Annotated in this window: 49 protein-coding genes and 2 tRNA genes (2 of these 51 running past the window's edge); 38 read left to right on the top strand and 13 right to left on the bottom strand. The window is 71.7% G+C overall.

Going from position 1 to position 57,671, the window contains the following annotated elements:
- Positions 1-1,023: the 5' portion of a dihydroxy-acid dehydratase gene (ilvD, locus tag AB0I72_RS14410; RefSeq protein WP_358567467.1), read on the bottom strand. The gene continues 840 nt to the left of window position 1, outside the view; 1,023 of the gene's 1,863 nt are visible here — the first part of the coding sequence; the start codon lies at positions 1,021-1,023; its stop codon lies off the left edge, out of view.
- Positions 1,024-1,221: 198 nt separating this feature from the next.
- Positions 1,222-2,028: a nuclease-related domain-containing protein gene (locus AB0I72_RS14405; protein ID WP_358567465.1), complete on the bottom strand. Its 807-nt coding sequence runs from the start codon at positions 2,026-2,028 to the stop codon at positions 1,222-1,224.
- 190 nt (positions 2,029-2,218) lie between these two features.
- On the opposite strand from AB0I72_RS14405, the gene AB0I72_RS14400 reads away from it, so the two are divergent.
- Entirely contained in the window at positions 2,219-3,655 is a 1,437-nt protein-coding gene (locus AB0I72_RS14400) for an amidase (protein ID WP_358567462.1), read from the top strand.
- Here AB0I72_RS14400 and AB0I72_RS14395 read toward each other — a convergent pair.
- Positions 3,652-4,920, bottom strand: a complete 1,269-nt coding sequence (locus tag AB0I72_RS14395) for an MFS transporter (protein WP_358567459.1) — start codon at positions 4,918-4,920, stop codon at positions 3,652-3,654. The genes AB0I72_RS14400 and AB0I72_RS14395 overlap by 4 nt on opposite strands.
- A 127-nt stretch (positions 4,921-5,047) precedes the next feature.
- Between AB0I72_RS14395 and malQ the strand changes: the two genes are divergently transcribed.
- On the top strand, positions 5,048-7,084 hold the full coding sequence (gene malQ, locus AB0I72_RS14390) for a 4-alpha-glucanotransferase (protein WP_358567456.1): 2,037 nt from the start codon (positions 5,048-5,050) through the stop codon (positions 7,082-7,084).
- Here the strand turns inward: malQ and AB0I72_RS14385 are convergent.
- The 3 genes from AB0I72_RS14385 to pepN form a co-directional block, all read right to left on the bottom strand.
- A complete protein-coding gene (locus AB0I72_RS14385) occupies positions 7,081-7,692 on the bottom strand; it encodes a TetR/AcrR family transcriptional regulator (RefSeq protein WP_358567453.1) in 612 nt (203 codons plus the stop codon). The two genes, malQ and AB0I72_RS14385, sit on opposite strands and share 4 nt — an antisense overlap.
- Positions 7,692-8,117 carry a VOC family protein gene (locus AB0I72_RS14380; protein WP_358567450.1) on the bottom strand — a complete coding sequence of 142 codons (426 nt, stop codon included), beginning with the start codon at positions 8,115-8,117 and terminating at the stop codon, positions 7,692-7,694. Before AB0I72_RS14380 ends, AB0I72_RS14385 begins: the two co-directional genes overlap by 1 nt.
- Positions 8,118-8,302: 185 nt before the next feature.
- A complete protein-coding gene (gene pepN, locus AB0I72_RS14375; protein ID WP_358567447.1) occupies positions 8,303-10,852 on the bottom strand; it encodes an aminopeptidase N in 2,550 nt (849 codons plus the stop codon).
- Positions 10,853-11,016: 164 nt separating this feature from the next.
- Between pepN and AB0I72_RS14370 the strand changes: the two genes are divergently transcribed.
- From AB0I72_RS14370 to AB0I72_RS14330, 9 genes are all read left to right on the top strand, one after another.
- The gene (locus tag AB0I72_RS14370; RefSeq protein ID WP_358567444.1) at positions 11,017-11,646 is read left to right on the top strand and encodes a DsbA family protein; all 630 of its coding nucleotides are present in this window, start codon (positions 11,017-11,019) and stop codon (positions 11,644-11,646) included.
- A gap of 109 nt (positions 11,647-11,755) precedes the next feature.
- On the top strand, positions 11,756-11,914 hold the full coding sequence (locus AB0I72_RS14365) for a hypothetical protein (RefSeq protein WP_187347183.1): 159 nt from the start codon (positions 11,756-11,758) through the stop codon (positions 11,912-11,914).
- A gap of 74 nt (positions 11,915-11,988) precedes the next feature.
- Positions 11,989-13,410: an aldehyde dehydrogenase family protein gene (locus tag AB0I72_RS14360; RefSeq protein ID WP_358567441.1), complete on the top strand. Its 1,422-nt coding sequence runs from the start codon at positions 11,989-11,991 to the stop codon at positions 13,408-13,410.
- 149 nt (positions 13,411-13,559) lie between these two features.
- Positions 13,560-13,703 carry a hypothetical protein gene (locus tag AB0I72_RS14355; RefSeq protein ID WP_358567438.1) on the top strand — a complete coding sequence of 48 codons (144 nt, stop codon included), beginning with the start codon at positions 13,560-13,562 and terminating at the stop codon, positions 13,701-13,703.
- 94 nt (positions 13,704-13,797) lie between these two features.
- Positions 13,798-14,265: a ribose-5-phosphate isomerase gene (locus tag AB0I72_RS14350; RefSeq protein ID WP_358567435.1), complete on the top strand. Its 468-nt coding sequence runs from the start codon at positions 13,798-13,800 to the stop codon at positions 14,263-14,265.
- A gap of 498 nt (positions 14,266-14,763) precedes the next feature.
- The gene (locus tag AB0I72_RS14345) at positions 14,764-15,867 is read left to right on the top strand and encodes a PP2C family protein-serine/threonine phosphatase (protein WP_358567432.1); all 1,104 of its coding nucleotides are present in this window, start codon (positions 14,764-14,766) and stop codon (positions 15,865-15,867) included.
- A gap of 252 nt (positions 15,868-16,119) precedes the next feature.
- A complete protein-coding gene (gene mgtE / locus AB0I72_RS14340; protein WP_358567429.1) occupies positions 16,120-17,463 on the top strand; it encodes a magnesium transporter in 1,344 nt (447 codons plus the stop codon).
- A 124-nt stretch (positions 17,464-17,587) separates the two neighbouring features.
- The gene (locus AB0I72_RS14335; RefSeq protein WP_358567427.1) at positions 17,588-17,788 is read left to right on the top strand and encodes an antitoxin; all 201 of its coding nucleotides are present in this window, start codon (positions 17,588-17,590) and stop codon (positions 17,786-17,788) included.
- Positions 17,789-17,965: 177 nt separating this feature from the next.
- Positions 17,966-18,526 (top strand): (2Fe-2S) ferredoxin domain-containing protein, encoded by a 561-nt coding sequence (locus AB0I72_RS14330; protein ID WP_358567424.1) that lies wholly within the window; start codon positions 17,966-17,968, stop codon positions 18,524-18,526.
- Positions 18,527-18,560: 34 nt separating this feature from the next.
- On the opposite strand, the gene AB0I72_RS14325 is transcribed toward AB0I72_RS14330, so the two are convergent.
- From AB0I72_RS14325 to AB0I72_RS14315, 3 genes are all read right to left on the bottom strand, one after another.
- Complete coding sequence (locus AB0I72_RS14325; protein WP_358567422.1) at positions 18,561-20,423, bottom strand: ABC transporter ATP-binding protein; 1,863 nt, start codon at positions 20,421-20,423, stop codon at positions 18,561-18,563.
- Between the two features lie 118 nt (positions 20,424-20,541).
- The gene (locus AB0I72_RS14320; RefSeq protein WP_358567420.1) at positions 20,542-21,045 is read right to left on the bottom strand and encodes an adenylyltransferase/cytidyltransferase family protein; all 504 of its coding nucleotides are present in this window, start codon (positions 21,043-21,045) and stop codon (positions 20,542-20,544) included.
- A gap of 318 nt (positions 21,046-21,363) precedes the next feature.
- Positions 21,364-21,434: transfer RNA gene (locus AB0I72_RS14315), tRNA-Gly, on the bottom strand.
- A 114-nt stretch (positions 21,435-21,548) separates the two neighbouring features.
- On the opposite strand from AB0I72_RS14315, the gene AB0I72_RS14310 reads away from it, so the two are divergent.
- The 5 genes from AB0I72_RS14310 (at position 21,549) to clpX (ending at position 26,378) form a co-directional block, all read left to right on the top strand.
- Positions 21,549-21,623: transfer RNA gene (locus tag AB0I72_RS14310), tRNA-Pro, on the top strand.
- 227 nt (positions 21,624-21,850) lie between these two features.
- Positions 21,851-23,266 (top strand): trigger factor, encoded by a 1,416-nt coding sequence (gene tig / locus AB0I72_RS14305; RefSeq protein ID WP_358567418.1) that lies wholly within the window; start codon positions 21,851-21,853, stop codon positions 23,264-23,266.
- A gap of 275 nt (positions 23,267-23,541) precedes the next feature.
- The gene (locus AB0I72_RS14300; protein ID WP_358567416.1) at positions 23,542-24,105 is read left to right on the top strand and encodes an ATP-dependent Clp protease proteolytic subunit; all 564 of its coding nucleotides are present in this window, start codon (positions 23,542-23,544) and stop codon (positions 24,103-24,105) included.
- Positions 24,106-24,154: 49 nt separating this feature from the next.
- Positions 24,155-24,811 (top strand): ATP-dependent Clp protease proteolytic subunit, encoded by a 657-nt coding sequence (locus AB0I72_RS14295; RefSeq protein WP_358567413.1) that lies wholly within the window; start codon positions 24,155-24,157, stop codon positions 24,809-24,811.
- A gap of 292 nt (positions 24,812-25,103) precedes the next feature.
- Positions 25,104-26,378 carry an ATP-dependent Clp protease ATP-binding subunit ClpX gene (gene clpX / locus AB0I72_RS14290; protein WP_358567410.1) on the top strand — a complete coding sequence of 425 codons (1,275 nt, stop codon included), beginning with the start codon at positions 25,104-25,106 and terminating at the stop codon, positions 26,376-26,378.
- A 62-nt stretch (positions 26,379-26,440) separates the two neighbouring features.
- Here the strand turns inward: clpX and AB0I72_RS14285 are convergent, their stop codons facing one another.
- Together AB0I72_RS14285 and AB0I72_RS14280 are read right to left on the bottom strand one after the other, a co-directional pair.
- Entirely contained in the window at positions 26,441-27,130 is a 690-nt protein-coding gene (locus AB0I72_RS14285) for an alpha/beta hydrolase (RefSeq protein WP_358567408.1), read from the bottom strand.
- A gap of 124 nt (positions 27,131-27,254) precedes the next feature.
- Positions 27,255-27,959, bottom strand: coding sequence for a DUF305 domain-containing protein (locus tag AB0I72_RS14280; RefSeq protein WP_358567404.1), 705 nt, complete (start codon positions 27,957-27,959; stop codon positions 27,255-27,257).
- 291 nt (positions 27,960-28,250) lie between these two features.
- Between AB0I72_RS14280 and AB0I72_RS14275 the strand changes: the two genes are divergently transcribed.
- The 3 genes from AB0I72_RS14275 to AB0I72_RS14265 all read left to right on the top strand — a co-directional run bounded on the left by AB0I72_RS14275 (position 28,251) and on the right by AB0I72_RS14265 (position 32,746).
- Positions 28,251-29,633 carry a hypothetical protein gene (locus AB0I72_RS14275; protein WP_358567401.1) on the top strand — a complete coding sequence of 461 codons (1,383 nt, stop codon included), beginning with the start codon at positions 28,251-28,253 and terminating at the stop codon, positions 29,631-29,633.
- Between the two features lie 134 nt (positions 29,634-29,767).
- Positions 29,768-31,180, top strand: coding sequence for a hypothetical protein (locus tag AB0I72_RS14270; protein WP_358567398.1), 1,413 nt, complete (start codon positions 29,768-29,770; stop codon positions 31,178-31,180).
- Positions 31,181-31,321: 141 nt separating this feature from the next.
- A complete protein-coding gene (locus AB0I72_RS14265) occupies positions 31,322-32,746 on the top strand; it encodes a hypothetical protein (protein ID WP_358567395.1) in 1,425 nt (474 codons plus the stop codon).
- A 101-nt stretch (positions 32,747-32,847) separates the two neighbouring features.
- On the opposite strand, the gene AB0I72_RS14260 is transcribed toward AB0I72_RS14265, so the two are convergent.
- Positions 32,848-34,101: a hypothetical protein gene (locus AB0I72_RS14260; RefSeq protein WP_358567392.1), complete on the bottom strand. Its 1,254-nt coding sequence runs from the start codon at positions 34,099-34,101 to the stop codon at positions 32,848-32,850.
- Positions 34,102-34,212: 111 nt separating this feature from the next.
- Between AB0I72_RS14260 and AB0I72_RS14255 the strand changes: the two genes are divergently transcribed.
- From AB0I72_RS14255 to AB0I72_RS14170, 18 genes are all read left to right on the top strand, one after another.
- Positions 34,213-35,565, top strand: coding sequence for a folylpolyglutamate synthase/dihydrofolate synthase family protein (locus AB0I72_RS14255; RefSeq protein WP_358567389.1), 1,353 nt, complete (start codon positions 34,213-34,215; stop codon positions 35,563-35,565).
- 30 nt (positions 35,566-35,595) lie between these two features.
- Positions 35,596-36,024 carry a DUF4233 domain-containing protein gene (locus AB0I72_RS14250; RefSeq protein ID WP_358567386.1) on the top strand — a complete coding sequence of 143 codons (429 nt, stop codon included), beginning with the start codon at positions 35,596-35,598 and terminating at the stop codon, positions 36,022-36,024.
- A gap of 167 nt (positions 36,025-36,191) precedes the next feature.
- Positions 36,192-36,599, top strand: coding sequence for a nucleoside-diphosphate kinase (gene ndk / locus AB0I72_RS14245; RefSeq protein ID WP_358567384.1), 408 nt, complete (start codon positions 36,192-36,194; stop codon positions 36,597-36,599).
- Positions 36,600-36,966: 367 nt separating this feature from the next.
- Positions 36,967-38,001, top strand: coding sequence for a rod shape-determining protein (locus tag AB0I72_RS14240; protein WP_358567381.1), 1,035 nt, complete (start codon positions 36,967-36,969; stop codon positions 37,999-38,001).
- Between the two features lies 1 nt (position 38,002).
- Complete coding sequence (gene mreC / locus AB0I72_RS14235) at positions 38,003-38,902, top strand: rod shape-determining protein MreC (RefSeq protein WP_358567378.1); 900 nt, start codon at positions 38,003-38,005, stop codon at positions 38,900-38,902.
- On the top strand, positions 38,899-39,459 hold the full coding sequence (gene mreD / locus AB0I72_RS14230; protein ID WP_358567375.1) for a rod shape-determining protein MreD: 561 nt from the start codon (positions 38,899-38,901) through the stop codon (positions 39,457-39,459). Before mreC ends, mreD begins: the two co-directional genes overlap by 4 nt.
- Positions 39,460-39,463: 4 nt before the next feature.
- Positions 39,464-41,647: a penicillin-binding protein 2 gene (mrdA, locus tag AB0I72_RS14225; RefSeq protein WP_358567373.1), complete on the top strand. Its 2,184-nt coding sequence runs from the start codon at positions 39,464-39,466 to the stop codon at positions 41,645-41,647.
- Positions 41,648-41,649: 2 nt separating this feature from the next.
- Positions 41,650-42,825, top strand: a complete 1,176-nt coding sequence (gene rodA / locus AB0I72_RS14220) for a rod shape-determining protein RodA (RefSeq protein ID WP_358567370.1) — start codon at positions 41,650-41,652, stop codon at positions 42,823-42,825.
- A gap of 60 nt (positions 42,826-42,885) precedes the next feature.
- Positions 42,886-44,826 (top strand): TIGR03960 family B12-binding radical SAM protein, encoded by a 1,941-nt coding sequence (locus AB0I72_RS14215; RefSeq protein ID WP_358567368.1) that lies wholly within the window; start codon positions 42,886-42,888, stop codon positions 44,824-44,826.
- A gap of 497 nt (positions 44,827-45,323) precedes the next feature.
- Positions 45,324-46,184 carry a TIGR03936 family radical SAM-associated protein gene (locus AB0I72_RS14210; RefSeq protein WP_358567365.1) on the top strand — a complete coding sequence of 287 codons (861 nt, stop codon included), beginning with the start codon at positions 45,324-45,326 and terminating at the stop codon, positions 46,182-46,184.
- 60 nt (positions 46,185-46,244) lie between these two features.
- Positions 46,245-49,109, top strand: coding sequence for an Rne/Rng family ribonuclease (locus tag AB0I72_RS14205; RefSeq protein WP_358567362.1), 2,865 nt, complete (start codon positions 46,245-46,247; stop codon positions 49,107-49,109).
- A gap of 369 nt (positions 49,110-49,478) precedes the next feature.
- Positions 49,479-49,790 (top strand): 50S ribosomal protein L21, encoded by a 312-nt coding sequence (rplU, locus tag AB0I72_RS14200; protein ID WP_358567625.1) that lies wholly within the window; start codon positions 49,479-49,481, stop codon positions 49,788-49,790.
- 13 nt (positions 49,791-49,803) lie between these two features.
- Complete coding sequence (rpmA, locus tag AB0I72_RS14195) at positions 49,804-50,064, top strand: 50S ribosomal protein L27 (protein ID WP_358567359.1); 261 nt, start codon at positions 49,804-49,806, stop codon at positions 50,062-50,064.
- 130 nt (positions 50,065-50,194) lie between these two features.
- Complete coding sequence (obgE, locus tag AB0I72_RS14190) at positions 50,195-51,559, top strand: GTPase ObgE (protein WP_358567356.1); 1,365 nt, start codon at positions 50,195-50,197, stop codon at positions 51,557-51,559.
- Positions 51,560-51,654: 95 nt separating this feature from the next.
- Positions 51,655-52,812: a glutamate 5-kinase gene (proB, locus tag AB0I72_RS14185; RefSeq protein ID WP_358567353.1), complete on the top strand. Its 1,158-nt coding sequence runs from the start codon at positions 51,655-51,657 to the stop codon at positions 52,810-52,812.
- A complete protein-coding gene (locus tag AB0I72_RS14180; RefSeq protein WP_358567351.1) occupies positions 52,809-53,624 on the top strand; it encodes an endo alpha-1,4 polygalactosaminidase in 816 nt (271 codons plus the stop codon). Before proB ends, AB0I72_RS14180 begins: the two co-directional genes overlap by 4 nt.
- Positions 53,625-53,690: 66 nt before the next feature.
- Complete coding sequence (locus AB0I72_RS14175; RefSeq protein ID WP_358567348.1) at positions 53,691-54,581, top strand: alpha/beta hydrolase fold domain-containing protein; 891 nt, start codon at positions 53,691-53,693, stop codon at positions 54,579-54,581.
- An 18-nt stretch (positions 54,582-54,599) separates the two neighbouring features.
- Positions 54,600-55,046, top strand: a complete 447-nt coding sequence (locus AB0I72_RS14170; protein ID WP_358567345.1) for a type II toxin-antitoxin system PemK/MazF family toxin — start codon at positions 54,600-54,602, stop codon at positions 55,044-55,046.
- A gap of 115 nt (positions 55,047-55,161) precedes the next feature.
- Here AB0I72_RS14170 and AB0I72_RS14165 read toward each other — a convergent pair whose 3' ends face one another.
- Complete coding sequence (locus AB0I72_RS14165) at positions 55,162-56,796, bottom strand: FAD-dependent monooxygenase (protein WP_358567342.1); 1,635 nt, start codon at positions 56,794-56,796, stop codon at positions 55,162-55,164.
- Between the two features lie 452 nt (positions 56,797-57,248).
- Between AB0I72_RS14165 and AB0I72_RS14160 the strand changes: the two genes are divergently transcribed.
- On the top strand, positions 57,249-57,671 hold the start of the coding sequence (locus AB0I72_RS14160; RefSeq protein ID WP_358567339.1) for a ScbA/BarX family gamma-butyrolactone biosynthesis protein. It continues 672 nt past the right edge of the window; 423 of the gene's 1,095 nt are visible here — the first part of the coding sequence; the start codon lies at positions 57,249-57,251; the stop codon falls past the right edge of the window.

The raw sequence follows: 57,671 nt of genomic DNA, 5'->3' as shown, positions 1-57,671 counted from the left end.
GCCGAGGATGGCGGGGATGCCGCCCGCGCGGTGGACGTCCTCGATGTGGTACTTCTCCGTGTTCGGCGCGACCTTGCACAGGCACGGCACACGGCGGGAGACCTCGTCGATCTCGGGGAGCCCGAAACCGACGCCCGCCTCCGTGGCGGCGGCCAGCAGGTGCAGGATCGTGTTGGTGGAGCCGCCCATGGCCACGTCCAGGGCCATGGCGTTGCCGAAGGCGGCCGGGGTGGCGATGGACAGCGGCAGGACGGACTCGTCGTCGTCCTCGTAGTAGCGCTTGGCGGCCTCGACGACCACGCGTCCGGCGTCCTCGTACAGGGCGCGGCGCGCGGTGTGGGTGGCCAGGACGGTGCCGTTGCCCGGCAGGGCCAGGCCGATCGCCTCGGTCAGGCAGTTCATCGAGTTGGCGGTGAACATGCCCGAGCAGGAGCCGCAGGTCGGGCAGGCCGCCTCCTCCATCTCGTCCAGCTCCGCCTGGGAGACGCTCTCGTCGGCCGCGGCGATCATCGGGTTGATGAGGTCGAGCTTGCGGACCGTGGTGGCGGTGCCGTCGACCACGGTGACCTTGCCCGCCTCCATGGGGCCGCCGGAGACGAACACCGTGGGGATGTTGAGCCGCAGCGCGGCCAGCAGCATGCCGGGGGTGATCTTGTCGCAGTTGGAGACGCACACCAGGGCGTCCGCGCAGTGCGCGTTGACCATGTACTCGACCGAGTCGGCGATGAGTTCGCGGCTGGGCAGGGAGTAGAGCATGCCGCCGTGGCCCATGGCGATGCCGTCGTCGACCGCGATGGAGTTGAACTCGCGCGGCACCCCGCCCGCCTCGCGGACCGCCGTGGCGACGACGTCGGCGACCTCGCGCAGGTGGACGTGGCCGGGGACGAACTGGGTGAAGCTGTTGGCCACGGCCACGATCGGCTTGCCGAAGTCCTCGCGCTCCACGCCGGTGGCGCGCATGAGGGCGCGCGCGCCTGCCATGTTCCTGCCGTGTGTGACCGTGCGTGAGCGTAGCGCGGGCATGGGGTGGGCTCCCATCGGTTCCGGGTGTTTCCCTTCGATGGTAGTCGCCCCGCGGGGCTGCTTCGGTCTCGAATCAGAAGACGCGATGTCCGAATCGTGAGATGGCAGGGGATTCCTCCGCCGTACGCGCAGGGCCCGGGAGGGACCACGGCGCCGTGGTCCCTCCCGGGCCCTCCCTGGACGGGGTTCCCGCGCGGTTCAGTACCGGGGCGGCAGCGCCTTCTTGGCGGCCTCGTAGATCTCCTCGATCTCGCGCTCGTCCAGTCGGTCCCGGCCCGTGCGCAGCCACTTGCGGACCTTGGTTCCGGTGATGATGTCGACGCCGCGCAGCCGGTGGCTGTCCCACGGCATCCCGGGGCCGTAGATCGCGAGCGAGGCGCGCACCGAGATCTCGCGGCCCAGTTCCTTGCTGATGAGCTCCTCGGCCCGTTTGGCCTCCTCCAGCGCCTCGTCGATCCGCTCGTTCTTGCTGAACCGCCCGTGGTAGAGCTTCTCCAGCTTGTTGCGCAGGGGCAGGCGCCGGTCCCACGACTCGGAGTCGATCGCGAACGCGCCGCGGCGACCCACGATGAAGTGGTCGATCTGCCCGTTGCCGCCGGGGACGGCGCGGGCGTGCAGGACGCGGTAGCCGAGCTGCTTCATCACCCTGAGCTGGACCTCGGTCTTGCGCTGGGCGGCCGAGGGCTTGCGCCACCGGGGGATCTCGGACTCGCGCCGGGCGGCGTGGACGGTGATCCCGACCAGGGTGGCCAGACCGAGGGTGACCCCGATCCGCCAGTCGGTGGTGAACAGGCCGAAGGCCGTGGCGACCAGAGCGGCGATGGCCACGCGGATGGTCCACCTGCGCGCGGTCTCGTTGGACTTCAGGGTTCCGTAGAGTGCCTTGGTGCCCGAATTGTTGTTCTTCTTCCGCTGATGAGGGAAAAAGAGCTCTTCGGGGCTATTCGCCTGAGATGGCGCGTCGCCCGCTTGGGTGCGTTCGTTCGTTGTCGTTGCCGATTCCACGTCGGACAGGTTAGTTCCATCCATATCCGAGTCCTAGTGCATGACTTCTCACACTTTCCTTCCCTCGTTCCGCCGGCCACCCACGTGTCCGTGACGCGGGGGAAGGGAAGGATCACCGTTTCGACGGTCTCTCTAGAGAAGACCACCACGGCAGTGGTGCCCCGTGACGTGCCCGCTAATCTGGTGGATCATGACCCAGATCCACGAACTTCCGGCACACCGACTCGCCGACCTGGTACGGGGTCGTGAACTGTCCCCTCGTGAGATCGCTGAGCACTGCCTGGAGCGGATCGAGCGGCTCGATCCCACCTACGGCGCGTTCATTGCGGTTAGTCCGGAACAGGTTCTCGAACAGGCCCGATATGCGGAGAAGCGCGTCATGCGCGACACGCCGGACGCCCTGCCGCCCCTCCTGGGGGTGCCGCTCCCCATCAAGGACCTGGACCTGCTGGCCGGAGCGCCCACGACCTTCGGCTCACGCGCGGTCGACCCGGCACCGGCCCCGCTCGACGACGGCCCGGTCGCCGCGCTGCGCTCCGCGGGCGCCCTCCTCCTCGGCAAGACCAACACGCCCGAGTTCGGGTGCACCTGCTACACGGAGAACGACGTCGCCCCGCCCAGCCGCAACCCCTGGGACACCGACCGCACGCCCGGCGGCTCCAGCGGTGGCGCCGCCGTCGCGGTCGCCGCCCGCCTGGCGCCCGCCGCGCACGGGGGCGACGGCGGCGGTTCCCTGCGCATCCCCGCCAGCGCGTGCGGGCTGTTCGGCCTCAAGCCCACACGGGGACGGATCTCCGGTGGGCCGCTCAAGCCCGACCTCGTGGGCCTGTCCACGGCCGGGCCCCTCGCCCGGACCGTCCTGGACGCGGCGCTCCTGCTCGACGCCATGGCGGGCGCGCGGCCCGGCGACCTGTACTCCGCGCCCCCGCTCGCGCTGGGCGAGACCTTCGTCGACCACGCGCGCCGCGACCCGGGGCGGCTGCGCGTCGGCCGCTACGCCGACGCCGGAAGCGTCGGTATCCCCGTCCACCCCGACGTCCTGGCGGCCCACGACGCGGCCACCGACCTCCTCCTCGAACTCGGCCACGACGTGGAGGAGATCCCCACCCCCGGCGACGCCCACTTCGACGGAACCTTCCCGGAGGACTTCGGCGTGTTGTGGGCCGCGATGGCCTCGGCCAGCCCCGTCAGCCCCGACCGCGAACACGAGCTCAGGCCGATCACCCGCTGGCTGCGCGACCGGGCCCGCGCGACCCCCGTCCCCGTCTACGTCGCGGCCTGCGCCCGGCTCCAGCGCGGGGTGCGTTCGCTGATCGCCGCCACCGAGCCCTACGACGTGCTGCTCAGCCCCACCCTGGCACTGCCGCCGGTCCCGATCGGGCACTTCGACCGGGGCGGCCCGGAGGAGGAGTTCCGCCGGATGACCGAGTTCACCCCGTTCACGTCGGTGTACAACGTCTCCGGGCAACCCTCGGCCAGCGTCCCCCTGCACTGGTCCCCGGACGGGCTGCCGATCGGTGTCATGCTCACCGGCCGGATGGGCGGCGAGGGCACGCTGCTGTCGCTGGCGGCCCAGCTGGAGACCGCCCGCCCCTGGGCGCACCGTCTCCCGCCCGGAGCGGACTAGGCGTCCCCGACGGCCGGGGCGGTCGGGGACGTCCCCGGTCCCGCCGCCTCGGCGGGGTCCGGGTCCGGCGCCGCCGCGGGGACGAACACGCTCAGCCCGGCGGCCAGCACGGCCGCCACCGCGGCCCCGGCCGCGCCGCCCGCCACTCCGAAGCCGTCGATCAGCGCACCGACCATCGGGCCCGCCAGCGCGCTGCCGACACCCATCCCGGACGCCAGCCAGCCGAAGGTCTCGGCACGGCGGTTCGGAGGCGAGACCTCGCCGAGCCGCCCCATCACCGCGGCCAGGGTCGGCGCGATGGCCACCCCCGACAGGAACAGCAGCGGGGCGATCCACAGCGGGGTGGACAGGTGGGCGACCGGTGGCATGAACGGCACCAGGACCGCCAGCCCCAACGCGGCGGCGACGCTCCGCCGCACCAGCCGCGGCCGCCCCTTCAGCCCTCCGGCGATCGCACCGCCCACGAGCGAGCCCAGCGCCCACACCGACGCCAGCACCATGACGTACTGCGGGGACTCCAGTTCGTTGGCCCACGCCACGACGACCAGGTCCACGCCCACGATCCCGCAGATCAGCAGCAGGGACATCACCAGCAGGACGCACAGCGCCGGATAGCGCAGCAGACTGCGCCGGGGCGCGTCCCCGGCGGGCGCCTCGCCCTCCTGCTCGGGGGCGGGTCCGGTCACTCCGGCCCGCCGCAGCGAGAGCGCGAAGCCCACCGCTCCCGCCAGCGCCAGAACCGACAGCAGCCCCAGCGCCCACCGGGGACCCGCGTAGGCCACCACACCCGCGCTCAGCACGGGGGAGAAGACGAACAGCAGCTCCTGCGTGGTCGCCTCGGCCGCGTAGATTGCGTTGCGCTCCGCACCGAAGGTCAGCCGCGGCCACAGGGCGCGGACGATCTGGTTGGCGGGGGAGCCGAACACGCCGGCGACGAGGGCCAGCGGCACCGCCAGCCACCACAACGAGCCCGGCAACAGGGCCAGGGCGAGGAGACCGGCGCTGAACACCACGCCGCACACCAGCACCAGCCGGTCGCTGCCGCCCCGGTCGGCCATCCGGCCGCGCAGCGGGCCGACCACCGCCATGCCCAACGTGAACGCGCCCGCGACCAGCCCGGCGTAGGTGTAGGAGCCCGTCCAGTCCTCGACGAGGAACGTCACCGCGACCATCAGTCCCGGCATGTAGAAACGGGCGACGAGTGACCAGGTCAGCAGTGACAGGACGTGGGGGACGGCGAGGACGCGCCGGTAGTTCGACAGCATTCCGCTCATTATGCACAGGCCACTGACATACGGCGGTCGGGTTTACGGATCGTCCAGCCGACGTTCTGGTCCCACGCCGCGCGGCCCTCCGGTGTACGCGGCCTCCGTTAGGGCATGATCGATTGCTGTGAGGGACGTTCAGCTGGCCCGCGTGGCCGAGCAGTACGGAGTCGCGACCGCCTACGAGGACTGGCGGGGCCGACGCGTGCCCGTCAGCCCCGACACGATCCGCCACGTCCTGGCGGCGCTGGGGGTGGACCCCGAGGACCCGGTCCCCGCGACCAGACGCGGTCCGCTGCCGCCCGCCGTCGTCGTCCGCGAGGGCAAGGCGCCCGACCTGGTCCTTCCCGAGGGCGCGCGCAGCACGGTGGAGACCGGTGACGGCTCCCTGCTGCCGTTCGACCCGGGTCTGCCGCTCGGCGTGCACACGCTGCGCGTCGAGGACGGGGGCGCCGAACACGACGCGCCCCTGCTCGTGGTCCCCGACCGGATCGAGCCCGGCGCCCTGCGCGGGAACCGGCGCCTGTGGGGGCTCATGGCGCAGGTCTACAGTGTCCGTTCCCGTGCCTCCTGGGGCACGGGGGACCTACGTGACCTCGCCGAGCTCGCCGACTGGGGCGCGCGCGACCTCGGCGCCGACTTCGTGCTGGTCAACCCGATGCACGCCACCGAGCCCGTCGGCCCCGTGGAGCCCTCGCCGTACCTGCCGGTCAGCCGCCGCTACGCCAGCCCGCTCTACGTCCGCGTGGAGGACATCCCCGAGTACGCACGGCTCGACCCCGCCCAGCGTGAGGGCATCCAGCGCCTGGCCCGCCCCCTGCGCGAACGCGGTCGCACGGCGGACCTGCTGGACCGCGACGCGGTCTGGGGGGCCAAGCGCACCGCCCTGGAGGTGCTCTTCCAGGTGCCCCGGGCGCCCGGCCGTGAGGCGGCGCTGCGCGCCTACCTGCAACGCGAGGGCCAGCCCCTGGTCGAGTTCGCCACCTGGTGCGCCCTCGCCGAGGAGCACGGCAACGACTGTCGGACCTGGCCCGCCCCTCTGCGCGACGTCGGCGCGCACGCGGTGGGGGAGAAGGCGCTGGGCCTGTGGCCGGAGGTGGAGTTCCATCGCTGGCTCCAGTGGGTCCTGGACGAGCAGCTCGCCCAGGCGCAGGCCACCGCCCGCGGCGGCGGCATGGACCTGGGCATCGTGCACGACCTGGCGATCGGCGTGCAGGCGGGCGGCGCCGACGCGTGGATGTACGGCGGCGCGCTGGTCGGCGGTCTGCACACGGGCGCGCCGCCCGACGAGTTCAACCAGCGGGGGCAGGACTGGGGGCAGCCGCCCTGGCACCCGCGCGGTCTCGCCGAGCTGGGCTACGCGCCCTTCCGCCAGATCATCGGACAGTCGCTGCGGCACGCGGGCGGTGTCCGCGTCGACCACGTCATGGGGATGTTCCGGATGTGGTGCGTGCCCGAGGGGGCGTCCCCGGCCGAGGGCACGTACATCCGCTACGACCACGAGGGCATGGTCGGCTCGCTCCTCCTCTCCGCCCGGCGGGCCGACGCGGTGGTGGTCGGCGAGGACCTGGGCACCGTGGAGCCCTGGGTCCGCGACCACCTCTCCGACCGGGGGATCCTGGGCACCTCCGTGCTGTGGTTCGAGCAGGACGCCGACGGTGAGCCGCTCTCCCCGGACGAGTGGCGCGCCGACTGCCTGGCCACGGTCGCCACCCACGACCTGCCCCCGGTGGCGTCGTTCCTGTCGGGCGAGCACGTCGAGCTGCGCGACCGGCTGGGGCTGCTGGACCGTCCACTCTCCGAGGAGCTGGCCGAGTCCGAGGCGCGGGTGGACCGCTGGCGGTCGCTGCTGGTGGAGCTGGGGCTGTTGGACGAGGACGTGGACCCGGTGACCGACCCCGCCTCGGTGGTGGCGGCGATGCACGCCTACCTGGTGGCCACCCCGGCGCGGATGATCGGCGTGGCGTTGACCGACGTGGTGGGGGAGCGGCGGATGCAGAACCAGCCGGGCACGAGCACGGAGTACCCGAACTGGCTGATCCCGCTCACCAGCGGTGAGGGCGAGCCGGTGCTCGTCGACGAGCTGTTGGCCGACCCGCGCACGGTCGCCCGCATCCGCCGGACCCTGGGCCCGGTCGGCGGCGGTCAGGGTCGGATGCTCTAGTCCGCGTCCGCCGAGCGGTGGGTCGGCCCGTCGGAGGGGCCGGATCTTCGCAGGTCGGCGAGGACCGTGTCCACGCACTGCTCGGCCAGGGGTCGGGACAGCGGCAGATGGCCGAACAGGACCCGGTAGTACAGCGGAGCGGCCAGGGCGTCGAGGACGAAGTCCATGTCGAAGTCGGCGCGGATCTCGCCGCGCGCGACGGCCGAGCGCAGCGTGGCGGCGGTGGTGGCGCGCCGGGGGTGGAACGCCCGGTCCAGGAACCGCCCCGCCAACTCCGGATCGGCGGCCAGGTCCGCGACCAGGGCTGGCAGGACACGGCCCAACGGGGTTCCGGCCAGCGCGTCCACCACCGTCATGATGCCCGTGACGAGGTCGTCCCGCAGGTCACCGGTGTCCGGGGTGGGGCGCGGTCCGAGTCCGTCGGCCACCGCGTCGACGACCAGGTGGCGTTTGGACGGCCACCGGCGGTACACGGCGGGCCGGTGCACCCCGGCACGTCGGGCGACGGCGCCCATGGTCAACGCGGTGTAGCCCACCTCGCCCAGGAGTTCGACGGTGGCGGACAGCACCGCGCCGTCGATGCGCTCGTCTCGGGTGCGTCCGGCCATCAGAACACCGGTCGGGGCACCAACACCACGCGCCAGCCGTCGGGGTCGGCGAAGGTCAGGGCTCCGTGCTCGGCCCAGTAGGGGTTCTCCGCCGGTACCGGCTCGTGCCCGGCCGCCGCCAGCCGTTCCACCGCGGTGTACATCCGTGCGTCACTGGTGAAGTACAGCACCAACAGGTTGTCGTCGGTGGGCGCCGGGCAGGGGCTGCCGTCGGCGTGCGAGGTGAATTCCAGGTGGTGGTCCGTGCCCGGCAGGCCGAGCATCACGCCGTCGTAGCCGGCGTGGCCGCTGAACCGGTAGAGCTCGGGCAGGCCCAGGTGGTCCCGGTAGAACGTGACGACCTCGTCCAGCTTCGCGGTGGGTCGCGCGACCCGCACCTGAGCCACCGCGAGCCCGTCCGGCCATGCTCGTGTTTCCATCCCCATGGCCAATACGGTACACCATGTACCGATATTCGTGGGCCTTCCCCCGCCTCCCGGAGCAACGCACGACGGTCCCCGGGGACGCGTCGCGCGTCCCCGGGGACCGTCGTCATATCGCGGGTCGGTTACGGCCGCTTCGGCGGTGTCCGCACACGGTCCGAAGCGAAGCGGAGGACCGTGGGGGCGGCCTAGGAGCGGCTCTGGCCCACGGCGATGTCCTTGGCGCGGGCGCGCAGCGCGCGCTCCACACCCGCGCGGCCCTCCACCAGCAGGCGGCGCAGCGCCGGGGCCGGGTCGTTCTCGGCGATGTAGGCGTCGGTGCGCTCCAGCGTCGCCTCCTCGACCAGCCCGCTCGGGTACATCGTCTCGGCGAAGCTCTGCGCGAACTCACCCGTCCACTTCTCCCAGGCCGGGCCGAGCTGGGCGAAGTACTTGTCCATGTACGGGCGGTACAGCTCGGCCTGGCCGGGCTCGGTGAAGCCGAGCAGCGTGGCGCGGAACTCCGCGTTGGCCAGGTCGGCGCCGACGATCCGCTCCCACGCGGCGGCCTTGGCCTCGGCGGTGGGGATGGCGGCCCGGGCGCCGGCGGCGTGGCGCTGGCCGGTCGCGGTCGGGTCGGACTCCAGCTCGGCGGCGATCTCCGGCTCCCCGAGCTCGCCCTGGGCGACCAGGCGGCGCAGCAGCGTCCACCGCAGGTCGGTGTCGACCTTGAGGCCCTCGACGGTGATCGCCCCGTCGAGCAGCCCCCGCAGGAGCGACAGGTGGGCGTCCGTGCGCGCCGAGTCGGCCATCGCGTTGGCGTAGGCGAGCTGGAGGTCGCCGCCCGGCTCGGCGGTGTTGAGCAGCTCCTGGAGCCGCTCCCCGAGCCGCTCGAAGCCGATCGGGCGCCACGCCGGGTCGGCGTAGTTGATCAGCGCCGCGCTGGCCTGGCGCAGCAGCGTCTGGGCGACCATGACGTCGTCCACGCCGCCGATCCCGGAGATGACCAGGTCCACGTAGTCGCGGGCGGCCATCTCGGCGTCGCGGGTCATGTCCCACGCCGCGCCGAAGGCGAGCGCGCGCGGCAGGGAGTCGGCGATCTCCCCGACGCCCTCCACCACGGTGCGCAGGGACCGCTCGTCCAGGCGGATCTTGGTGAAGGTGAGGTCGTCGTCGTTGATGAGGACCAGGTCCGGCTGTGCCTTGCCGACCAGCTCGGGAACCTCGGTGCGGGGGCCGCTGACGTCGAGTTCGACGCGCTCGCGGCGCACGATGCCGTCCCCGGTGCGGTCGTACAGACCGATCGCCAGCCGGTGCGACCGCAGCGTCGGGTGCTCCTCGGCGGCCTCCTGCACGACCGTGAACGACGTGAAGTTCCCGTCGCCGTCCACCGCGAGGTCCGGGCGCATCGTGTTGACGCCCGTGGTCTCCAGCCACTCGCGCGACCAGCCCGACAGGTCGCGGCCCGAGGCGGCCTCCAGGTGCCGCAGGAGGTCCTTCAGCTCGGTGTTGCCGAAGGCGTTCTCCTTGAAGTAGGCGCGCACCCCGGCGAAGAACGCGTCCACGCCCACGTACGCCGCGAGCTGCTTGAGCACCGAGGCGCCCTTGGCGTAGGTGATCCCGTCGAAGTTGACCTCGACGGCCTGGATGTCGACCATGTCGGCCGCGATGGGGTGGGTCGAGGGCAGCTGGTCCTGGCGCAGCGCCCAGGCCTTCTCCACGTTGGCGAAGGTCGTCCACGCGTCCGTCCACCGGGTGGCGTTGGCCTGGCAGTACACGCTGGCGTAGGTCGCGAAGGACTCGTTCAGCCACAGGTCGTCCCACCAGCGCATGGTGACCAGGTCGCCGAACCACATGTGCGCCATCTCGTGCAGGATGGTCTCGGCGCGGCGCTCGTAGCGGGCGTCGGTCACGCGGGACCGGAAGACGTAGTCCTCCAGGAACGTGACGGCGCCCGCGTTCTCCATCGCGCCCGCGTTGAACTCCGGCACGAACAGCTGGTCGTACTTGCCGAACGGGTAGCGCAGGTCGAAGAGCCCGTGGAAGAAGTCGAAGCCCTTCTTCGTGACGTCGAAGAGGGCGTCGGCGTCCAGGTGCTCGGCCAGGGAGGCACGGCAGAACAGCCCCAGGCTGATGCCGTCGTGCTCGTCGCGCACCACGTGGTAGGGGCCCGCGACGAGCGCCGTGATGTAGGTCGACATCACCGGCGTGGGCGGGAAGTGCCAGCGGACGCGGCCCTCGGCGCCGGTGGCCTCGCGCTCGACGTCGGGGGCGCTGTTGGACACCACGTGCCACGCGTCGGGCGCGAACACCGTGAGCTCGAAGGTCGCCTTGAGGTCGGGCTGGTCGAAGCACGCGTACATGCGGTGCGCGTCGGCCGTCTCGAACTGGGTGTACAGGTACACCGACTCGTCCACCGGGTCGACGAACCGGTGCAGGCCCTCGCCGGTGCGCATGTAGGCGGCGTCGGCCACGACGGTCAGTTCGTTGTCCGCCGCCACCTCGGGCAGGACCAGGCGCTCACCGTCGAACAGCTCCCCGGGATCCAGCTCGCGGCCGTTGAGCCTCGCCGACAGCACCCTGGGGGCGGTCAGGTCCACGAACGTCCGGGCACCCGCCTCCGAACTGGAGAAACGGATCACGGTGGTGGACCGGAAGGTCTCCTCGCCCGTGGTCAGGTCGAGCTCCACGGCGTAGGAGTCGACGCTCAGCATCCGCGCCCTCTCCCGAGCCTCGTCCCGTGTCAGGTTCCCCGCCACGCCACGCTCCCTTCACGGCCGCCGTCGTCGCCGGCCGGAATCGTCGTCATCACTCGGCTTCGATCCTGCCACGCGCCGACGCGGAATGCGCAACCCGCGCGACTGGTTGTCCACTCTCGGCGGACCCGGCACGGCCGGGTGGCCCACAGCGACGAGGAGCGATGATGACGCAGTCCCCCGAAGAACCCGACATCACCTACGCCGACATGTGGTTCGATCCCTTGTGCCCCTGGGCGTGGATCACCTCCCGGTGGCTCCTGGAGGTCGAGAAGGTGCGTCCGGTGCGCGTGCGCTGGCACGTCATGAGCCTGTCCGTGCTCAACGAGGGCAAGGAGGACCTGCCGGAGAACTACCGCAGGCTCATCGAGACCGGCTGGGGCGCGGTCCGCGTGTGCGTGGCGGCCGAGCAGCAGCACGGCCCGCAGGCCCTGGGCCCTCTCTACACCGCCCTGGGCACCCGTTTCCACCACGACGGGGAGCCGCGCTCCCTGGACACCTACCGGGACGCGCTCAAGGACGCCGGTCTGCCGGTGGAGCTCGCCGCCGCGGCCGAGTCCACCGAGTACGACACCGCGTTGCGCGCCTCGCACGCCGAGGCCATGACGCTGGTCGGCGAGGACGTCGGCACGCCCGTGATCAGTGTCGAGGGCGTGTCCTTCTTCGGCCCCGTGGTCACCCCGATCCCGCGTGGCGAGGAGGCCGCCCGGCTCTGGGACGGCGTCCGCCTGGTCGCCGGGGTCGAGGGTTTCTTCGAACTCAAGCGCACCCGCACCGTCGAGCCGAGCTTCGACTAGCCGACTTTCGATTAGGGTCGGAACCGGGCGGGCGGTGGACCCGCCCGGTACCTCCATCCACCCGTCCGCGCCGCGGACGCGACAGACGGATCGAACAGGGGGCGTGGCCATGTCCGGACCCGACGGCGACCGCAGGGTCGACTTCTTCGACGACCTCGACATCCTGCCCGACACCACCAGCGACGAGCGTCCCCTCGGCTGGGGTGAGGAGGGCGTCGACGACGACACCGCGCGGCTCGTCGACGAGCGCCCGCCGCACTGGGACTGATCCCGCGTCCGGGAATCCACCGGCCCGGCTCTGGACGCTGGCCAACCAGAATCCCGTTCTGCGAGAGTGGGGACATGCGATCCCTCTACATCGACGGCGCCTGGCGCGCGTCCGCCTCCGACGAGGGCTTGGACGTGCTCAACCCGGCGACCGAGCAGGTCATCGACACCGTTCCGGCCGGAGCCGCCGAGGACGTCGACGCGGCGGTCGCGGCCGCGGCGGCGGCCCTGCCCGCGTGGTCGGCGCTCACCCCGGGCCAGCGGGTCACCCACCTGGCCAAGGCCCTGGAACTGTACGAAGCCCGCGTCGACGACGTGGCCGCGGTCCTGACCCGCGACATGGGCGCGCCCGCCGGGTTCGCGCGCAAGGTCCAGGCGGGCCTGCCCGCCCTGATGTTCCGCACCTTCGTCGACCTGGTCGAGGAGGTCGGCGACCGCTACTTCGAGGGCGAGCGCCAGGGCAACTCGCTCATCCTGCGCGAGCCCGTCGGCGTCGTCGGCGCCATCACCCCGTGGAACTACCCGCTGCACCAGATCGTGCTCAAGGTCGTGCCCGCGCTGCTCGCGGGCAACACCGTGGTCCTCAAGCCCAGCGAGGTCGCGCCGCTGTCCGCGTACGCGCTCACCGAGGTCCTGCACGAGGCGGGCCTGCCCGCGGGCGTGTTCAACCTGGTGTCGGGGACCGGTCCGGTCGTCGGCGAGGCGATCGCCGCCCACCCGGGGGTCGACATGGTGTCCTTCACCGGCTCCACCCGCGCGGGGATCCGGGTCAGCCAGGTCGCCGCCGAGACCGTCAAACGGGTCGCGCTCGAACTGGGCGGCAAGTCGCCCAACGTCGTCCTGCCCGACGCCGACCTCACCCAGGCGGTCAAGCGCGGCGTCGCCGACGTCATGCGCAACACGGGGCAGAGCTGCAACGCGCTCACCCGCATGCTCGTGCACCGCGACTCCTACGACGAGGCCGTGCGCCTGGCCGCCGAGTCCGCGGCCAGGTACGTCCCCGGGGACCCCGAGGACGAGTCCACCCGCATGGGCCCGCTCGTCTCCGCCGCCCAGCTCGACCGCGTCCGCGAGTACGTGCGCGTCGGCGTGGAGGAGGGCGCCCGCCTGGTCGTTGGCGGCGCCGGTCCCGTCGAGGGCCGCACGCGGGGCTACTACGTCGGTCCGACCGTCTTCGCGGACGTGCGGGGCGACATGCGGATCGCGCGCGAGGAGATCTTCGGCCCGGTCCTGTGCCTGATCCCGTACGACACCGAGGAGGAGGCGGTGGCCATCGCCAACGACACGGTGTACGGGCTCAGCGCGGCCGTGTGGTCGGCCGACCCGGACCGCGCCCTGGCCGTCGCCCGGCGGCTGCGCGCGGGGCAGGTCGAGGTCAACGGCGGCGCCCTCAACCCGCGCGCGCCCTTCGGCGGCTACAAGCGCTCCGGGAACGGTCGCGAGTGGGGGCTGCACGGTCTCGACGAGTTCTGCGAGGTCAAAGCGGTCCAACTCTGACCGCCCGCCCGGGCCGCGACGGGTCGGATATGCGCCGAGTCACACCCTCCGATTCCGTTCGCGCGGAATCGGCCCCGGTGAACGGCGCGTTGTGGGGTGTGGAAAGATGCGGACCGGATATCCCCGGTCGAACCCTGATGAGGTGTGAGTTGAGCAACAAGCCCGCGGTCTCCAAGGCAGGTCCCCTCGCCAAGGACGTCAAGTCGATCCTGGTGTACAACCTGGTCTCCCTGGTCTCCATGGCGCTCTTCGCCGCCCTCGGCCTGAGCGTCGCGGCCGCCGCCGCCTCCTGAGGGGACCCACCCGAACCCTCCGTGCCCCGCCCGTCCAGGCCGGATGGGGCGGGGCGCGGTGCCGGTGGCCCGCGTGACCTGCCAAACTGAGCACGTGCGTGTTTACCTTGGATCAGATCATGCGGGCTACGAGCTCAAAGAACACCTCGTCTCCTGGTTGAAGGAGCGCGGCCACGAGGTCGTCGACGCCGGGCCCTTCGTCTACGACGCCGTGGACGACTACCCGCCCTTCGTCCTGCGCGCCGCCGAGGGCGTCGCCTCCGACCCGGGTGCGCTCGGCGTCGTGATCGGCGGGTCGGGCAACGGCGAGCAGATCGCCGCGAACAAGGTCAAGGGCGTCCGTGCCGCCCTGGCCTGGAGCGAGGACACCGCCCGCCTGGCGCGCGAGCACAACGACGCCAACGTGCTCGGCATCGGCGGCCGGATGCACTCCCTGGAGGAGGCGACCCGCTTCGTGGAGGTCTTCCTCGCCACGCCCTACAGCGACGAGGAGCGGCACACCCGCCGTATCGGCATGCTCTCCACCTACGAGGAGTCCGGCGAGCTCCCGCCGCTTCCGTGAGCACCCCGGTCCGGTCCGCCCCCGTGCCGTCCGGCGCGGGGGCGCGCCGCTGTCCGGGGCCGGTGCGCGCGGTCCGAGGGGTGCCACCGTCCGGGACGGGACCCGCGGTCGCGTCCGGAACGTTCCCGGACGCGGCGGTCGTGTCCGAGAGAGGATGATCGGCCCGGAGAACCCACCAGAACCCCGAAGGAACCAGGGACCGAATCCCTACGCTCGGTTATCGGATGAACCTAAACCTGTGGTTATGGGAGAGAACACCGCTGGTTGCGCGTGCCACGTCCGCGCCCCCGCGCTACAGTTCGTGCACAGTGGCCAGCCTCTCATCCTCCGCTCCGCGGCGGTGACGGCGCGTCGGCGCCCCCGGCCACGGTCACCAGGGCGTGCCCCGCACCCGACCACCGCCCGACCCGGTACCGAACGTCTCCGCCCCAGCGCGGCCGTGCCGTACGAGAACCCGAACCGCCCGCGTGCGCGCGGGAGCGCCGATCCAGGGGACACATGAAGCCCACACCGACCGCCAAGACCACCCGGCTGCTGCGTACGACCACGCAGCGGCTCGTAGCGGTGCTCCGGCGCAAGGTGCTCTTCCGCTACCGGCTCGTCCTCATCACCCTGGTCACCCTGGCGGTCGGGGTCGGCGTGGGCGCCGTGTGGGGCCCCACCGGCTGGTTCCCGCCCAGCTCGACCATCCTCACCGTCCTGGCGGGCGGGCTCCTGCTCAAGCGCAAGAGCCTGGCCTTCCTGCTCACCGTGGTCGCGGCGGTCCTGGTCTTCGTCGCGTTCATGCTCGACTTCGGCCAGGTGGGCCCCGGCCTGCTGGTCACCATCGGCGTCACCGCCGTGCTGGCCTACCTGCTGTCGGGGGTGCGCGAGCGGCTGGGTGTGCAGGGGCTCAGCGGCGAGATGATGCTGCTGGACCTGCGCGACCGGCTGCGCCACCAGGGCCGGATGCCGGACCTGCCCGAGGGCTGGGGCCGCACCGCCGTCCTGCGCCAGGCGGGCGGCTCGTCCTTCGGCGGCGACTTCGTCGTGTCCAACCGCAGGGACAACCGGCTCGACATGGCCGTCGTCGACGTCTCCGGCAAGGGCGTGGACGCCGGGACCCGGGCCCTCATGCTCTCGGGCGCGTTCAGCGGCCTCATCGGCGCCGTGCCCACCGAGGACTTCCTCGCCCACTGCAACGACTACCTCATCCGCGACGGCGCCGGTGAGGGATTCGTCACGGCCGTGCACCTGAGTGTGGACCTGGACACGGGCGAGTACCAGATCGCCTCCGCCGGCCACCCGCCCGCCCTGCACTACGACAGCGGGTGCGGGCTGTGGAGCACCACCGAGGCCAAGGGCGTGGTCCTCGGCGTCATCCCGGAGATGACCTACACCTCCGTCGAGGGCAAGCTCAGGCCTGGTGACGCCATCATGCTCTGCACCGACGGCCTCATCGAGACACCCGGCGAGGACCTCGACGCCGGGATCGACCGCCTCCTGGGCGTGGCCGAGTCGGTCGTCGCGCGCGGCTTCGCCACCGGCGCGGGCAGGGTCGTCGACGTCCTCAGCAAGGACAAGAACGACGACTGCGCGCTCGTCGTCCTCTGGCGCGACTGACACCCGACGAGGTCGTGCGTGCGGTTCCCGGCGCCTCCGGGCGATAGGGTCGACCCGACTCCCGATCCCGGCGCGGCCGACGAACATCCCAGGGCCGCCGTGCCCGTCCTCCCTTCCGCCCCTCGGCGCCGCCGCACGCGCGGCTGCCCGTCCCACTCGGGGAAGGCGGGACCGCACCGGGGGAGACGAGACGACACAGGCGGCCCCGCGGGCGGTCCCGCGCGGCGTTGGAGACGCAAGGGGGTGCTTCGCATGGCAGACGGCGAGCGCGCTGAAGAGCTCTACGAACTGGTCGAGAAGAACGACCTGACCGGCATCAGGCTCTGGTTGGCCGAACACAGGCCCTACGAGATCGCGGACGAGCTCACCCGAATCCCCGACCGCGACGCGATCATCCCCTTCCGACTCCTGGACAAGGACCGCGAGCTGGAGGTCTTCGAGGAGCTCGACCCCGGTCAGCAGCAGGTCATCCTCGGCGGGCTGCGGGACACCGCCTTCCACGAGCTGCTGGAGGAGATGGACCCGGACGACCGGGCCCGCCTCATCGGGGAGGCCCCCGCCAAGATCGCCACCCGCGCCCTGGCCGGGCTCAGCTCCGCCGAGCGCAAGATGACGGCGGCGCTGCTGGGCTACCCGGAGGAGTCCGTCGGCCGGTACATGACCCCGGAGACGGTCATCCTGCACCGCGACCTGACCGTGGGCCGCGCCCTGGAGGTGGTGCGGGCCAGGGGCGCCGACGCCGAGACCATCTACAGCCTCCCGGTGGTCAGCGACGGCCGCCGCCTCGTGGGCACGGTCGGCCTCAGCGACCTGGTCGTCGCCGACGACGAGCAGCTGATCAAGGACATCGTCGACGTGCTGGCGCCGCGGGTGCGGGCCACCGAACCGGTCGAGGACGCCGCCCGCCTGATCCAGGAGGCCAACCTGGTCTCGCTGCCGGTGGTGGACTCCGAGGGCCGGTTCGTCGGGCTCTTCACGTTCGACGACGCCCTGGAGGTCATCGAGGCCGCCGACTCCGAGGACATGGCCCGCCAGTCCGGCGCCAGCCCGCTCGGCGAGCACTACGTGTCCGTCGGCGTGGTGCGCCTGGTCGCGGCGCGGGTGGTGTGGCTGATGCTGCTCATCGTCGCGGCGACGCTGACCGTCAACGTCATGCAGGTCTTCGAGGACACGCTGGAGGCGGTCACGGCCCTGGCCATGTTCGTGCCCATGCTCATCGGCACCGGCGGCAACGTCGGCGCCCAGTCGGCCACCGCGATCGTGCGCGCCCTGGCCGTCGGCGAGGTGCGGGTGCGCGACCTTCCGGCGGTGATCTGGAAGGAGGCCAGGGTCGGGCTGCTGCTCGGCGTGGTGCTGGCCGTGCTCGCGCTGGGCATCGGCACGCTGCTGGTCGGGTTCGAGATCGCGGTCGTGGTCTCCTGCTCGGTGATCGCGGTGTGCACGTGGGCGGCGATCATCGGTTCGTCGATGCCCCTGCTCGCGCGCAAGGTCGGCGTCGACCCGGCGGTCGTCTCCTCGCCGATGGTCGCGACGCTGGTCGACGCCACGGGCCTGATCATCTACTTCTCGATCGCCCGCGCGGTCCTGGGCATCTGATCCGACCGAACCCGTACGCACGGTACCGAAGTCGTACACACCGTGCCGATACCGCTGCGCTCCGCATGAACGGCAGGTGAAGCGGGTATCGCGGTAGGTGCAGGACGGATCTAGGGGGGATTCCATGTCCGGTACCGGAGATGCGTTCGACCGGTTGAAGAAGGCCGTCGACGACAACGCCGACAAGGCGCAGAAGGTCGTCGACAAGACCGCCGAGGCAGCGAAGAAGGCCACCGGCGGGGCCCACGACGACGTGATCGACAAGGGAGCCGGAGCCGCGACGGAGTACCTGCGCAAGCGTGCGGAGGAGGACAGGAAGAAGTAGGGGAGACGTCTCGCCCACCCGGGGCGGGCACGGCGGGTCCACGGACGCGCTGGCCCGCCCCTCGGCGTTCCCGCGCCCGTGTTGTCCGGGCGATACCCCGTATCCGCTGGTCAAAGCTGGTGTGTGACAGGGTTACGCTGGTCAGGTAAGGCGAACCTAAGGTGAGGCGGTGCGGGTGTGAGCGATCTCGGCGGGCGCCCCTGCCAGCTCACGGTCTGCCGCGGCTGTTGCTGCGGAAGGAAGAAGAAGGTGCCGGGCGTCGACCACAAGGCGCAGCTGGCCCGGCTCAGCGCCATCGACGACCGGTCGGGCCGCACCGTCCCTGTCCGCACCAGCAAGTGCCTGGGCATCTGCTTCCAGGGCAACGTCGTGGTCGTGCAGCCCTCCCAGGCGGGCAGGGCCGCCGGGGGCCGTCCGGTCTGGCTCGGCGAGATCACCGACGAAGCCCTGGTCGAGGCGATCGACGACTGGATCTTCCGGGGCGGGCCCGGCCTGGCGCCGCTGCCCGACGTCCTCGCCGACCACGTCACCTCCAAGGACGCCAAGAAGCCGAAGAAGCGCAAGAAGCCCAAGAACTCCAAGAACGCCAAGAAGGAGCGGAGGAAGGCGCGCGAGAAGGCCGAGCGCAAGGCGGCGAAGAAGGCCGCCAAGGCCGCCCGGAAGGCGCGTGAGGCCAAGGGCAAGAAGAAGGGCTCCGGGAAGAAGAAGGCGGGCAAGGGCGGAAAGAAGAACCGCTAGCGCGGTCCCCTCCCGCCGCTCACCCCCCGGGCCGCTACCCGCGCTGCGGAGCGAACTGTGTGCGGTACAGCGCCGTGTAGAGCCCGTTCCGCCCCAGGAGCTCCTCGTGCGTCCCGCGCTCCAGGATGCGGCCGTCCTCGAGCACCAGGATCTGGTCGGCCTCGCGCACCGTGGCCAGCCGGTGCGCGATCACCAGCGACGTGCGCCCCGCGAGCGCGGCCGACAGCGCCTCCTGCACCGCCACCTCCGAACCCGAGTCCAGGTGCGCGGTCGCCTCGTCCAGCACCACGATCGACGGTTCCTTGAGCAGCAGCCGCGCGATCGCCAGCCGCTGCTTCTCACCCCCGGACAGCCGGTACCCGCGGTCGCCCACCATCGTGTCCAGGCCGTTGGGCAGCTGCTCCAGGAGCGGACCCAGCCGCGCCATCCGCAGCGCCTCCTCCAGTTCCGCGTCGGTGGCCCCCGGCCGGGCGTAGCGCAGGTTCGCGCCGACCGTGTCGTGGAACAGCTGCGCGTCCTGGGTGACCACGCCCACGGCGTCGCGCAGGGAGTCCGACGCGGTCTCGCGCAGGTCCAGGCCGCCGACCAGGACGCGCCCGTCGGTCGGGTCGTACAGCCGCGACACCAGGTGGGTCAGCGTGGTCTTGCCCGCGCCCGACGGGCCGACCAGCGCCACCATCGTGCCGGGCTCGGCGCGGAAGGAGACGTCGCTGAGCACCTGGGTCTCGCCGTCGATCACCGCCTGCGGTGTCGCCTCCAACGACGCGACCGAGGGCTCCTCGGCGCCGGAGTAGCGGAACGACACGTGCTCGAACTCCACGGGGAGGGGGCCGTCCGGCAGCGGCCGCGCGTTCGGGCTCTCCTCGATCCCGGGCCTCAGGTCGAGCACCTCGAAGACCCGGTCGAAGGAGACCAGGGCCGTCATGATCTCCACGTGCACGTTGGAGAGCGTGGTCACCGGCCCGTACAGGCGGGCGAGGAGGGTGGTCAGCGCGACCAGGGTGCCGACCTCGAAGGCGCCGTCGATCGCCAGCAGGCCGCCCACGCCGTAGACCATCGCCAGGGCCAGGGCCGTGATCAGCCCGAGCAGGCTGAACAGCAGCGAGCCGTACACCGCCTGGCGCACGCCCAGGTCGCGGACCCGGCTCGCGCGCCGCGCGAAGCCCGCCGACTCCTCCCCGGGGCGGCCGTAGAGCTTGACCAGCATCGCCCCGCCGACGTTGAACCGCTCGGTCATCAGCGAGCTCATGTCGGCGTTGGTGTCCATGGCGTCGCGCGAGATGTGCGCCAGCCTGCGGCCGATCAGCTTCGCCGGGATGACGAAGAGCGGCACCAGGACCAGCGCCACCAGGGTCACCCGCCACGACAGCGCGAACATCGTCACGATGACGGCGGTCGCGCTGATCAGGTTGGACACCACCGACTGGAGGACCGACGTGATCGCCCGCTGGGCGCCCACCACGTCGGTGTTGAGCCGACTGATCAGCGATCCCGTCTGCGTGCGGGTGAAGAAGGACAGGGGCATCCGCTGGACGTGGGTGAACACCTGGGTGCGCAGGAGGTAGATGACGCCCTCGCCGATATGGGAGGACAGCCACCGGCCGAGGAGGTTCAGCACCCCCTCCAGAACGGCCAGACCCGCCGCGGCGACGGCCAGCCACACCACCAGGGACCGGTTCCCCGGCAGGATGCCCTGGTCGATGATCGCCTTCAGCAGGAGGGGGTTGGCCACCACGATGCCCGCGCCCACGGCGGTGACCAGGAGGTAGGACGCGATCGCCCGCCAGTGGGGGCGGGCGTAGGAGATGATGCGGCGGGTGATGCCGGGGGGCAGTCGGTGCCCCCGGGCGCTCCCGTCGTTGACCAGGGCCCGGTAGGAGGGCCTCCCAGACATCATGAGCAGCCTCGTTCGTCTCGCCAGTTCGCCACGCATGCGACAACACCGGTCCCGCGGGGGTGCTTCCCAGGTGGGGACACCTCCGCACGGCCCGGAGGAGGGGCGTCGGGAGTGGGGGTCAGAGGGAGTGGGCGAGGCGGCCCAGCGCGGCCGTCGTGGAACGGCCGGGGGTGAAGGGCAGCTCCCAGGCCTGTGCGTCGAGGGCGTCGGCGCCGCGGATCTTGGCCTGGGTGAAGCGGTCGCCCGCCGTGTAGGCGAGGGCGGCGGGGGCGAGGGGGCGCAGGAGTTCGGCGTAGGCGGCCCAGTCGGCCACCTCGGGCGGCCCCTGGATGACGAAGGAGGCCGTGACGCAGCCGAGGGCCGCGATGGTCTCGGCGCGCTCCTCGGCGGGGTTGACCGGGCGGCCGGGGCCCTTCCAGGCGCGCACGCGCTCGTCGGACTCGATGCCCACGGTCAGCGGCAGCCCGCGTTCGGCGATGCTCTGGAGGAAACGGACGTGCCCGACGTGGAGGACGTCGAAGACCCCGGTGACCACGACCGGCCGCTCGGGAGGCTCGTGGGGTTCGAACCAGTGCGCGCTGAGGGGAGTGACCGCGCCGCCCGTCGCGTTCGTGTCCGTCATCCAGTCACCGTTCCGCGGAGTGTCGAGGGCACCCGTGCCTGGTTCCGCCGACGGGCTCACCCGAAGGGTCAACGTACCCGTTCCGGGTGGGTATTCCACGCTCCGGGGGCGGGCCAGAACCGGATTCGCGTCGCCGTGGGGCCTTCCGGAGCGATGTGTGTCGGATGTCACCGGGAACCGGATCGTGGCGGAACGGGTCGGAACCGGTGCCGATGGCACGTGGCTCGCTTCGTTGCGGTGCGGGGGTTCGGGGATCGTCCCCCGGGTGAAACGGCGAAGGGAGCCAGGTGCCGATGGCACGTGGCTCCCGTCGAGCGGAGCGGGCGACGGGAATCGAACCCGCATGGCCAGCTTGGAAGGCTGGAGTTCTACCATTGAACTACGCCCGCGTGGCGTCGGAGCCCCTGAGTTTCCTCTAGACTCGTGGAGCCGACGGAGACAAGAGTACAGTCTCCGGAGCGTTGGTCGCACACCCGCACGGTGTGCGATCGTCGTGAGACGCACGGGGTGTGGCGCAGCTTGGTTAGCGCGCATGCTTTGGGAGCATGAGGCCGCGGGTTCGAATCCCGCCACCCCGACGAGACCATCCGTGGCAGCGGCCGTCGGCCGTGCGCCGTGGCCCCCTGTCTGTCTGCCCTAGACTTGGTGCGATCAGCAGGAAACTGTAAGTCCCAGCCCGTCGCAGGGCACCCCAGGAAACGCGGTCACCAGACTGGCCGGGGTGCGCGCGTGCCGTTCGCCGTTGTGTGTGGCGCGCATGCGGGCCGACGCGGACACCAGCCGGCAAACCTAGGAGTACCGCCCCGTGAAGACCGATGTCGAGGAGCTGAGCCCGACCCGGGTCAAGCTGACCATCGAGGTCCCCTTCGAGGAGCTCGAGCACGCTTTCGACGTGACGTACAAGTCGCTCGCCAAGCAGGTCCGGATCAAGGGCTTCCGCCCGGGTAAGGCGCCGGCGCGGCTGATCGACCGCTACGTCGGCCGCGGCGCGGTCATCAGCGAAGCGGTGAACCACGCCGTTCCGGAGCTCTACAACGAGGCCATCCAGAAGGAGGAGCTCTTCGCGCTCGGCCAGCCCGACGTGGAGGTCACCAAGCTGGAGGACAACGAGGAGTTCGCCTTCACCGCCGAGGTCGACGTCCGGCCGAAGTTCGAGGTCGAGAACTACAAGGGCATCGAGGTGACCGTCGACAGCGCCGAGGTCACCGACGAGCAGGTCGACGAGCAGATCAGCACGCTCCGTGAGCGCTTCTCCACCCTCGTCGGCGTCGAGCGCCCCGTCGAGGACGGCGACCACCTGTCGATCGACCTCTCCGCCGCCATCGACGGTGAGAAGCTCGAGGACGTCGCGGTCAGCGGCTACTCCTACGAGGTCGGCACCAACACCATGCTCGAGGGCCTCGACGAGACCCTGCGCGGCATGGCGGCCGACGGCGAGGCGACCTTCAAGACCACCCTGGTGGGCGGCGAGCACGAGGGCAAGGAGGCGGACGTCACCGTCACCGTGCACAGCGTGAAGGTCAAGGAGCTGCCCGAGCTCGACGACGAGTTCGCCCAGCTGGCCAGCGAGTTCGACACGATCGACGAGCTGCGCGAGGACGTGCGCAACCGCATGGGCGAGGTCCGCCGCATCCAGCAGCTCTCCGCGGCCCGCGACAAGGCCCTGGAGAAGCTGATCGAGTCGGTGGACATCCCGCTGCCGGAGTCGGTCGTCGACGAGGAGATCACCCGTCGCCGCGAGAGCCTCGAGCAGCAGCTCGCCCAGAGCGGCCTCACCAAGGCGTCCTACCTCGAGTCGCAGGAGAAGACCGAGGAGGAGTTCGAGGAGGAGCTCACCACCGGTGCCCGCTCCGCCGTCAAGGCCGGGTTCATCCTCGACCAGCTGGCCCTCCAGGAGGAGCTCAGCGCCGACCAGGGCGAGCTCAGCCAGTACGTCTTCCAGCAGGCCCAGCGCATGGGCGTGAGCCCTGACCAGCTGGCCCAGCACCTGGTCGAGTCCAACCAGATCCGCGTCGCCTTCACCGAGGTCGTCCGCGGCAAGGCCATGGACCTGGTCCTGGCCGAGGCCACGGTGACCGACGAGGACGGCAACGTCGTCGAGCAGCCCAAGCCCGAGAGCGACGAGGCCGCCGTCGAGGAGGCCGCCAAGGCCGCCGCGACCGCCGCCGCCGCCGAGGCGACCGAGTCCGCCGAGGACGCCAAGGACGAGGACGCCAAGTAGTCCCGCCGCCGCGTGCCTGCGGGCCCCGTCCGACCTCGCTGGTCGGGCGGGGCCCGTTCGCGTTCGCCCGTGGAGGAAAGCCCCGTGTGGTGCTTGTTCCACCCTGCGCTCAAAGCGAACAGGCACGGTATCCGTGCAACCCCGGTACCGGTCGGCGTTAGTGTCGCAGTATCGCAACCGTTTCGATTCCGGAGCAGGTGACGAGAGTGCCTCCGACCTTTGAAGAGTCCCCGCGATTCGACGCACGTACGTCCGACTCGCAGCTTTCCCCTTTTATGGAGCAGACGCCTCAGCGCCTGTTGCGCCAGCGAATCGTATTCCTCGGCGACCAGGTGGACGACGAGATCGCCAACCGTCTCGTCGGTGAACTCCTGCTGCTGTCCGCCGAGGACCGCCACCGGGACATCACCATGTACATCAACTCGCCGGGCGGTTCCGTCACGGCGGGTATGGCGATCTACGACGTCATGCAGTACATCCCCAACGACGTCCGCACCGTCGGCATCGGCATGGCCGCCTCGATGGGCCAGATGCTGCTGTGCGCCGGCGCCCCGGGCAAGCGTTACGCCCTGCCGCACACGCGGGTCATGATGCACCAGCCCTCCGGCGGCATCGGGGGTACGGCCTCCGACATCCGGATCCTCGCCGACCAGCTCCTCTACGTGAAGAAGATGTTCATCGGCAAGATCGCCGAGCACACCGGCCAGACGCCGGAGCAGATCGAGAAGGACGCCGACCGCGACCGCTGGTTCACCGCGCAGGAGGCCAAGGAGTACGGCTTCATCGACGAGGTCCTCGAGGGCACGCTCGACGTGACGACGGACCGTTCGCAGAGTTGATCCCGTCGGACCTGGATCCAGGAACGGCGTAGTGCGTGGAAGGCGTGAAATGACCGAGTTCAACCCCAGTCTCATCGGCGGCGCGGCCTCGATGGCTCCGCAGAGCCGCTACGTCCTGCCGTCCTACGTGGAGCGGACGTCGTACGGGGTCAAGGAGATGAACCCGTACAACAAGCTCTTCGAGGAGCGGATCATCTTCGTCGGCGTGCAGATCGACGACACGTCGGCCAACGACCTGATGGCCCAGCTCATCACGCTCGAGCAGCTCGACTCGGAGCGGGACATCCAGATGTACATCAACTCCCCGGGTGGCTCGTTCACCTCGTTGATGGCCATCTACGACACGATGCAGTTCGTGCGCCCGGACATCCAGACGGTCTGCATCGGCCAGGCCGCCTCGGCCGCCGCGATCCTCCTCGCGGGCGGCACGAAGGGCAAGCGGGGCGCGCTGCCCAACTCCCGCATCCTGATCCACCAGCCGGCCACCGAGGGCATGCACGGCCAGGCCAGCGACATCGAGATCCAGGCCAACGAGATCACCCGGATCCGCACCCAGCTGGAGACCACCCTGGCCCGGCACACCGGCCGTACGCCCGAGCAGGTGTCCCAGGACATCGAGCGGGACAAGATCCTGACCGCCGACGAGGCGGTCGAGTACGGGATCATCGACTTCGTCCTGCCCTACCGCAAGGCGTCGATGAAGTAGGGAGCCGTCGACCGCTCCCACGGGCGGTCGGTGCCCCTTTCCGAACCGGCCGCCCGTTCCCGGTGATTCGGGGGAGTTCGGTGGGTCGGAAGGTGCGAGCCGGACCGGTCTTTGACCCGCCTGGGACAGCCCGGTGGTGAAGCCGGTCCGGTTTTTCGCTTAGTCTGGCGGAGAGCGACACACAGATCGCCCCGTCCGTGGCCCGGGTCGTGGACGGGATCGGGAGCTCGGCTTCCACACGGTTCGCGTGAGCGGCACCGACGGGGCGGCCTTAGTTTTGAGGAGTGGCTGGGTGGCACGCATCGGCGACGGCGGGGACCTGCTGAAGTGCTCGTTCTGCGGCAAGAGCCAAAAGCAGGTGAAGAAGCTCATCGCCGGCCCCGGCGTGTACATCTGCGATGAGTGCATTGATCTCTGCAACGAGATCATCGAGGAGGAACTCGCCGACGCCACCGAGCTCACGTGGGACAGCCTGCCCAAGCCGCGGGAGATCTACGAGTTCCTGGACTCGTACGTGATCGGTCAGGAGCAGGCGAAGAAGGCCTTGTCGGTGGCGGTGTACAACCACTACAAGCGGGTGCGCTCGGAGGGGGAGCGGCCCGGCGACGAGGGTGTGGAGATCGCCAAGTCGAACATCCTGCTGCTGGGTCCGACGGGGTCGGGTAAGACGTTGTTGGCGCAGACCCTGGCGCGGATCCTGAACGTGCCGTTCGCGATCGCGGACGCGACGGCGCTGACGGAGGCGGGGTATGTCGGCGAGGATGTGGAGAACATCCTGTTGAAGTTGATCCAGGCGGCCGACTATGACGTGAAGAAGGCCGAGACGGGGATCATCTACATCGACGAGGTGGACAAGGTCGCTCGTAAGAGCGAGAACCCGTCGATCACCCGGGATGTGTCGGGTGAGGGTGTGCAGCAGGCGTTGTTGAAGATCCTGGAGGGGACGACGGCGAGTGTGCCGCCCCAGGGGGGTCGTAAGCATCCGCATCAGGAGTTCATCCAGATCGACACGACGAACGTGTTGTTCATCTGCGGTGGGGCGTTCGCGGGTCTGGAGAAGATCATCGAGTCGCGGACGGGCCAGCAGGGGATGGGGTTCAACGCGGTGTTGCGGCCTCGGTCGGAGGTGGCGCAGTCGGCGTTGTTCTCCGAGGTGATGCCGGAGGATCTGCTGAAGTTCGGGATGATTCCGGAGTTCGTGGGTCGGTTGCCGGTGATCACGAGTGTGCATGATCTGGATCGTGAGGCGTTGATCCGGATTCTGACGTTGCCGCGGAATGCTCTGGTGAAGCAGTATCAGCGGTTGTTCGAGTTGGACGACGTGGAGTTGGAGTTCACGCGGGACGCGTTGGAGGCGATCGCCGAGCAGGGGATCGTGCGGGGGACGGGTGCGCGTGGTCTGCGGGCGATCATCGAGGAGGTGTTGTTGTCGGTGATGTACGAGGTGCCTTCGCGTGAGGATGTGGGTCAGGTGATCATCACGCGGGAGACGGTGATCGACAACGTCAACCCCACGATCGTGCCGCGGAGCCAGATCGACGAGGGCCCCGAGGAGAAGTCGGCCTGAGCCGGGCGGCGACGGCCTGAGTCGGTCCCCGTTCCCGTCACGGGAGCGGGGATCGTCGCGCGTCACAGGGCCGAGGCGGCGTCGGCGATCACGTCCGCCACCTCCTGGGGGCGGGACATGTACACCATGTGGCTCGCGTCGGGCACCGTGGTGGTCCTCGCCCTGGCGCGCTCGGCCATCCACGCCTCCGCGGCCGGGTGGATCATGTGGTCGTCGCCCGCGACCACGTACCAGCTGGGGTGCTCCCGCCAGGCGGGGGGACCGCCGACGAACCCGAACCTCGCCGCGTCGGCCGGTCCCTGCGTCCGCGCCTGGATCCGCGCCCGCTCGGGGTCGATGTCCTGGGCGGCGTACTTCGGGTACTCGTCCCTCACGACGGTGAAGTAGCCCCACTGGTCGAAGGCGAACACCCGCTCCGGCGGGGTCGGCTCCGGGAAGCGCGTGTTGATGATGTCCACGGCCGACTCGCCCTGTTCGAGGGCGAAGGCGGCGACGTAGACCAGGGCGCCCACCCTGGGGTTGTGGTGGGCGGCCTGCGTGATGACCACGCCGCCGAACGAGTGCCCCACGACCACGACCGGACCGTCGAACCTGTCGATCTCCCGCCGGACCACGGCCTCGTCGTCGGGGATCGAGGTCAGCGGCAGCTGCGCGGCGACGGGGTTGTGCCCCTGGCGGAGCAGGATCCTGATCACGTCGCTCCACCCCGAGCCGTCCGTCGCGGCGCCGTGCACCAACAGGATGTCCGCCATCGAGTGCTCCCTCCGACCGGTCGGGCCGACGGTCGGCCCCGGACGGGGCTACCCGGATGTCACTCTCGGTAATGTCATTGGCGCCCCAAGCCTGGATGGGCTCGCGACGCGGCCGTCGGGCGACTCAACCGTCCTGGAGGATCTGCTCCATCCGCGCGATGTCGGCGCTCTGTTCGGCGATGACGTCGTTGGCCATCCGCGTCACGGTGCGGTCGTGCCCGTTGGCGAGCACCTCCTCGGCCATGGTGATCGCGCCCTCGTGGTGGGTGGTCATCAGCTCGACGAAGAGACGGTCGAACTCGTCCCCCTCGGCCGCCTCCAGGTCCTCCATCTCCTCGTCGGAGGCCATCCCCGGCATGTCGTCGTGGTCGACGTCGAGGTCGCACCCCGGCAGGTCCTCGTCGCCGCCGTGGTGGGAGCCGTCACCCTCCAGGCCGCAGAAGTTCCGGTAGGCGGGGTTCTCCCGTGCGGGCCCCAGGACGTTCTCCTCCAGCCAGCTCTCCATGGCCGTGATCTCGGGTCCCTGGGCGGCGGCGATGCGGTCGGCGATGCTGTCGATCCCCTCGCGCTGGTGCCGGTCCGGCACGAGGTCGGCCATCTCCAGGGCCTGCCGGTGGTGCTCGATCATGAGCACGAGGTAGTTGACGTCGGCCGCGTTGTGGCCCTGTTCCTCGGCCAGCGCGGCGATCTGCTCGGACGTGGCGGGCGAGGACGACTCGCCGGGGGCGCCCGGGGCGATGACGTTGGCCGACCCCTGGCCGTCGCCGGTACAGGCCGAGACCGCGAGCAGGGTGAGCGCGGTTCCTGCCGCGAGTGCCAGGCGACGCACGAAGGTCCTCCAGACGGGGTCGGCGGATGGGGGTCCGCGGTGCGGTGCCGGCGCGACACCTTGCCGGTTTTCTACTCAGTGAGTGGGTGTTTTGTCCAGCCCCGGGGGCGTGTCGGGGCCGGGTCGCGCGATCGCGGACCCCGCCGAGGGTCGGCTCCGTTCCAGGTCGCGGGGTTCCGCCGTCGAGGTCGGATGTCCGATCTCGGCGTTTCGTCTGGAGTGTGTTGACATGGGGGAGTAGAACATTAGGTAGTTGATTGACTGCTTTGTGTAATGGTGGGGGTGTCCGCGATGGCTGCGTGCGTGCGACGGGACGGGGCCGCCCCTGCGGCGCGGTGGGGCGCCCTCGCGGCGGGGACCGCGTTGGTCGTGGCGGTGGCGGCGCCCGGTGCGTACGCCGCCGACGCCCCGGTCACCGGCGGCGGAGTGGAGCTCCTGGCCAACGTGCCCAAGCCCGAGGGGCTCGCCCACTCGACGGCCTACAACTCCGACCTCGCGTTCACCGGGCACTACGTCATCGGCGGCAACTACGACGGCTTCGTCGTCTACGACATCGCCGATCCGGCGGCCCCCGAGATCGTCTCCGAGGTCCTGTGCCCCGGCGGGCAGGGCGACGTCAGCGTCAACGGCGACCTGCTGTACCTGTCCGTCGACTACCCCCGGGCCGACGAGGAGTGCGGCTCCCCGCCGGTCTCGCCCACCGAGCCGGACGGCTTCGAGGGCATCCGGATCTTCGACATCTCGGACAAGACCAACCCCCAGTACCTCGCCGCCGTGCGCACCGACTGCGGTTCGCACACCCACACGCTGGTCCCGGGCGCGGACGGCGAACGCGACTACGTCTACGTGTCCTCCTACTCGCCGTCGGAGGGCTTCCCGAACTGCCAGCCCCCGCACGACAAGATCGCGATCATCGAGGTGCCGCACGACGCGCCCGAGGAGGCGGCGATCGTCAACGAGCCCGTGTTCTTCCCCGACGGCGGGCAGGAGAGCACCACGGGGTGCCACGACATCACCGCCTACCCCGAGCGCGGGATCGCCGCCGCGGCCTGCCTCGGCGACGGGCTGCTGCTCGACATCTCCGATCCGGTGCGGCCGGCGGTGATCGACCGGGTGCGCGACGAGAACTTCGCGTTCTGGCACTCGGCCACCTTCACCAACGACGCGGCGAACGTGGTCTTCGTCGACGAGCTGGGCGGCGGTTCGGCGGCGGTGTGCGACGAGGAGACCGGACCCGAGCGGGGGGCGGACGCGGTCTACTCTCTGGAGGGCGAGGGGGAGGCGCTCAGCCTCAAGTTCCGGAGTTACTACAAACTGCCGCGTCACCAGTCCGAAACGGAGAACTGTGTGGCGCACAACGGGTCGCTGATCCCCGTTCCCGGCGCCGACTTCTTCGTGCAGTCGTGGTACCAGGGCGGAGTGTCGATCATCGACCTGACCGACCCCGACCACCCCGTGGAGATCGGCTACCTCGACCGAGGGCCGTGGGACCCGAACACCCTGCGTACGGCGGGTTCCTGGTCCGCCTACTACTACAACGGCCACGTGTACTCGTCCGGGATCCAGCGCGGTCTGGACGTGCTCCGGCTGACCGATCCGCGCCTCACGCCGGCCGAGGACGTCACGATGGTCGAGTTCAACCCGCAGACCCAACCGGCCCTTCCGAGCGGCTAGGCACGGTGTGTAGGCGGATCGGGTCAGGGCGACATCGTGTCAACGCTGATGTTTCCTTCGTCTCCCCCTATACATTCCGACCTTTAACTGTGTACGTTCTTCGTGTTTCGCTCTAATCGGAACCGGGAGTACATATGGCGTCACCCCCACGCCCCCGCGGCCCCTTCGGCGGGAGGGGCCTCACCGGTCTCGCCCTCGCCGGAGCGGCGGTCCTCGTCACCGGACTGATCGGTCCGTCCACCGCGCTGGCCCAGGAGGCCTTCACCAGCGACGCCGAGACCAGTGACAACGTCACCCACGTGGCCAACGTCCCCAAGACCGAGTCCATGGACGCGTTCAACTCGGACCTGGCCTTCACCGGCGACTACGCCATCGGCGGCAACTACAACGGCTTCGTCGTCTACGACATCTCCGCGCCCGAGAGCCCGGAGATCGTCTCCGAGGTCCTGTGCCCCGGCGGTCAGGGCGACGTGAGCGTCAGCGGCGACCTGCTGTACTTCTCCGTGGACTACGCGCGCGAGAACGAGGACTGCGGCGCCCCCGCCTCCTCCAGCCAGGACCCGAACGGGTTCGAGGGCATCCGGATCTTCGACATCTCGGACAAGGCCAACCCGCAGTACGTGACCGCGGTGCGCACCGACTGCGGTTCGCACACCAACACGCTGGTCCCGGGCAAGGACGGCGAGCACGAGTACGTCTACGTGTCCTCGTACTCCCCCTCCAGCTCGTTCCCGAACTGCCAGCCCCCGCACGACAAGATCTCCGTGATCGAGGTGCCGCTCGACGACCCGGCCGCGGCCGAGGTCATCGACGCCCCCGTGCTCTTCCCGGACGGCGGCTACACCGGTACCTCCGGCTGCCACGACATCACCGCCTACCCGGAGAACGACGTCGCCGCGGGCGCGTGCATGGGTGACGGCATCCTCATGGACATCTCCGACCCCGCGGCCCCGGTGGTCACCGACGTCGTCCGCGACGACAACTTCGCCTTCTGGCACTCGGCGACCTTCACCAACCGCGGCGGGACCGTGATGTTCACCGACGAGCTCGGCGGTGGCGGCGGCGCCACCTGCAACGAGGCGGTCGGTTCCGAGCGCGGCGCCAACGCGATCTACACGATCGGCGGCACCGACGAGGCCCCCGAGATGTCCTTCGAGGGCTACTACAAGCTCCCCCGCCACCAGAGCGACACCGAGAACTGCGTGGCGCACAACGGTTCGCTGATCCCGACCCCGGGCCGCGACTTCTTCGTCCAGGCCTGGTACCAGGGCGGCGTGTCGGTGATCGACTTCAACGACCCCACCGACGCCACCGAGATCGCCTACTTCGACCGTGACCCGATCAACGAGAACGCCCTCGTCCTGGGCGGCTCGTGGTCGGCGTACTACTACAACGGCTACGTCTACTCCTCCGACATCACCCGGGGCCTCGACGTCATCCGGCTCGACGACCCGAGGTTCCGCGCGGCCGAGCGCGTCCACATGGACGAGTTCAACCCGCAGTCCCAGCCCAGCTACCGGCCGGGTCGCGGCAACGGTCGCCGCTGATCCGGTAGAACTCCCGGCGGCTCCTCCTGGGGAGCCAGGGCAACGGGAGAGGGGCCGCGGCCGCCACGGTCGCGGCCCCGCCGTCCGTCCACACCACCCTCGTAGACACCAGACGACCCCCCGAGCGCACGAGGAGATCCCATGCGCGCACGTACCCCCGCCCGCCGCGGCCTGAGAAGGTCGGCGGCCCTGACCCTGACGGCGACCGCCGCGCTCGTCGCCGGGCTGCTCGCCCCGGCGACGGCCCTCGCCGACACGCCGCCCGCCGACAGCATCACCAGCGACAACGTCACCCACGTCACCAACGTGCCCAAGCCCGAGGCGGTCCGCAGCGTCAACTCGGACCTGGCCTTCACCGGCGACTACGCGATCGGCGGGAACTACGACGGCTTCGTCGTCTACGACATCTCCGATCCGGAGTCCCCGCAGGTGGTCTCCGAGGTCCTGTGCCCCGGCGGGCAGGGCGACGTGAGCGTCAGCGGCGACCTGCTGTACTTCTCCGTCGACTACCCCAGGGCCAGTGACGAGTGCGGCGCCCCGGCGACGCCCAGGACGAACCCCGACGGGTTCGAGGGCATCCGGGTCTTCGACATCTCCGACAAGGCCAACCCGCAGTACGTGGCGGCGGTGCGCACCGACTGCGGTTCGCACACCAACACCCTCGTGCCCAGCGAGGACGGCGAGAGCGACATCGTCTACGTGTCCTCCTACTCGCCCTCGGACGCCTTCCCGAACTGCCAGACCCCGCACGACAAGATCTCCGTCATCGAGGTGCCGCACGACGCGCCCGAGGAGGCGGCGATCGTCAACGAGCCGGTCCTGTTCCCGGAGGGCGGCAACCACGACCAGGACGGTCTGCTGCTGCCGACCCAGGGCTGCCACGACATCACCGTGTACCCGGCCAAGGACCTCGCGGCCGGCGCCTGCATGGGCGACGGCATCCTCATGGACATCTCCGACCCGGTCAACCCCGTCGTCACGGAGGTCGTCCGCGACGAGAACTTCGCGTTCTGGCACTCGGCGACCTTCACCAACAGCGGTGACACGGTGATGTTCACCGACGAGCTCGGCGGCGGCGGAGCCCCCACCTGCACCCCGGAGATCGGCGGCGACCGCGGCGCGGACGCCATCTACACGATCGAGGGCGACGAGGACGAGCCCGTCCTGGAGTTCGCCAGCTACTTCAAGATCGAGCGCCACCAGGGCGACGAGCAGACGTGCGTGGCGCACAACGGTTCGCTGATCCCGGTCCCGGGCCGCGACTACTTCGTGCAGTCCTGGTACCAGGGCGGCGTGTCGGTGATCGACTTCAACGACCCGGGCGAGCCGCGTGAGATCGGCTACTTCGACATGGACTCCCGTGTCGAGGAGGGCGTCCAGGACAACGACACCTGGTCGACGTACTACTACAACGGCTACGTGTACTCGTCCGACATCGTGCGCGGGATCGACGTCCTGCGCCTGGAGGACCCGAGGCTGCGCGCGGCCGAGCGGGTCGAGATGGAGGAGTTCAACCCGCAGTCCCAGCCGGTGTACCGGCCGGGCAGGGGCAACAGCGGGCGGTAGTCTCCGCGTGGCCTTCCCGGGCGAAGCGGAGGCCCAAAGCAAACACAGCGAGGGGGTCGGGGACCGCGTGTCCCCGACCCCCTCCGTCCGTTCCGGGGGCGTCAGCGGAGCGGACCGAACAGCCGGTCGGTGGGCGCGTCCACGGCCTCCAGGACGCGGCCGGTGAAGTAGACCGTGCCCATGGCCAGGAGCCGTCCGCCCAGCGCCGCGATCGTGTCGGGGGACAGGTCCTCGGCCTTCATCGTCCTCCAGTGCGGCGGCAGGACGTGCTCGAACCGCAGGTGGGCCTCGGGCAGCACGACCGTCGTCACCGGGACGTCCCCGAGCGCCGCGACCGCGCCGGACACGTCCTTGTGGTCGGGCAGGCAGAGCAGGACGTGGTCGACACCGCCCCACAGCGCGCGGGCGTGCGCCAGCGCCGTCGCCACCCCGTCGCGGTTGATCGCCGAGTCCACCACGATCTCCGCGTCGGACCCGGGCACCGCGTGCCGGGACAGACGGGCGGGCAGCCGCACCGTGCCCAGCACCTCGTGCAGGCGCTCGGACGACGGGTGGGGCCGCCCGAGCACGTCCAGCATGCGCAGCGCCGCCGCGGTGCCCAGCACCCCGGAGGCCGCCGACAGCCCGGCGGGGCGCAGCCGCACCGGGGGCTCCACGCCCTCCGCGTCCGGGTCCACGGTCTCGGCCCCGACCCGGCCGCCCGTGGCCTCGACCAGGGCGGCCGCCACCGCCTCCGTCACCTCGTCGGTCTGGGGCAGGGTCAGCAGGGCACGCGTCCGGTCGCCCGCGACCCGGGCCTTCTCCCGGGCGATCTCGGGGATCGTGTCGCCCAACACCCCCAGGTGCTCGCCGAACACCCTGCCCAGCGCCACCACGTCCGGACCGATCACGCGCAACTCGTCGCGGTATCCGCCCGCGCCCGCCTCCAGGACGCACACGTCCGCGCCGACCTCCCGCGCCCGCAGCAGCGCGGCGATGAGGAACAGCCCGCTCGGCGCCAGGTGGCCACCGGTCTCCTCCACCGACGGCAGCCGTACCCGTGCCGCCTCGATCCGCTCGCCCAGGGCGGCCAACTCGGCGTCCGTCAACGACACCCCGTCCACGCGGACCCGCTCGCGGTAGGACCGGAAGCTCGGCCCGGTGGCCAGCACCGTGCGCAGCCCGGCGGCGGACAGCGCGGCCGCGGCGTAGGTCGCGGTGCTGCCCTTGCCCTTGGACCCCACCACACCGAGGACCGGCACGGACGCCGGATCCAGGTCCAGGGCCTCCATGAGCAGCCGGGCGCGCCGACGGCTGCGGATCTGTCCGGGGCGCTTGCGCGCCCACTCGGTGAAGAAGGGGTCAAGGGTGTCCATGGTTTCAGTATGCGCCGCGCCGAGCGCGTTAGCAGACCGTCAACGCGGGCATGACGGCCACCTCTGGGCGCGTACACTGACCGGCGTGTACATCCCGACCACCGAGACGCCGTGAACGGCGCGAGCGCCGATGAGCGCTACGCCGAGGTGACCGCCGAGATCATGTCCCGTACGCCCGAGTCCGAGATCGACCCTCGGCTCGACCGGGTCCGCACCCTGTTGGACCTGCTGGGCGAACCGCAGCGCGGATTCCGGGTCGTTCACGTGACCGGCACCAACGGCAAGACGTCCACCGCCCGCATGATCGACGCGTTGCTGCGCGCGCGGGGCCTGCGCGTGGGCCGCTACACCAGCCCGCACCTGCGCACGGTCCGCGAGCGCATCGTCGTCGACGGGGAGCCCGTCTCCCAGGAGCGGTTCGTCGAGGCCTTCGACGACATCCAGCCGTACGTGGAGATGGCGGACGCGGCGAACGACGCGCCGCTGTCGTTCTTCGAGCTGCTCACGGCGATGGCCTACGCGGTCTTCGCCGACACGCCCGTGGACGTGGCCGTGGTCGAGGTCGGTATGGGCGGCCGATGGGACGCCACCAACGTCGTCGACGCCGACGTCGCCGTCGTGACGCCGATCGGGATCGACCACACCGAGTACCTGCCCGACACGCTGGAGGGCATCGCGGAGGAGAAGGCGGGCATCATCAAGCCCGACTCCGTCGCTGTCCTGGCCCAGCAGCCGCTCCCCGCCGCCGAGGTCCTCGTCCGCCACGCCGCCGAGGTCGGCGCCCGCGTGGCCCGCGAGGGCCTGGAGTTCGGCGTCACCGCCCGCGACGTGGCGGTCGGTGGGCAACAGGTCGCCGTCAAGGGACTGACCGGCGGCTACGAACAGCTCTTCCTGCCTCTCTTCGGCGCCCACCAGGCCGGCAACGCCGCCGTCGCCATCGCGGCCGTGGAGGCCTTCGCCGCCACCGGCGACGACGCCGGTGGTCTCGACCCCGCGATCGTCGGCGAGGCCCTGTCCGGGGTCGACTCCCCGGGCCGGATGGAGGTCGTGCGCACCAGCCCGACCGTCATCGCCGACGCCGCCCACAACCCGGCCGGGATGACCGCCACCGCCGCCGCCGTCGAGGAGGCCTTCACCTTCTCCCGGCTGGTCGGCGTGGTCGCGATCATGGCCGACAAGGACGTGGAGGGGATCCTCGAACCCCTTGAACCACTGCTCGACGAAATCGTCGTCACCCGCAACTCCTCGCCGCGTTCCCTCGAACCGGCGCGGCTGTCCGCTCTCGCACAGGAGATCTTCGGAGAGGACCGCGTACGCGAGGCTCCCCGACTCGACGACGCCATCGACCTGGCCGTTGGCCTGGCCGAGGAAGGCACCGAGTTCGGCGGAGCCGGAGTCCTCGTCACCGGTTCGGTCGTCACCGCCGGTGACGCCGTCCACCTGCTGCGGGGAGCGGGGGAGTAGCGGCGGACGACACCACGAAGGGAATCCGCCGTGCGCGTAGTCTGCGCTGTCGTCCTCGCTTTCGAGGTCATCATCCTGGGACTGGCCATCCCCATCGCCATCAACGTGGAGGGCATCGACGTCGGTCTGGCCGCCGGTGTCTGGGGAGGGTTGGCCGTGGCCGCCCTCGTGCTCAGCGCCCTCCAGAGGTTCACCTGGGCCCACTACGCGGCCTGGGCGCTCCAGGCGGTCATGCTGGCCACCTCGTTCCTGGTGTCGGGGATGCTGCTGATCTCCGTCGTGTTCGCCTCCCTGTGGGTGGTCGGTGTGATCACGGGCCACCGGGTGGACGGGGCGCGCGCCGCCCACGCCGCGCGGGCCGCGGCGGAGGAGGCCGCGGAGGCCGATGCCGCCGCGGTGACCGCCCAGGACCGGACCGAAGCCGCCGTGCGCACCGCGCCGGAGTCTCCGACGCGGTAGTGTGGCGCGGGTCCGGGCACGTGGCCGGCCCCTTCCCGGGGAGCGTCCCCGATCGCGGCCGTGCCTTCCGTGACACCCACCCACCCCGTTCTCCGCGTGCGGCGCAGGCCGTGGGCGTCGTCGCCCACCCGTGCCACGCGGAAATCCAGTGAGGAGTTGTACCGCCCGTGGAGCGCACTCTCGTTCTCATCAAGCCGGACGGCGTCCGCCGCAACATCGTCGGCGAGGTCATCTCGCGCATCGAGCGCAAGGGTCTGAAGCCGATCGCCATGGAGCTGCGCACGCTGGACGTCCCGACCGCGAAGACGCACTACGAGGAGCACGCCGAGCGCCCGTTCTTCGACTCGCTGGTCGAGTTCATCACCGGCGGTCCGCTCGTGGCCATGGTGGTCGAGGGCGAGCGCGCAGTGGAGGCGTTCCGCGCCCTGGCCGGCGCGACCGACCCGGTCGCCGCCGCTCCCGGCACCATCCGGGGCGACTTCGCGCTGGAGGTGCAGGCCAACATCGTGCACGGTTCGGACTCCACCTACTCCGCCGACCGCGAGATCAAGCTGTTCTTCCCCGACCTGGGCTGAGCCCGGTCCCGCCGAGCGCCCGGTCCGCGAACACCCGCGGGCCGGGCGCTCGGCGCGTTCGGGCCCGATGCGGCCAATCCCCGGCGAGCGGGGGGTCGCGCCGATAGGCTCGACGGGAGACGCCGCCCACCGGTCCCGGATCGAGGGCCCTCGGCGGTCGTCGGCCAGCGGAGGGGCGGTGGTCGGGAACCCTTGCGCAGCCGGGCATGTCGGCTTTCGTCCGGGGCCTGGGCAACAATTCGGTGTGTTTGCGTAACGCGGTAAGTGCGGTCCGTTACGATACGGGGGCTGGATACCTATCGTGCCGGAACGACTACCTATGGTCGCGCCGGTCAACCGCGTCCGACACGGCGCCTGAGGACGTTACATGCCGAACAATCTTGCTTTTCTCGGCCGGGACATGGCCGTCGACCTGGGAACGGCCAACACGCTCGTGTACGTACGCGGGCGCGGCATCGTGTTGAACGAGCCGTCGGTCGTCGCCGTCAACACCTCCACCGGCAGGATCGTGGCGGTGGGCATCGAGGCCAAGCAGATGATCGGCCGGACGCCGACCAACATCACGGCGATCCGCCCGCTCAAGGACGGCGTCATCGCCGACTTCGAGATCACCGAGCGCATGCTGCGCTACTTCATCCAGAAGATCCACCGGCGCCGCCACTTCGCCAAGCCCCGCGTCATTGTGGCCGTCCCCAGCGGCATCACCTCCGTCGAGCACCGCGCGGTCAAGGAGGCCGGGTACCAGGCGGGCGCCCGCAAGGTCTACATCATCGAGGAGCCGATGGCCGCCGCGATCGGCGCCGGGCTCCCCGTCCACGAACCCACCGGCAACATGGTCGTGGACATCGGCGGCGGCACGACCGAGGTCGCGGTCATCTCCATGGGCGGCATCGTCACCTCGCAGTCCATCCGCGTGGGCGGCGACGAGCTCGACCAGGCCATCATGACCTTCGTCAAGAAGGAGTACTCCCTGATGATCGGGGAGCGCACCGCCGAGGAGCTCAAGATGGCGATCGGCTCGGCCTACCCCACCGGGGCCGAGGAGCTCCAGGCCGAGGTGCGTGGGCGCGACCTCATCAGCGGCCTGCCCAAGACCATCGTCCTGTCCGAGACCGACGTCCGCCAGGCCATCGAGGAGCCGGTCACCGCGATCATCGACGCGGTCCGCACCAGCCTGGACAAGTGCCCGCCCGAGCTGTCCGGCGACATCATGGATCGGGGGGTGGCCGTCACCGGGGGCGGCGCCCTGCTGCGCGGCCTGGACGACCGCCTCCTGCACGAGACCGGCATGCCCATCCACATCGCCGACAACGCGCTCGACACCGTGGCCATCGGCTCGGGCACCTGCGTGGAGAACTACGAGCGGCTGCACCAGGTCCTGGTCCCCGAACGGCGGCGCTGACATGTTCCGCGACTCACCCCGCTCCCGGCTCGTCCTGGCGGTCCTCGTCGCGGCGGCCGTCGCCCTCCTCGTCCTGGACTCCCGCCCCGGCGGCGACCCCGTCACCTCCGCGGGACGGGCCGCCGGGGAGCACGTCTTCGCCCCCGCCGCCGCCGGAGTGGGCTGGGCCGCCGCGCCCGCCGTGTCCTTCTACGACGGCCTGCGCGCGGCCCCGCGCGCCGCCGAGCGCATCGCCGACCTGGAGGCGGAGAACGCCGAACTCCAGGAACGGCTGGTCGCCGCCCGCAACGACGACGAGCGCGCCGACCAGCTCGCCGAACTGCTGCACCTGTCCGGGCTCGGCGGCTACGAGATCGTCCCGGCCCAGGCCGTCACCCGCGTCACCGCGCGCGGCTACGCCCGCACGGTCACCCTCGACGCGGGCGCCGAGTCCGGCATCCGCCCCGACATGACCGTGGTCAACGGGCACGGGCTGGTGGGACGCGTCGTCGAGGTCGGACCGACCACGTCCACGGTCGTCCTGGCCACCGACGTCGCCTCCGCCGTCGGCGCGCGACTGGAGGCCACCCGCAAGATCGGCGTCGTCCGGGGCGGCACCGTCCCGGGCGGCCCGGACGCCGAACTGACCCTGGAGCTGTTCGACATGGAGGCGCCCGTGGAGGCCGGGGACCGCGTGGTCACGCTCGGCTCCCACGCCGGCGCCCCCTTCGTGCCGGGGGTCCCCGTCGGCATGGTCGAGGAGGTCCAGTCCTCCCCGGGCGCGCTGAGCCGCCTCGCCCGCCTCACCCCCGCCGTCGACTTCGCCGCGCTCGACGTGGTGGGGGTGGTGGTCGCGGGGCCCGCCGAGGACCCGCGCGACTCCGTCCTTCCGCCCCGACCCGAATCCGAGGGGAACCGATGAGATCCGCAGCGACCCTGCTCATCGTGGCCGTCGCGGTGCTCGTCCAGGCCACCGCCGTCAACCGGATCCCGTTCGACTGGGGCCCGGGACCCGACCTCGTGGTCGCCGCCCTGGCGGCGGTGGCCCTGACCGCCAGCCCCGCCGTGTCGGCGTTCACGGGCTTCACGGCCGGACTGGCGATCGACCTGCTGCCGCCCGCCGAACACGCGGTGGGCCGGTACGCGCTCGTGCTGTGCGTGACCGCCTACCTGGTGGCCCTGCTGCGCGCCAACACCGGCTCACCGGGGGCGGTGGGCGCGCCGCCGTCGGCCTGGACGGGGATCGTCGTCACCGCGGTCACCTCGCTCGGCGTCGGCTTGGGCTACGCGGCCGTCGGCCTGCTGATGGGCGACCCGCGGGTGTCGGCGGGCGCGGTGGCGACGGCGGTCGGCGTCGGCACGGTCCTGACGACGCTCGTCTCGCCGCTGGTCACGCTGCCCCTGCTGTGGATCCGCAACGCGTTCACGGAGAACGAGTTCGCCACCGTCCAGGGGCCGATGGGCCCGGGAGGGTGGTGATCGCGTGCGCAGGCCACCCGTGGACCCCTCCCTGCCCGGCCGCAAGCTCGGCACGGCGGGCCTGGTCCTCGCCCAGGTCCTGGTGATCACGCTGTTCGCCCTGCTGGGCGTGCGGATGTGGTACCTCCAGGTGCCGATGGGGGAGCACTACCGCGAACTCGCGGTCTCCAACCACCACCAGCGCCTCGTCGTCCCCGCGACCCGGGGGCAGATCCTCGACGCCCGGGGCCGCCCCCTGGTGACCAACCGGACCGAGCTGGTCGTGTCGGCCGACTACCACGAGCTGGTGGGCATGGACGACGGCGGCGAGGCGGTCCTGTCCGACCTGTCCGAGGTGCTCGGCGTCCCCCTGACGGACCTCCAGCAGCGGATGCGGCTGTGCGGCCCCGACGTCCAGCGTCCCTGCTGGCCGGGGTCGCCCTACCAGCCGGTGACCCTCGCCGAGGACGTCGAGGCGCCGATCGCCCTGCACATCATGGAGCGCTCGGACGAGTTCCCGGGGATCACCGCCCAGGCGCACGCGATCCGCGAGTACCCGGGCGGTGAACTGGCCGGGCAGGTGCTCGGCTACCTCCAGCCGGTCACCCAGGAGGAGCTGGAGGCCCGTGAGGAGCTGCGGACGCAGTTCACGGGGATCGACCACGTGGGGCGCGACGGCCTGGAGAAGGTCTACGACTCCGAGCTGCGGGGCACCGCGGGGCTGCGCACCCTGGGCGTGAACAACCACGGCGAGGTCATGGAGGTCATCTCCGACCGCCAGCCCGAGGCCGGGATGCACCTGGTCACCCACCTCGACCTGGAGGTCCAGCGGATCGCCGAGGCGGCCCTGGCGCGGGGCATGGCGGCCGCACGGCCCCGCTACAAGGCGGACTCGGGCGCCGCCGTCGTCCTGGACGTGCGCACCGGCGGCGTGGTCGCGATGGCCAGCGTGCCGACCTACGACCCCAGCGTCTGGCAGGGCGGCATCGACCAGGAGACCTTCGACGAGATGCTCAGCGAGGAGGCGGGCGAGCCGCTGCTGTCCCGCGCCCTCCAGGGCCAGTACCCGCCGGGGTCGACGTTCAAGGTGTCGTCGCTGTCGGCCGCCGCGGAGAGCGGGTACTCGCTGCGCAGCACCTACGCCTGCCCCGGGTCGATCAACGTCGGCGGCCAGAACTTCGCCAACTACGCCGGGCAGGGCCACGGGTCGATCACGATGCACCGGGCGATCGTGGTGTCCTGCAACACGGTGTTCTACAACTTCGGCTACCAGATGTGGCTCAGCGACGGCGGGCTGCACCCGGAGGGGGAGCCGGACGAGGCCATGGCGAACATGGCGCGCGGCTACGGCTTCGGGGCCCCGACCGGGATCGACCTGCCCTACGAGACCAGCGGGCGCATCCCGGACCGCGCGTGGAAGCGCACGTTCTGGGAGGCCAACCGGGAGACCAACTGCCGCCGCGCCGAGCACGGCTACCCCGACGTGGCCGAGACCAACCCGTCGCACGCCGCCTACCTCAAGCGGCTCGCCCACGAGCACTGCGTGGAGGGCTTCGAGTGGCGCGCGGGCGAGGCGGTCAACTTCGCCATCGGCCAGGGCGACGTGCTGGTCAGCCCCCTGCAGCTGGCCAACGCCTACGCCGCCATCGCCAACGGGGGCACGCGGTACGAGCCGCGCGTGGGCAAGGCGTTCGTCTCCGCCGACGGCTCGGTGGTCGAGGAGATCGAGCCCGTCGTCGCCGACCGCCTGCCCGTGAGCGACGAGACCCTGAGCTACCTCCAGGCCGCGCTCACGGAGGTGCCCAAGGCGGGTACGGCGAGCGGGGCCTTCGGCGACTTCCCCCAGGACCAGGTGTCGATCGCGGGCAAGACCGGCAGCGCCGACGTGGTGGGCCGCCAGGTCTCCTCCTGGTTCGCCTCCTACGCGCCCGCCGACGACCCGCAGTTCGCCATCGTCGTGCTGGTCTCCCAGGGCGGCACCGGTGGCGCCACGGCCGCGCCGATCGCCCGGGAGATCTACGAGGGCATCTACGGCTTCTCCCGCGAGGAGGCCGAGGCCGAGGAGGGCGAGGAGCGCGAGGACGCCGAGGGGGAGGATGGCGAGGAGGACGACGAGGTCCGCTCGGAACCGGCCCTGCCCGGCGGCAGGCCCTGGTCGGGCCTGCCCGCGGTCCGCCCCGACGGTTCCATCGACATGCTGGATCGGTGACCATGAGCACTCACGTGGGCGTACCGGGGCCGTCGCCTCGGGCCCGGATCGGCCTGGCCGCCGCGGGGGCGGTGCGCCGCCTCGACTGGACGCTGGTCGGCTCCGCGCTGGCGCTGTGCGCGATCGGCACCATGCTGGTGTGGTCGGCCACCCTGCCCGGCGACGGGAGCGGTCCGATGGAGGCGACCGGGCACGTGCGCCGCCACCTGGCCCACCTCGCGGTCGCCTGGGCACTGTGCCTGGCGGTGGCCTCGGTCGACTTCCGGACCGTGCGCGCCTACGCGCACCTGGTCTACGGCGCGACGGTGATCGGCCTGGTCCTGGTGCTCACGCCGATGGGCGCGGTGATCAACGGGTCGCGCGGGTGGATCGTGCTGGGCGGTTTCCAGTTCCAGCCCAGTGAGCTCGCCAAGGTCGGCCTGGTGCTCGTTCTGGCCACGCTGCTGGGGGAGCCGCGCGACGGCGAGACCAAGCCGATGACCCGGGACGTGCTGTACGGCCTGCTCGTGCTGTCGCTGCCGCTCACCCTGGTGCTGTTGCAGCCGGACCTGGGGACCACGCTGGTGCTCGGCGCCATCTTCCTGGGGGTGCTCACCATGTCGGGCGCCCCGATCGCGTGGGTGGCGGGCATGCTCGCGTGCGGGGTCGCGGCGGGCGCCGCGGTGTGGTGGTTCGACCTGCTGGAGCCCTACCAGCTGGACCGGCTGGCCACGTTGGTGGACCCCTCGGCGGACCCGCAGGGCGCGGGGTACAACTCCGCCCAGGCGCTGATCGCGGTGGGGTCGGGCGGGTTCGTCGGCACCGGCCTGTTCCAGGGCGAGCAGACGCACGGGCGGTTCGTGCCCGAGCAGCACACCGACTTCATCTTCACGGTGGCGGGGGAGGAGCTCGGGTTCGTGGGAGCCGGGGCGATGGTCGTCCTGTTCACCGTGGTCTTCTGGCGGATCCTGCGCATCGCCCAGGGGTGCGACCAGCCCTACCCGCGCCTGCTCTGCGTGGGGGTGGCCACGTGGTTCGCCTTCCAGAGCTTCATCAACATCGGGATGGGGCTGGGGATCATGCCGGTGACCGGGCTGCCGCTGCCGTTCGTCTCCTACGGCGGCACCGCGATCGTCGCCAACCTCCTGGCGCTCGGCCTGGTCCTGGGCGTCAGCGCGCGGGACCGCGGGTTCGAGTGATCGCCGCACCGTCTCGGTAACCTGGAGCAACCGCACGTCAACCACGAAGGCCTCATCACCATGTCCGTCGAAAGCGTCTTCCCGCGGCTCGAACCCCTGCTCGCGAGGGTGGGCAAGCCCATCCAGTACGTCGGGGGCGAACTCAACTCGGTCGTCAAGGAGTGGGACGAGGCGGTGGTGCGCTGGGCGCTGATGTACCCGGACGCCTACGAGGTCGGGGTGCCCAACCAGGGCGTGCAGATCCTCTACGAGATCCTCAACGAGCGCGAGGGGGTGCTGGCCGAGCGCGCCTACGCGGTCTGGCCGGACCTGGAGGCGCTGATGCGGGAACACGGCGTCCCGCACTTCACGGTCGACGCGCACCGGCCGCTCGCGGCGTTCGACGTGCTGGGCGTCAGCTTCGCCAGCGAGATGGGGTACACCAACCTGCTCACGGCGCTGGACCTGGCGGGCGTCCCGCCGCGTTCGGCCGACCGGGGCGAGGAGCACCCGATCGTGCTGGCCGGAGGGCACTCGGCGTTCAACCCCGAGCCGATCGCGGACTTCCTGGACGCCGTCGTGCTGGGGGACGGCGAGGAGATCGCCCTGGCGGTCACGGAGATCGTCCGGGAGTTCAAGGAGGAGGGCGAGCCCGGGGGACGCGACGCGCTGCTGCTGCGGCTGGCCGCGACCGGCGGGGTCTACGTGCCGCGCTTCTTCGACGTCGCCTACCACGACGACGGAAGGATCGCCGCGTACACGCCCAACCGCCCGGGCGTGCCGGGCACGGTCCACAAGCACACCGTGACGGACCTGGACCGGTGGCCCTACCCGAAGCGGCCGATCGTGCCGACCGCCGAGTCCGTGCACGAGCGCTACAGCGTGGAGATCTTCCGCGGCTGCACCCGGGGCTGCCGGTTCTGCCAGGCGGGGATGATCACCCGGCCGGTGCGCGAGCGCAGCCGGGAGACCGTCACGAGGATGGTCGACGAGGGGGTCAGGGCGACCGGGTTCCAGGAGGTGGGCCTGCTGTCGCTGTCGAGCGCCGACCACAGCCAGATCGGCGACATCGCCAAGGGGCTGGCCGACCGCTACGAGGGCACCAACACGGGGCTGTCGCTGCCGTCGACGCGCGTGGACGCGTTCAACATCGACCTGGCCGACGAGCTGACCCGCAACGGGCGTCGGTCGGGGCTGACCTTCGCCCCCGAGGGCGGCAGCGAACGGATGCGCCGGGTGATCAACAAGATGGTCACCGAGGAGGACCTGATCCGCACGGTGACGGCGGCCTACGCGGCCGGGTGGCGGCAGGTGAAGCTGTACTTCATGTGCGGGCTGCCCACCGAGGAGGACGAGGACGTCCTGGCCATCGCCGACCTGGCCGCCGAGGTGATCCGCACGGGACGCGAGGTGACCGGGCGCAAGGACATCCGGTGCACGGTCTCCATCGGCGGGTTCGTGCCCAAGCCGCAGACGCCGTTCCAGTGGGCGGCCCAGACGCCGCACGAGGTGGTGGACGCCCGGCTGCGGAAGCTGCGCGACCGGCTGCGCGGCGACCGCCGGTACGGGAAGGCCGTCGGGCTGCGCTACCACGAGGGGCGGCCGTCGATCATCGAGGGCCTGCTCTCGCGCGGCGACCGCCGGGTGGGACGGGTCGTGGAGGAGGCGTGGCGCGCGGGCGGCCGGTTCGACGGCTGGAGCGAGCACTTCTCCTACGACCGCTGGGCGAAGGCCGCGGAGACCGCGCTGGCGGACACACCGGTCGACCTGGACTGGTTCACCACGCGCGAGCGCCGCGAGGACGAGGTGCTGCCCTGGGACCACCTCGACGCGGGCCTGGACCGGTCGTGGCTGTGGCAGGACTGGCAGGACTCGCTGCACGGCGAGGAGTCGGTGGAGGTCGACGACTGCCGGTGGAACCCCTGCTACGACTGCGGTGTGTGCCCGAGCATGGGGACCGAGATCCAGATCAACGCCCCGGCCGACGGGCGGCCGTCGCTCCCGCTCTCCGTGAAGAGGTGACAACGGGGGGCACTCTGGCCACAGGGGGTGACTCTCCAGTAGGATGCGCGCTCCGGGCGCTCGACCCCGTGGGGGAGCCGCCCGGAAGAGAAGGAAGTACGGCCCGGCGCCCCGCTCGCGCCGGGCCGTACGTGTAGTAGGACTCGCGGGGTACGCGGGGGGTTGCCATCGGATCCGGATTTTCTTCGGATTTTTTTCGGCGGCCCCCGTGTTCTCGTGGTGAATGCCGGTTCGCACTCCGCCCGGCCGCCTCCGGGACTTTTCGACCGCAGGTCAGCGGGGGAGGTACCGGTATGCGTGGTCCTGTTGGCGCATGTGCACCGCGGCGCACCGTACGCTGAACAGGACTGAGGAACAGCCCCTTCAGGTCGCACGCCGACCCCACCGGGGGCACGAGGAAAGGAGTTGAGCTGCCCCCCGCATCCGAGGGCACCACCTCACCCTCCACCACCAGACCCGGTCAACGGCTCCGCGTCCGCTACGCCAAGCGGGGCCGGATGAGGTTCGCCAGTCACCGCGACGTCGCCCGGGCGCTGGAACGCGCCCTGCGCAGAGCGGACGTACCGGTCGCGTTCTCCGAGGGCTTCTCACCGCATCCGAAGGTCTCCTACACCGGCGCGGCCCCCACGGGGGTCGCCAGCGACGCGGAGTACCTCGAACTCACCCTGGCGGAGGAACGCGACCCCGAGCGGGTCAGAGCCGACATCGACGCGGCCATGCCCCAGGGCGTGGACGTGGTCGAGGTCGTCGAGGCCCGCGGCCCCGGCTTCGCCGACCGGCTCCAGGCCTCCGCGTGGCGGGTGGAGCTGGCGGGCGTCGACCCCGACGCGGCCGCCGCGGCGGCCCGCGCCTTCCTGGCCGCCGACAGTGTCGAGGTGGAACGGATGACGAAGAAGGGCCGACGCCGGTTCGACGCACGACCGGCCGTGGTCCGACTCGACGTGGCGGGCGGGCCCGACGGGCGCGCCCCAGGGGAACAACACGCGACATATGCCATACTTCGAATGGTCGTTCGGCACACGACACCTGCCGTACGACCAGACGACGTGCTGACCGGCCTGCGACTCGTGGCCGACCTCGCGCCGCCGTCATCACCGTTGATGACCCGGCTGGCGCAGGGGCCACTGGACGAGACGACAGGTGCGATCGCGGACCCGCTCACCGCGGACCGGCCCGACGCCCACACCACCGTGGGCACCGGACTCGCGGACGACCACCTGGAGCGGAGCGAGAACGCACCACGGCCGTCGGCGCCCAAGAGCGGCCCCAGGGTGGGGTCCATGGGCGCGAACACAGGACTTTGCCCCGGCGACACCCCGGTGCCGCCGGCGCTGACACAGCGACGACAGTTCTCGTGAGCCGCGCCGCCGACCGAGAGGTCGCGGCGCGCCCGAGGACTTTGACGGGAGACCGCCCGGATGCTCGACAACGAGCCCACGAACGGCGCCGACGGCGCCGCGGGTACAACTGAAACAACCAACGCCGAGGCGGCGACGCCCCCTCCGGGGGACGACGCGGTGCGGGTGACCGCGCCCGGCTCCGCCAAGGGCGCACGCCGCGCGGCCGGACCACCCCCCGAACCGGAGGACACCGCCGCCTCCGCCCAGCCCAGGACCACCCTCGCCGGGTCCGGCGAGGGGGGAACGGTCAAGACCTCCGTGAGCGCCGCCCCGCGCCGACGCACCGTGCGCGCGGCCGGCAGCCCCGACGAGGAGGCCCCGGCGCCGCGCAGGCGGGCCAGGAGCACCAGGGCCGCCGCGTCGGCCGACGAGCCCGCTCCGGCCGCCGGGGGCCGGAGCGAGCGGCCCGCCTCCCCGCCCGCGGAGCCCGAGCCCGCGGCGACCGAGGAGGCCTCCGGTGCCGCCGTCTTCCAGTCGCCCGCCATGCTCTTCCAGCCGCCGGTCGCCCAGCAGGCCGCACCCGCTCCCGCGCCCGCCGAGCCGGTCGAGGCCGAGGCCGCCGAGGAGGAGGACGAGGAGACCGCCGAGGAGACCGGCGTCCAGGCGGAGGACACGACCGCCGAGGAGCGGCCGAGCCGCCGTCGCCGCCGCCGCGGCGGCCGGGGCCGGGGCCGCTCGCGCACCGGCGAGGAGACCGCCGCCGAGACCGCCGAGCCCGAGTCGCGCGCCGACGAGGAGCGCGCTCGCGAGGCGGACGAGGAGAGGGAGGAGGCCGCCGAGGCCGCCCCCGAGCAGGCCCCCGCCGAGGAGGGCGAGCGCGGCAGCCGTCGGCGCCGCCGCCGGCGCCGCAGGGCCGGGACGGCCGGCGAGGCCGCCACCACCGACGACCCGCCCAACACCGTGGTCAAGGTGCGCGAGCCGCGCCCGGAGAAGCCGATCGAGGACGAGGTCCAGGCGGTCCGCGGCTCCACCCGGCTGGAGGCCAAGAAGCAGCGCCGCCGCGAGGGGCGCGAGCAGGGCCGCCGCCGCGCGCCGATCGTCACCGAGTCGGAGTTCCTGGCCCGCCGCGAGTCCGTCAAGCGCGACCTCGTGATCCGCCGCAACGGCGACCGCACCCAGATCGCGGTGCTGGAGGACGACGTCCTCGTCGAGCACTACGTCGACCGGTCCACCCACCGCTCCTACGTGGGCAACGTCTACCTGGGCCGGGTGCAGAACGTCCTGCCGTCCATGGAGGCCGCCTTCGTCGACATCGGCAAGGGCCGCAACGCCGTCCTGTACGCGGGCGAGGTCAACTGGGACTCCTTCGGCCTGGACGGGCAGCCCAAGCGCATCGAGTCGGTCCTCAAGTCCGGCCAGTCGGTCCTGGTGCAGGTCACCAAGGACCCGATCGCGCACAAGGGCGCCCGGCTGACCAGCCAGATCAGCCTCCCCGGCCGCTACCTGGTGTACGTGCCGGGCGGGTCGATGACCGGGATCAGCCGCAAGCTCCCCGACAAGGAGCGCGCGCGGCTCAAGCAGATCCTCAAGAAGGTCATGCCGTCCGGCGCGGGCGTGATCGTGCGCACCGCCGCGGAGGGGGCCAGCGAGGAGGAGCTGGAGCGCGACATCTCGCGTCTGGCCAACCAGTGGGAGTCCATCAAGCGCAAGTCGAAGTCGGCGAACGCCCCGTCGCTGCTCAACAGCGAGCCCGACCTGACCGTGCGGGTCGTGCGCGACGTGTTCAACGAGGACTTCTCCAGCCTGGTGGTCGCCGGCCAGGAGGCGTGGGACACCGTCCACGAGTACGTGGACTACGTGGCGCCGAACCTGTCGGAGCGGCTGTCGCACTGGACCGAGGACCGCGACGTCTTCGCCGCGTACCGGATCGACGAGCAGATCAACAAGGCCCTCGAACGCAAGGTGTGGCTGCCCAGCGGCGGGTCGCTGATCATCGACCGCACCGAGGCGATGACCGTGGTCGACGTCAACACCGGCAAGTTCACCGGTCAGGGCGGCAACCTCGAGGAGACCGTCACCAAGAACAACCTGGAGGCGGCCGAGGAGATCGTCCGCCAGCTCCGGTTGCGCGACATCGGCGGCATCATCGTGATCGACTTCATCGACATGGTGCTGGAGTCCAACCGCGACCTCGTGCTGCGCCGCATGCTGGAATGCCTGTCGCGCGACCGCACCAAGCACCAGGTGGCCGAGGTCACCTCGCTGGGTCTGGTGCAGATGACGCGCAAGCGGGTCGGCCAGGGGCTCCTGGAGGCCTTCTCGCACACCTGCGACCACTGCAGCGGCCGCGGTCTGCTGCTGTCCACCGAGCCGGTGGAGGGCAAGGGCGGCAACGGCGGTCGCAAGAAGAAGAAGGGCAAGGGCGAGGCGGAACAGCCCGCGGAGAAGGCCGAGCAGCCGGAGAAGACGGCGAAGGCGGAGAAGGCGGAGAAGAAGGCCGCGAAGGCCGAACCCGTCGAGGCCGAGCCCGCGCCCGTCGCCGAGGAGGCGGCCGAGACGGCGGAGAAGCCCGCCAAGCGGACCCGGAAGCGGACCTCGCGCGCCCGCAAGGCCGCCGAGCCGGCCGAGGAGCCGACCGCCGAGGCCGCGTCCGCCGCCGAGGAGGCGCCCGCCGAGGCTCCGGCCGAGGAGCGGGCCGAGACGCCCGAGGCCGAGGCGCCCGCCGAGCCGGAGTCCGAGGCTCCGGCCAGGAAGACCCGGACCCGGCGCGCCACCACGCGCCGGACCGCCCGCGCCGCGGCCGCCGAGGCTCCGGCCGAGGAGGCCGCCCCGGAGGCCGAGGCGCCCGCCGCCGAGGAGGAGACCGCCGAACGGCCCAAGCGCCGTCGGACCCGGCGCACCAAGGCGGCGGCCACCCCGCCGACCGCGGTGGAGGCCGGTTAGCCACCCGCCGCGTCCGTCCCCGTGGGTCGCTCCCGGGGGGGGGCGGACGCGGCGCGTGTACTGCCACGCGGCGGGTCGGTGGTAATCTGATGGGCGGTGCGTCGGCGCGCTCCGTGTGAGCCCGCGCCCGGACACCGAAGTGCTCTCCACGCAGGGTTTGTTTCCCTCAGATCCCCGCGCCCCGCTACAGGCGATCAGTGGATCGTGGAACGAGGCTTCTTCCCACCTCGGTGGGAGCGGCCCCTTCACAGCCTGGCCTGGCACAGGCAGGGCTGACCCGGGGGCCCCGCGCGAGCGGGCCTGGATTTCCCCCGGGAATGGTCCCAGTGAGTGCATTATTCGTTGAGCGAGCAGGAAGAGAGTTACCCGGTGTACGCGATCGTGCGAGCGGGCGGCCGACAGGAGAAGGTGTCCGTCGATGACGTCCTGAACATCGACAGGGTCTCCGAGGAGGCCGGCGCCACCCTGACCTGGCAGCCCATCCTTGTCGTCGACGGTGACGACGTCATCAGCGAGGCCGACAAGCTGAGCGGGTACACGGTCACCGCCGAGGTTCTCGGTGAGACCGCTGGTCCCAAGATCAACATCCTGAAGTACAAGAACAAGACCGGTTACAAGAAGCGCATGGGTCACCGCCAGAAGCACACCCAGGTGCGCGTCACCGGCATCGCGGCGAAGTAGGAGGCCTGGAGAGATGGCACACAAGAAGGGCGCTTCGTCCAGCCGTAACGGTCGCGACTCCAACGCCAAGCGGCTTGGTGTCAAGCGCTTCGGCGGTCAGACCGTTTCGGCCGGCGAGATCCTGATCCGCCAGCGCGGCACCAAGTTCCACCCGGGCGAGAACGTCGGCCGCGGCGGCGACGACACCCTGTTCGCCCTGGTCGCCGGCGAGGTCAAGTTCGGCAACTACCGCGGCCGCAAGGCCGTGAACATCGTCCCCGCCGCCGCCGAGTAGGTCGCGCGGACGTTGGGGTTTTCGGGGCGGGCCAGGGAACACTGGCCCGCCCCTCGCGTTGTCACTGGTTGACGCGTGTGGTTCGCGGTGACCCTCCTGGGGTGGGCCCGCACGAGTAACGGGGAGAGCTATGCCTGACTTCGTCGACGAGGCGGTCTTGCACGTCAAGGCCGGGAACGGCGGGCATGGCTGTGCCTCCGTGCACCGTGAGAAGTTCAAGCCGCTGGGCGGACCGGACGGCGGCAACGGAGGCCGCGGCGGTGACGTCGTCCTGGAGGTCGACGCCCAGACCGCCACGCTGCTGGACTACCAGCGCCGCCCCCACCGCACCGCCCAGAACGGCACCCCCGGGCAGGGCGGTCACCGCGCCGGGGCCAACGGCGGGGACCTCGTGCTCACGGTTCCCGACGGCACCGTGGTCACCCGGACGGACGGCGAGGTCATCGCCGACCTGGTCGGCCACGGGACCCGTCTGGTCCTGGCCAAGGGCGGCAGCGGGGGACTCGGCAACGCCGCCCTGGCCAACAAGAAGCGCAAGGCGCCCGGCTTCGCCCTCAAGGGCGAGGAGGGCGAGGCCTTCGACGTGCGCCTGGAGATGAAGACCATCGCCGACGTCGGCCTGGTGGGCTTCCCCAGCGCGGGCAAGTCGTCGCTGATCGCCGCGCTGTCCGCGGCCCGGCCCAAGATCGCCGACTACCCCTTCACCACCCTCATCCCCAACCTCGGCGTGGTCGAGGCGGGCGCCGTCCAGTACGTGATCGCCGACGTGCCCGGCCTCATCCCCGGCGCGAGCGACGGCAAGGGCCTGGGCCTGGAGTTCCTGCGCCACATCGAGCGCTGCTCCACGCTGCTGCACGTGCTCGACTGCGCCACCTACGAGCCCGGCCGCGACCCGCTCAGCGACCTGGAGGCGCTGGAGGCGGAGCTGTCCGCCTACGGTGAGCGCGCCGGCGTCGACCTGTCCGACCGTCCGCGCATCGTCGCGTTGAACAAGGTGGACGTGCCCGAGGCCCGCGAACTCGCCGAGCTGGTCACCCCGATGCTGGTCGAGCGCGGGTACCGCGTCCTGGAGGTCTCCGCCGCCTCTCGCGAGGGCCTGCGCGGACTGTCCTTCGCCCTGGGGGAGCAGGTGGCCGCCGCGCGCGCCGCCGCCCCGCCCGTCGAGCCCACCCGCGTCGTGATCCGGCCCAAGATGATCGGCGAGACCCCGTTCGAGGTCGTCCCGCTGGGCGGCAACGCCTTCCGCGTGCGCGGCGACAAGCCCGCGCGCTGGGTCCGCCAGACCGACTTCGCCAACGACGAGGCCGTCGGCTACCTCGCCGAGCGGCTCAACCGCCTCGGCATCGAGGAGGAACTGGCCAAGGCCGGCGCCACCGAGGGCGCCGAGGTGCACATCGGCACCGAGGAGGACTCCGTGGTCTTCGACTGGGACCCGTCGACCGACGCCGAGGTCGTCCCGTCCGGCCCGCGCGGCACCGACGCCCGGCTGGGCTGACCCGCGCGGGGACACCGTTCCACACCAGCCGGACCACACTCAGGTACGCGCACGGCGACCGAACCTGGAGCCGTGCCACGGATGGAGAGCCCCCGGTGGACACCTTGGGAACCGAACACATCGACGAACTGGAGGCCACGGGCCGCAAGGCGGTGGCGACCGCGCGGCGGGTCGTGGTCAAGGTGGGGTCGTCGTCGCTGACGACCCCCGAGGGCCGGATCGACTCCGGCCGCATCCGCGACCTCGTCGAGGTCCTGGCGGCCCGACGCGCGCTCGGGCAGGAGGTCATCCTGGTCTCCTCCGGCGCCGTCGCCGCCGGGATGACCCCGCTCGGCCTGACCCGGCGCCCGCGCGATCTGGCCTCCCAGCAGGCCGCCGCCAGCGTCGGTCAGGGCCTGCTGCTGGCGTCCTACACCGCCGAGCTGGCCGGGCACGGCCTGAACGCCGCCCAGGTCCTGCTCACGGTGGAGGACATGATGCGGCGGGTGCAGCACCGCAACGCGCAGCGCACACTGCGCCGTCTACTGGACATCGGGGCGGTGCCGATCGTCAACGAGAACGACACCGTGGCCACCCACGAGATCCGGTTCGGCGACAACGACCGCCTGGCCGCCCTGGTCGCCCACCTCATGCGCGCCGACGCGCTCGTCCTGCTCTCCGACGTGGACGCCCTGTACGACGGCAACCCCTCCGACCCGTCCACCTCCGTGGTGGATCTCGTGCGCGGTCCCGAGGACCTGGACGGCGTCGACATCGGCAGCAGCGGCAAGCGGGGCGTGGGCACCGGCGGCATGGTGACCAAGGTCGAGTCGGCCCGGATCGCCACCGAAGCGGGGGTGCAGACGGTGCTGACCTCGGCCGCCAACGCGCGCGCCGCCCTGGCGGGGGAGCGGGTGGGCACGCTCTTCGCCCCGACGCGGGGTCGCCGCCCCTCGACCCGTCAGCTGTGGCTGGCCCACGCGACCGCCGGTCGGGGAAGCCTGGTCCTGGACCCCGGCGCGGTCGTGGCGGTCGTGAGCGAGAAGGCCTCGCTGCTGCCCGCCGGAGTGGTCCGCGTGACCGGCGACTTCAGCGCCGGGGACCCGGTCGACCTGCGCGACGAGCGCGGTACCGTGGTCGCGCGCGGACTGGTCAACTACGACGCGTCCGAGGTTCCCGACATGATGGGCAGGTCGACACGGTGGTTGGCTCGGGAGATGGGCCCCTCCTACGAGCGGGAGCTGGTGCATCGCGACGACCTCGTGGTGCTGTGACGCGGCACGGCGGCCGGGCCCTGGGATCCGCCGTCGTCGTGGCCGTCCTGGGCGCCGGGTGCGCGGCGGGTGAGTCCGACGGGGCGGAGCCGCCGCCCGCGGGAGTCTTCGACTACCAGCTCGGCGGCGCCTACGAGCCGCCCTCCGGCGTGGTGGCCGTGGTGCGCGACGCCACCGCCGAGCCTGCCCCGGACCTGTACTCGGTCTGTTACGTCAACGGGTTCCAGACCCAGCCGCAGGAGCGGGACACGTGGGTGTCCGAGCACCCGGACCTGCTGCTGAGCGACGAGGACGGCGAGTTCGTCGTCGACCCCGACTGGCCGGACGAGATCCTGCTGGACGTGTCCACCGGGGAGCGGAGGGCGCGGATCGCCGGGATCGTCGGCGCGACCGTCGAGGACTGCGCGGAGCGGGGCTTCGACGCGGTGGAGTTCGACAACCTGGACTCCCACACCCGCTCCGACGGCGCGCTCACCGCCGACGACGCCCTCGCGCTCGCCGCCGACCTCGCCGACGAGGCGCACGCCCACGGCATGGCCGTCGCGCAGAAGAACGCCGCCGAACTCGCGGGGCGGGCACGCGAGGAGGCCGGGTTCGACCTGGCCGTCGCCGAGGAGTGCGTGGCCTACGACGAGTGCGCCGCCTACACGGACGTGTACGGCGACGCCGTCCTCGCCGTCGAGTACCCGGACACGCTGGAGGTCCCCTTCGAGGAGGCGTGCGCCGACCCGGACACCCCCGCCGACACGATCCTGCGCGACCGCGACCTGGTCGCCCCCGACGAGCCCGGGTACCTCTTCGAGACCTGCTGACCCGCTGCCGGGGGATCCGTGCGAGGGTTCCCCGGGGTCATACCCGCCCACGGAGAGGGAGGCGACATGGCGAGTCTGGCCGTCCGCGTGCTCGCGGGCGTCCTCCGACCGACCCGCAGGCGTCCGGTCGAGACCGTCGAGGGCGCCCGGAGGCGGATCGCGCGGGCCAAGGCCGACCCGGCGCCGCCCGGGTGGGTCGTCCGCCGGCACGGGGTCACCCGGGGGGAGGTCGGCGGGTTCCCCGTGTACACCGTCCGCCCACGGAGGGCCGCCGACCCCGAGCGAGCCGTGGTGTACCTGCACGGCGGCTCCTACGTCGGCGAGATCGGCCCCGCGCACTGGGCGCTGGTCTCGCGGATCGCCGACGCGGGCTGCCGGGTGGAGGTCCCGGTCTACGGGCTGGCGCCCCGGCACACGCACCGGGCGGCGTTCCCGTTCCTCACCGAGGTCCACCGGAGGCTGCTCGACGACCTGGCGCCGGAGCGGATCGGGTTCGCGGGCGACTCCGCCGGGGCCGGGCTGGCGCTCGCCCTCGCCCAGTCGCTCCCCGAGACCGGCCTGCCCCTCCCCGCCCGGCTGGTGCTCGTCTCGCCGTGGGTCGACGCCACCCTGACCCACCCGTCCATCCCCGCGGTGGCGGCGGTCGACCCCATGCTCAGCCCCGTCGCCCTGCTGGAGTCGGCGCGGGCCTGGGCGGGCGGGGACGACCTGGACCACCCGCGGATCAGCCCGGTCAACGGCCCGATGGCCGGGCTGCCGCCGACCGACCTGTACATCGGCACCCGCGACCTGTTCCACGGCGACGTCCTGCGGCTGCACGACGCGCTGCTCGCGGCCGGGACGCGCGTACGGCTCGACGAGGCGGTCGGGGCGATCCACGTCCACCCCCTGACCCCCACCCCGGAGGGGCGCCGGGCCCGCCGCCGGATCACCGCCGCCCTGCGGGGAATGCGCTGACGGCCTAGGATGCGGTGCGTGAGCGAACACAGCACGCGCGGGCGCGCCCCGCACCCCCAGCGGGGCCGCGTCCGCGAGATCCCCATCGAACGCAACGCCACCAGGATCGTCTACGCCCCCGAACGCGACGGCCTCGCCGACGCGGGAGAGATCGTGTGGACGTGGGTCCCCTACGAGGAGGACCCCGAGCAGGGCAAGGACCGGCCCATGCTCGTCGTCGGGCGCAAGGACGGGCGCCTGCACGGCCTCATGCTCTCCTCCCAGAGTCCCGACGCCTGGGAGGCCCAGGACTGGCTGCCCATCGGCACCGGCCCCTGGGACCGTGAGGGCCGGGACTCCCACATCCGGGTGGACCGCCTCTTCGAGTTCGACGAGGACGACATCCGCCGGGAGGCCGCCGTCCTGGACGAGGAACGGTTCCGACTGATCGCGGACGTGCTGCGGAGCCGCTACGGCTGGAGCTGACCCCGAGCGTCGGCTCCACCGACTTCTCGACCGGGCAGTTCCGTTCGGCGAGGGGTGCCCGGTCGCGCCGTCCCCGGCCGACCGGGCGCCCCGTGCCAGGGCGGGTGCGCCCCGGTCAGCTCGCGACCACGGGCTCCCGCGCCGGTGCGCCCAGGTGGGCGGTGAGCTCGGCGCGCAGCCGGATCCGGTCCGCGCCGTGCCCGTGCGCGGCCACGTAGCCGTCGGGGCGGATCAGGTGGTATCCGGGCGCCGGGCACAGCCGGTGCGCCTCGGCCTCGTCCGCCGCCAGCGCCCGCACGGCGACGTCGGGCCGGTCGGCGACGGCCCTGGTCAGGTCGTCCCGCACCTCGGGGGCGCCGGGCACGACGGCGACCGTCCACCCGGGCGGGGTGGCGGCCCGCCCCTCCTCCTCGGGGCCGCCGACGCCGAGCCGGACGGCCAGACCGCGCGGCAGGGCGTGCCCGACGCGGACCGCGCCGGGCCGCCGCTGGGTGATGAGGCAGGAGGAGGGCCAGGCCGGTTCCTGCGTGCTGCGGGTCGGGGTGTAGCGGAACCGGTACCCGGCCATCACCGGCAGGTAGTGGCGGTCCATCACCGGCTCCAGGGTGCGGAAGGCGGCGTCCCTGGCGGCGGTCTGGAGCGGGTGCTTGAGCATCCACCCCCGGGTCTGGATGTCGGTGTCGCGCACGACCTGGCGCGCCACGTCCTGGCGTTCGTGCTGGTAGGTGTACAGCAGCGACGGCTCCGCACGCCCGTCGAGCACGGCGGCCAGCTTCCAGGCGAGGTTCTGCGCGTCCTGCATCCCGGTGTTGAGACCCTGTCCGCCCGCCGGGCTGTGCACGTGGGCGGCGTCCCCGGCGAGGAAGACGCGGCCGCGCTGGAAGTCGTCGGCGTGTCTGCGGTGGACGCGGAAGACCGACTCCCACACGGGGTCGACGAGGCGCACGCCGCCGGGGCCCTGTTCGTCGGCGATCCGCTGGAGCAGCTCCACGCTCACCTTCTCGCCCGGAGGCAGGCTGCTGAAGAACCGGAACACCCCGTCCGGAAGGGCGACGATGACGAGCGCCCCCTGCGGTGACTGGTAGTAGAGCGCCTCGTCGGTGGGCAGGTCGCCCTCGATGCGGCAGTCGACCAGGGCGAAGGCCGACTCGTAGGTGCTCCCGCTGAACCCGGTGCCGATCTGGGCCCGGACCGCGCTGCCCGCCCCGTCGGAGCCGATGACGAAGGGCGTGCGGTAGCGCTCCACCGTGCCGTCGCGGTGCTCCAGGATGGCGGTGACCCCGTCGGTGTTGGTGATGTCGCCCGAGAAGTCGAGCCCGTCGAAGGCCAGGAGGCGCACGCCTCGCTCGATGTGCCCGCCCAGCTCGTGCAGCCGGTCGGTGAGCACGCGCTCGGTCTCGTTCTGCGGCAGGCACAGCGGGGTGAGGTGGTCGGGGAAGGTGAACGTGGTCAGCGGTTCCCGCGAGGAGAAGTAGCGGAACCTGGTGATGTCGATCCCGGCCTCCCTGGTGGCGCCGAGGGCTCCCATGTCGTCCAGCATGTCGAGCGTGCGCGGCCACAGCAGCAGGGCCTTGGGGAAGGGGGAGGCCTGCTCCGCCCGGTCGATGAGCCGGACGCTGACCCCCCGTCGGATGAGTTCGCAGGCGGCGGTCAGTCCCACGGGCCCGGCGCCGACCACCAGGACGTCCGCGGGTTCTACCGGGGTTCGGGGTGTGCGGTCGGACGTGGTGTCCTCACTGGTCAACGGCATCTCGGCGAGCTCCGATCGATCCGGTGTCGGTGGTGGCGTCCGGGCGGGCGGCGGGTCGCCCGCCTCGGACATCTATAAGATTGACGATGATAATAAGATACCTTATGCTCCTCCGTGGCTAGATGGTTATAAGAATTCGATGCAGAGGTGAGGAACGGTGACTCCGATCACGGCGCGGCCGGACGCCCAGCGCGGGCCGGCACTCCGGATCCGGGCGTGCGGCGCCGCCGCCATCGCCCGTCCGTCCACCGTCCCCTCAAGCCCGGAAGCCCACGTCCCCGCCGTCCCGGCCGTGGAACCCCGGCGCCGCGGTTCAGGCTGAGCGTCCGGGTCGCCGGTCCCCGCTTCCGGTGGCGCGCCACCACGCGACCCTGCCCGTCCACTGCTCCCCGCTCCCCAGGAGGCCCGTGGCCCAGGCCTCCCGCCCCACCAGGTCCATGAGCAAGAGGAATGTGAGACACACCATGCAGATGCCCGCGCACAACCTCCTCACCGTCGACGAGGCGGCGGAGCGGCTCGACGACCCCCGTCTGGACTACGCGCGCACGCTCGACCGCACGGTCGTCCACCGGGAGGCCCTGGCCGAGGTCTTCGTCACCGACACCCGGTCGCTGGGCGGCGACGCCCACGCGGCGGCGGCGCAGCTGCCCCGGTCCCACGCCTACTACGGCGACCACCTGCTGCGCCCGCGCCTGCACGACCCGGTCCTGCTCCTGGAGGCCTGCCGCCAGGCCGGGCTGGCCATCGCCCACACCCACTACGGGGTCCCCTTCGACCACAAGTTCGTGCTCACCACCCTGAGCGTGGTGATCGACCGCCCGGACCGGATGGTCGTCGGCCCGATGCCCAGCGCCCTGAAGATGCTGGCCTCGATC

This window comes from Nocardiopsis sp. NPDC049922, from assembly GCF_040660275.1.
GTDB lineage: Bacteria > Actinomycetota > Actinomycetes > Streptosporangiales > Streptosporangiaceae > Nocardiopsis.
The sequence above is the reverse complement of the archived record's forward strand: the minus strand, read 5'-3'. Positions and strand labels throughout refer to the sequence as shown.

What these genes read in the sequence shown, in the direction of transcription:
- AB0I72_RS14385 (WP_358567453.1), bottom strand. Translation starts at nt 7,692, where the DNA reads ATGGCCGGACGCACCCGAGACGAGCGCATCGACGGCGCGGTGCTGTCC.
- mreD (WP_358567375.1), top strand. Translation starts at nt 38,899, where the DNA reads ATGAGATCCGCAGCGACCCTGCTCATCGTGGCCGTCGCGGTGCTCGTC.
- AB0I72_RS14320 (WP_358567420.1), bottom strand. Translation starts at nt 21,045, where the DNA reads ATGACGGACACGAACGCGACGGGCGGCGCGGTCACTCCCCTCAGCGCG.
- AB0I72_RS14335 (WP_358567427.1), top strand. Translation starts at nt 17,588, where the DNA reads ATGTCCGGTACCGGAGATGCGTTCGACCGGTTGAAGAAGGCCGTCGAC.
- AB0I72_RS14400 (WP_358567462.1), top strand. Translation starts at nt 2,219, where the DNA reads ATGACCCAGATCCACGAACTTCCGGCACACCGACTCGCCGACCTGGTA.
- mgtE (WP_358567429.1), top strand. Translation starts at nt 16,120, where the DNA reads ATGGCAGACGGCGAGCGCGCTGAAGAGCTCTACGAACTGGTCGAGAAG.
- AB0I72_RS14360 (WP_358567441.1), top strand. Translation starts at nt 11,989, where the DNA reads ATGCGATCCCTCTACATCGACGGCGCCTGGCGCGCGTCCGCCTCCGAC.
- AB0I72_RS14275 (WP_358567401.1), top strand. Translation starts at nt 28,251, where the DNA reads ATGGCTGCGTGCGTGCGACGGGACGGGGCCGCCCCTGCGGCGCGGTGG.
- AB0I72_RS14215 (WP_358567368.1), top strand. Translation starts at nt 42,886, where the DNA reads ATGTCCGTCGAAAGCGTCTTCCCGCGGCTCGAACCCCTGCTCGCGAGG.
- AB0I72_RS14300 (WP_358567416.1), top strand. Translation starts at nt 23,542, where the DNA reads ATGGAGCAGACGCCTCAGCGCCTGTTGCGCCAGCGAATCGTATTCCTC.
- AB0I72_RS14165 (WP_358567342.1), bottom strand. Translation starts at nt 56,796, where the DNA reads ATGCCGTTGACCAGTGAGGACACCACGTCCGACCGCACACCCCGAACC.
- AB0I72_RS14270 (WP_358567398.1), top strand. Translation starts at nt 29,768, where the DNA reads ATGGCGTCACCCCCACGCCCCCGCGGCCCCTTCGGCGGGAGGGGCCTC.
- AB0I72_RS14285 (WP_358567408.1), bottom strand. Translation starts at nt 27,130, where the DNA reads ATGGCGGACATCCTGTTGGTGCACGGCGCCGCGACGGACGGCTCGGGG.
- AB0I72_RS14240 (WP_358567381.1), top strand. Translation starts at nt 36,967, where the DNA reads ATGCCGAACAATCTTGCTTTTCTCGGCCGGGACATGGCCGTCGACCTG.
- AB0I72_RS14295 (WP_358567413.1), top strand. Translation starts at nt 24,155, where the DNA reads ATGACCGAGTTCAACCCCAGTCTCATCGGCGGCGCGGCCTCGATGGCT.
- AB0I72_RS14210 (WP_358567365.1), top strand. Translation starts at nt 45,324, where the DNA reads ATGAGGTTCGCCAGTCACCGCGACGTCGCCCGGGCGCTGGAACGCGCC.
- AB0I72_RS14365 (WP_187347183.1), top strand. Translation starts at nt 11,756, where the DNA reads ATGTCCGGACCCGACGGCGACCGCAGGGTCGACTTCTTCGACGACCTC.
- AB0I72_RS14325 (WP_358567422.1), bottom strand. Translation starts at nt 20,423, where the DNA reads ATGATGTCTGGGAGGCCCTCCTACCGGGCCCTGGTCAACGACGGGAGC.
- rodA (WP_358567370.1), top strand. Translation starts at nt 41,650, where the DNA reads ATGAGCACTCACGTGGGCGTACCGGGGCCGTCGCCTCGGGCCCGGATC.
- AB0I72_RS14370 (WP_358567444.1), top strand. Translation starts at nt 11,017, where the DNA reads ATGACGCAGTCCCCCGAAGAACCCGACATCACCTACGCCGACATGTGG.
- AB0I72_RS14175 (WP_358567348.1), top strand. Translation starts at nt 53,691, where the DNA reads ATGGCGAGTCTGGCCGTCCGCGTGCTCGCGGGCGTCCTCCGACCGACC.
- AB0I72_RS14205 (WP_358567362.1), top strand. Translation starts at nt 46,245, where the DNA reads ATGCTCGACAACGAGCCCACGAACGGCGCCGACGGCGCCGCGGGTACA.
- mreC (WP_358567378.1), top strand. Translation starts at nt 38,003, where the DNA reads ATGTTCCGCGACTCACCCCGCTCCCGGCTCGTCCTGGCGGTCCTCGTC.
- AB0I72_RS14345 (WP_358567432.1), top strand. Translation starts at nt 14,764, where the DNA reads ATGAAGCCCACACCGACCGCCAAGACCACCCGGCTGCTGCGTACGACC.
- AB0I72_RS14265 (WP_358567395.1), top strand. Translation starts at nt 31,322, where the DNA reads ATGCGCGCACGTACCCCCGCCCGCCGCGGCCTGAGAAGGTCGGCGGCC.
- AB0I72_RS14380 (WP_358567450.1), bottom strand. Translation starts at nt 8,117, where the DNA reads ATGGGGATGGAAACACGAGCATGGCCGGACGGGCTCGCGGTGGCTCAG.
- AB0I72_RS14260 (WP_358567392.1), bottom strand. Translation starts at nt 34,101, where the DNA reads ATGGACACCCTTGACCCCTTCTTCACCGAGTGGGCGCGCAAGCGCCCC.
- rpmA (WP_358567359.1), top strand. Translation starts at nt 49,804, where the DNA reads ATGGCACACAAGAAGGGCGCTTCGTCCAGCCGTAACGGTCGCGACTCC.
- obgE (WP_358567356.1), top strand. Translation starts at nt 50,195, where the DNA reads ATGCCTGACTTCGTCGACGAGGCGGTCTTGCACGTCAAGGCCGGGAAC.
- AB0I72_RS14395 (WP_358567459.1), bottom strand. Translation starts at nt 4,920, where the DNA reads ATGCTGTCGAACTACCGGCGCGTCCTCGCCGTCCCCCACGTCCTGTCA.